This window comes from Streptomyces sp. NPDC020490, from assembly GCF_044335305.1.
GTDB lineage: Bacteria > Actinomycetota > Actinomycetes > Streptomycetales > Streptomycetaceae > Streptomyces.
The window spans coordinates 57672-113586 of sequence record NZ_JBIRUY010000017.1; the positions used below are offsets into that span (position 1 = coordinate 57672).

Sequence of the window (55915 nt, forward strand, 5' to 3'; positions counted from 1 at the left end):
CGCGGGTCGGCTCCACCTCGATCTGGGGCCGCAGCCGGCTGCCGCGCAGCGCCTCGACCGCGGCCCGGAAGGCCGGCGGAGCCGTGGTGCTCGCATGCCGGTCCGCATCCCCGGTGTCCTTCGCGTCGTCCATGTCGCCAGCGCCGTCCGACAGTCGTTCCTGAGCCGCAGCCATGCGGGAAGGTTAAAGGGAACCGGGGCTCCGCGCGGGCCTAGACACCCCGGGCCCGCGACGCCGGACCGGCCGCGCGGTGCCCCGGCCTTGGCGACGGGCGGCGGCCCGCGTCGTGCGAGACTTTCCCCCGTGAGTGCCAACGACACCCCCGCGGCCCGCCCGCAGCCGACAGCCACGTACGACTCCGCCTTCCTCAGGGCCTGCCGGCGCGAGCCCGTGCCGCACACGCCGGTGTGGTTCATGCGGCAGGCCGGGCGCTCCCTGCCGGAGTACCGCAAGGTCCGCCAGGGCATCGGGATGCTCGATTCCTGCATGCGGCCCGACCTGGTCACCGAGATCACGCTGCAGCCGGTGCGCCGGCACGGCGTGGACGCGGCGATCTACTTCAGCGACATCGTCGTGCCGCTGAAGGCCATCGGCCTCGACCTCGACATCAAGCCCGGCGTCGGGCCGGTCGTCGAGCAGCCGGTCCGCACCCGCGCCGACCTCGCGCGGCTGCGCGACCTGACCCCCGAGGACGTCTCCTACGTCACCGAGGCGATCGGCCTGCTGACCCGCGAGCTCGGCCCGACCCCGCTCATCGGATTCGCCGGCGCCCCCTTCACCCTCGCGAGCTACCTTGTCGAGGGCGGCCCGTCGCGCACGTACGAGAACGCCAAGGCGATGATGTACGGCGACCCGGAGCTGTGGGCCGACCTGCTCGACCGCCTCGCGGACATCACGGCCGCCTTCCTGAAGGTGCAGATCGAGGCGGGCGCCTCCGCGGTCCAGCTCTTCGACTCCTGGGCCGGCGCGCTCGCCCCCGCCGACTACCGCCGCTCGGTGATGCCCGCCTCCGCCAAGGTCTTCGACGCCGTCGCCGGGTACGGCGTCCCGCGCATCCACTTCGGCGTCGGCACCGGCGAGCTGCTGAAGCTGATGGGCGAGGCCGGCGCGGACGTCGTCGGCGTCGACTGGCGCGTCCCGCTCGACGAGGCCGCCCGGCGGGTCGGCCCGGGCAAGGCGCTCCAGGGCAACCTCGACCCGACGGTGCTGTTCGCCACCACGGAGGCCGTCGAGGCGAAGACCCGCGAGGTGCTCGACTCCGCGGCCGGCCTGGAGGGCCACGTGTTCAACCTCGGCCACGGCGTCATGCCGTCCACCGACCCGGACGCGCTCACCCGGCTCGTGGAATACGTCCACACGCACACCGCGCGCTGACCTACCAGGTCTGCCGGGGCCGCGCCTGCCTGCCGAACAGCAGGCCGGGCGGTTCCGGCGGCGCGGGAGTGCCCGGCTTCAGCGGCCAGGCGAGCAGCATGCCGACGACGAAGCCGACCACGTGCGCCGCGTACGCCACGGTGCCGGCGGCGGAGACGCCCCCGCCGGAGGAGTACACCGCCTGCAGCGCGAACCAGAAGCCCAGCACCAGCCAGGCCGGCAGCCTGAGCGGCAGGAAGACCAGGAACGGCACGAGCACCCACACCCTGGCTCTCGGATACAGCACGAGGTAGGCGCCCAGCACACCCGCGATGGCCCCGGACGCGCCGATCAGCGGGTCGGTGGAGTCGGCGTTGAACAGGGCGAAGCCGTACGACGCCGCGTAGCCGCACACCAGGTAGAACAGCGTGAACCGGACGTGCCCCATGCGGTCCTCGACGTTGTTGCCGAAGATCATCAGAAACAGCATGTTGCCCAGCAGGTGCAGCCAGCTGCCGTGCAGGAACATCGCGGTGAAGACGGACACCGGCGGGGACTTGTCGTAGTCCGGCGGGGCCACCACGCAGCCCGCGCCGTGCGCGCCCACGGCGACGTCGCCGGTCGGCACCAGCCGCGGCATCTGATGGTGGATCAACTCCCGCGGCACCGCCGCGTAGTGGTCGAGGAACGCCTGCAGGTGGCACAGCTGCGACAGGCTGCTGTCGCCCGCCACGGAACCGGCGAGGCCGGGCGTGTACAGGAAGACCAGGACGTTCGCGGCGACCAGCGTGTACGTCACCCACGGGGTGCGCCGCACCGGGTTCACGTCATGAACGGGGATGACCACAACGGACTACTGCCCGGGATCGGCCCCGCGAACCCGTGAACGGCGGCCCGCGCGCGTGCGTATGTCTCCTCAACCGCCCGCGGCGCGGGGAAGGCGGGTCGCGGGGACGACGTGAGGAAACAGGCGATGAACGACCGAGTTACTCCTGCGGTGCACGCACTGCCCGACGGTGAGGCGGAGCTCGCCCTCGTGGTCCGTCTGCCCTGGGAGGACGTGGCCAGGCTGGGCCAGGAGGCCGGACGGCTGGCCTCGCAGATGCAGCGGCCGGTGACGCTGGACGAGGCGGTGAGCCACCGGCTGCGGTCCGCGCGGCCGGCCGCGGCGCACGCGAAGCCCGCCGGGGAGCAGCCGGCCGCCGCCATGCCCGCGAGCGCGTCCGTGTCGTCGCTGCCCTCGCGGGCGCCGGCCGAGCACGCGCGGCAGGCGATCGAGCGGATCAACGGGTCGGCCTGAGCGCCCCCGCGGGACGCGCCCGTGCGGGCGCGTCCCGCGCGCCCGTCACCCCGTGCCCCGCTCCACCCCGTGCCCTGCTACCCCGTGTCCCGCTCCACCCCGTCCCCTGCTCCACCGTGCCCCGCTCCACCGTCCGTCGTTACACCGTGCCCCGCTTCACCGCCGCCGTCGCCTTGCGGGCCGCCACCAGCACCGGGTCCCACACCGGGCTGAACGGCGGGGCGTAGCCGAGGTCCAGGGCCGTCATCTGCTCCACCGTCATGCCGGCGGTCAGGGCCACGGCCGCGATGTCGACCCGTTTGGCCGCGCCCTCCCGGCCGACGATCTGCACGCCGAGCAGGCGGCCCGTCCGCCGCTCGGCGAGCATCTTCACCGTCATGGGAGAGGCGCCGGGGTAGTAGCCCGCCCGGCTGGTCGACTCGACGGTGACCGTCTCGAACTGCAGGCCGGCGCGGCGGGCGTCCTTCTCGCGCAGTCCGGTGCGCGCGATCTCCAGCTCGCACACCTTGCTCACCGCCGTGCCGACCACGCCCGGGAAGGTGGCGTAGCCGCCGCCGACGTTGGTGCCGATGACCTGGCCGTGCTTGTTGGCGTGGGTGCCCAGCGCGATGTGCCGCTCCTGGCCGGAGACCAGGTCCAGGACCTCGACGCAGTCCCCGCCGGCCCAGACGTTCTGCTGCCCGCGCACCCGCATCGCGAGGTCGGTGAGCAGGCCGCGGTGGGCGCCCAGGGGCAGCCCGGCGGCCTCGGCGAGCGCGGTCTCGGGGCGCACGCCGATGCCGAGGACGACCACGTCCGCCGGGAACTCGGCGTCCTCGGTCGCCACCGCCCGCACCCGCCCGTCCTCGCCCGTGAGCACCTTGGTGACCTCGGCGTCGTCGACCATGGTGATGCCCAGGCCCTCCATGGCCGCGTGCACCAGGCGGCCCATGTCGGGGTCCAGCGTGGACATCGGCTCGCTGCCGCGGTTGACGACCGTCACCCGGTAGCCGCGGTTGATCAACGCCTCGGCCATCTCGACGCCGATGTAGCCCGCCCCGACCACCACGGCGCGCCGCCCACGCGTGCGGGCCAGCGTGTCCAGCAGGGCCTGCCCGTCGTCGAGGGTCTGCACGCCGTGCACGCCGGGGGCGTCGATGCCCGGCAGGTCCGGGCGGACCGGCCGGGCCCCGGTGGCGATCACGAGCTTGTCGTACGACGTCCAGGACTCGGCCCCGGAGTCGACGTCACGCGCGCGTACCCGCCCCCGGGCGACGTCGATCTCCGTGACCTCCGTCCGCATGCGCAGGTCGATGTCCCGCGCGCGGTGCTCCTCGGGCGTGCGCGCGATCAGCCGGTCCCGGTCGGGCACGTCGCCGCCCACCCAGTACGGGATGCCGCACGCCGAGAAGGAGGTGAAGTGGCCCCGCTCGAACGCCACGATCTCCAGTTCGCCGGGGCCCTTCAGCCGGCGGGCCTGCGACGCCGCGGACATCCCCGCGGCGTCGCCGCCGATCACGACCAGTCGCTCCCTCGCACCGCTCATCGTCATGCGAACACGCTACGGCCCCCCGGCACTTCAGTGCCGCTCGCCACCCTCCTCCTGCACCGGCCGGGCCGCCGGCAGGTGGCCCGAGGCGCTCGGCACCGGCGCGCTGTGCATCGGCGCGCTGTGCATCGGGGCGTTCGGCATCGGCGCGCCCGGCACGGGCGCGGCGGCCGTCCGCCGCGGCAGCCGGGGGCGCACCAGCCGCCGCCAGACGAGCACGAGCAGGGCCGCCACCACCGCGAACGGCAGCACCGCCCCGAACGCCACCGCCAGCCAGCGCAGCATCGTCACGAACGCGTCCCAGCCGCCCGCGAGGGCGTCCACGAAGCCCGGGTCGCCGTCGTCCTCCGCGGCCTTCTTCACCGGCGTCTCGGACAGCGACAGGGTGATGGTGGCCAGGCTCGTGCGGTCCTTCAGGGACGCCTGCTGCGCCAGCAGCGCCTCCAGGTCGGCCTCGCGGCCGCTCAGCTCGCCCTCCAGCGCGACGACGTCGCTCAGCTTGGTGGCCTGGTCCATCAGTTCGCGGACCCGGGCGACGCTGGCCCGCTGCGACTTGATGCGGCTCTCCACGTCGACGACCTGGTCGGTGACGTCCTCGGCCTTCGCGGTGCGGTCCAGGAGCTTGCCCGCGCCCTGCAGATCGGTGAGGACGCCGTCGTACTTCTCCACCGGCACCCGCAGCACCACGCGCGTGTGCTCGTGGCCGTCCGCGTCGCGGGTGGTGTTCTCCTCGCCGACGTAGCCGCCCGCGTTCTCGGTGGTGGTGCGGGCCTGGTCGAGTGCCTTCGGCACGTCCTTGACCTGGACGGTCAGCGAGGCGGTGCGGATGATGCTGCTCGCCGTCAGGCGGGGCGTGCCGGACGCTCCGCGGCCGCTCGTGGCGCCACCGGAGGCGCCCGGCTTGGCGTCGCTCTGCGCGCCGCTCTGTGCGCCGCCCTGCGCATCGCTCTGCTGGGCGGCCTTCTCGCCGGCGCCGCCGCCCGCGTCGCTGCTGCTGTCGTTCGCGCTGCACCCCGTCAGCGCGAGGGCCGCGGCCAGCAGGATCCCGGCCACGGCCGGAACGGGTCGTACGGAACGCTGTACGCGCATGTGGGCATCCCCCGTGGGTCTGTGACGAATTACCTCTCTACGACGCGGCAGGCGGCCCGGACGTTTGGCGCGGGTGGTTCCGATGAGGTCACGGTCACGACTCGACAGGGCCACAAGGCCCTGGCGTGAGGGCCGGTGGCGTCTGAGAGGGTGGAGCCCATGAGCGGATCAGGCACGGGCACCGGGCAGGTCGTCGTCATCGGAGCGGGCATCGCGGGACTGGCCGCGGCGCACCGATTGCTGGAGCGCGGGGCGCGCGTGACGGTCCTGGAGGCATCGGAGAGGACCGGCGGCAAGCTGCTCGCCGGTGAGATCGCGGGCGTCCGCGTCGACCTCGGCGCCGAGTCGATGCTGGCCCGCCGCCCCGAGGCGGTCGCCCTCGCCCGCGAGGTGGGCCTCGCCGACCGTCTCCAGCCGCCCGCCACCGCGGCCGCCTCCGTCTGGACCCGCGGCGCCCTGCGCCCCATGCCCAAGGGGCATGTGATGGGCGTCCCCGGCACCGCCGCGGCCCTGTCCGGCCTGCTCTCCGACGAGGGCGTCGCCCGCATCGAGCGCGACGCCGACCTGCCCCGCACCGAGATCGGCGACGACGTGGCGGTGGGGGAGTACGTGGCGGCCCGGGTCGGCCGCGAGGTCGTCGACCGCCTCGTCGAGCCCCTCCTCGGCGGCGTGTACGCCGGCGACGCCTACCGCATCTCGATGCGCTCGGCGGTCCCGCAGCTCTACCGGGCCGCCCTGACGCACACCTCGCTGACCGAGGCGGTCCGCGAGATCCAGGCCAGGGCCGCCGCCGACCCGCAGACCGGCCCGGTGTTCCTGGGCATCGCCGGCGGCGTCGGCACGCTGCCCGAGGCGGTCGCCGAGTCCGTCACCGCGCGCGGCGGCGAGATCCTCACCGGGCAGCCGGCGACCGGGCTGCGCCGGGAGGCCGGCGGCGGCTGGCGGGTGACCGCGGGCGACCGGGTCCTGCACGCCGACGCCGTGGTCCTCGCCGTGCCCGCGCCCGCCGCCGCGGACCTGCTGGCGGCCGAGTCCCCCGCGGCCGCCGCCGAGCTGCGCACCGTCGAGTACGCCTCCATGGCCCTGGTCACCCTCGCCTACCGCCGCGCCGACGTCTCCCTCCCCGACGGCAGTGGCTTCCTCGTGCCGCCCGTCGACGGCCACACCATCAAGGCGTCCACGTTCGCCTCCCAGAAGTGGGGCTGGCTGGCCGAGGCGGCCCCGGACGTGGTGGTGCTGCGCACCTCCGTCGGACGCCACGGCGAGACGGAGATCCTCCAGCACGAGGACGCCCACCTCGTCGACGTCTCCCGGCGCGACCTGAAGGCGGCCACCGGCCTCGACGCCACCCCCCTGCAGGCCCGGGTCACCCGCTGGACCGACGGCCTGCCCCAGTACCCGGTCGGCCACCACGCGCGCGTGGCCCGCATCCGCGAGCACGTCGCCAAGCTGCCCGGCCTCGTCGTCTGCGGCGCGCAGTACGACGGCGTCGGCATCCCGGCCTGCATCGCGAGCGCCCACGCGGCCGTGGACCAGCTCGACGGAGACCTCGGCGGTGTGCGGCGGCTCACCGCCGACCCGGTGCAGAGTCTGCACGGAGGAGCAGGAGAATGAGGGACATGAGTGACGACGCCCCCACCACCGAGTCCGGCAGGATCCCGAACAAGGGCAAGCTGGCCAAGGACCTCAACGAGGTCATCCGCTACACGCTCTGGTCGGTCTTCAAACTGAAGGACGTCCTGCCCGAGGACCGCGCGGGCTACGCCGACGAGGTCCAGGAGCTGTTCGACCAGCTCGCCGCGAAGGACGTGACGATCCGCGGCACGTACGACCTGTCAGGGCTGCGCGCCGACGCCGACGTCATGATCTGGTGGCACGCGGAGACCAGCGACGCGCTGCAGGACGCGTACAACCTCTTCCGGCGCACGAAGCTGGGACGCGCCCTGGAGCCGGTGTGGTCGAACATGGCGCTGCACCGCCCCGCCGAGTTCAACCGCTCGCACATCCCGGCGTTCCTCGCCGACGAGACGCCGCGCGACTACATCAGCGTCTACCCGTTCGTGCGCTCCTACGACTGGTACCTGCTGCCCGACGAGGACCGCCGCCGCATGCTCGCCGACCACGGCAAGATGGCCCGCGGCTACCCGGACGTGCGCGCCAACACGGTCGCCTCCTTCTCGCTCGGCGACTACGAGTGGATCCTCGCCTTCGAGGCCGACGAGCTGTACCGCATCGTCGACCTCATGCGCCACCTGCGCGGCTCGGAGGCCCGGATGCACGTCCGCGAGGAGATCCCGTTCTTCACCGGCCGCCGCAAGTCCGTCGCCGACCTGGTCGCCGGGCTGGCCTGACCGGTCTGGCGGGCCTGACGGGCCTGACCGGTCTGGGTCCGTCGCCGGTGCCGGTGTGCACCGGCCGGGGGCGCGGGCGGCGCGCCGCCGTCAGCGCGCGCCGCCCGCCCCCGGCGCCGGCACCGGCTCCGTTTCCGGTCGCGGATTCCGCTTCGGCTCCGGCTCCGCTCTCGGCTCCGGCTCCCGGTGCGGCGCGCAGGCCGCCCGTCGCACCGGGAGCCGCCCGTCCAGCAGGTACGCCTCCAGGTAGCCGTTGACGCAGCGGTTCGCTCCGCCCGCCACGCCGTGCGTGCCGGCGTCCCGCTCCGTCACCAGCACCGACCCCGACAGGCGCCGACGCAGTTCCAGGGCGCCCTCGTAGGGGGCGGCGGCGTCCCGCTCGGCCGCCAGGATCAGCGTCGGCGGCAGCTCGCCGGGGCCGGTCCGCACGTCGAGCGGCCGCTGGCGCGGCACGGGCCAGTACGCGCACGGCAGGTTCGTCCACGCGTTGTCCCAGGTCTCGAACGGCGCCACCCGCGCGAGCCGCGTGTTGTCCCGGTCCCAGACCCGGAAGTCCGTCGGCCAGGGCGCGTCGTTGCACTCGACGGCCGTGTAGACCGCGCTCGCGTTCTCCGCCTCGGCCGCCGCCTCCCGGGGCGGCGCCGCCTGCTCGATCAGCGGCTTCGGGTCGCCCTTCAGGTACTGCGAGAGCGCCTCGGCGCGCAGCGGCCAGACGTCGTCGTAGTAACCGGCCGTCAGGAACGCGCTCCGCAACTGCCCCGGTCCCACCGTGCCGCCCGCCGGCCGGGCCGCGAGCCGCGTGCTCGCCCGGTCGTAGCTGCGCTGCACCGCGTCGGCCGTCGCCCCCAGCCCGTACACGGCGTCGTGCCGGGCCGTCCACTCCCGGAAGTCGGCCCAGCGGTCCTCGAACGCGGCCGACTGGGCGAGGTTGTTGCGGTACCAGATCTGCTCCGGGTCCGGGTTCACCGCCGCGTCGAACACCATCCGCCGCACGTGCGAGGGGAACATCGTCGCGTACAGCGCCCCGAAGTAGGTGCCGTACGACGCCCCCATGAACGTCAGCCGCCGCTCGCCCAGCGCGGCGCGCAGGACGTCCAGGTCGCGGGCGTTGTCGAGCGAGGTGTAGTGCCGCAGGGCGCTGCCCGCCCGCCGGGCGCAGCCGCGCGCGTACGCCTTGGCCTCGGCGACGCGCTCCCGCTTGTACGACTCCGAGGGGTGCGTGGGCGCCTGCGTGGGCCCCTTGAAGAACGTCCTCGGGTCCTGGCAGGACAGCGGGGCGGAACGGCCCACCCCGCGCGGGGAGTAGCCGACCAGGTCGTAGGCCGCCGCGATGCGCTTCCACTCCGGCATCAGACCCATCAGCGGGAAGTACCGGCCGTCGCCGCCCGGTCCGCCCGGGTTGAAGACCAGGGCGCCCTGGCGGGGTACCCGGCGCTCGCTGTCGCGCGGGTCCTTGCGCGTGGCCCGCACCCGGCTGACGGTCAGCCGGATCTGCCGGCCGTCGGGACGGGCGTAGTCGAGCGGTACGGACACCGTGCCGCACTGCAGACGGCCCGGCACGTCCTGGCCGTCCGCGCAGGTGCCCCAGTGGATGCCGGCGGCCGCGGCACGGGCGGCGGCGACCGCCGTACCGCGCACCGCGCCCGGCGTTCCCGGCGAGCCGCCGGCCGGGGCGGCGGCCAGGGCGGTCAGGAGCAAGGATCCGGCGGCCGTGTAGAGGGCGGGAGCTCTCATCGGTGTCATCGGTGTCCCTTCGGTGCACGGCTGCGACAAAAGGGATGTTTCGTTCGCGTGTCGAGGAAGGCAAGCACCGGCCCGCCGGTGTCGCCGCCAATGCCCCTGTGCGCCCCCGGCGAGGATCAGTCCCGGCCGGGCTGGTCACGGTGCGCGAATGCGGCGCGCAGTTCCGGTTCGCCGACGGCCCGGACGCCGCGCACGGCGACGCAGGTGAGGAACGTACGGTCGTCGGCGCCGGTCGCCCGCCGGGCCAGGGCGCACAGCAGCCGCTGCCCGGCCGGGGCGGCCCAGCGCGAGCACGGATGGACCTCGAACCGGGCTATGACCAGGCAGCTCAGCGTCATCGTCAGCGGCAGCGCGAACCAGAGGGTGACCAGATGGCGGGGCAGGCCCTCCTGAACGGGCGTCAGCAGCGCGGCCATGCACAGGACCGACACGGCCGCCGCCGCGAGGCGCACCCGGTGGACGCCCGCCGCGACGCTGCCCCGTCCGCCGTCGGGCTCGGCGAGGCCGGCGCGGACCAGCCGGTCGGCGATGCGGCCCACCTCGTCCGACGCGGCGACGGCTGCCCGGACCGGCGCTATGCGGCTCTGCCCCTCCGGGCCGACGGCGCCGATCACCGAGCGTTCCACGTCGTCCCGCCCGTGGGGGTCGACGACCGTCACCCAGCCGGTGTGGGCGAGCAGCAGCCGCCGCTGACGCGCCATGGCGACCATGGCCACGTCGGCCACCCGGCTCGGCCCGCCGGAGAGGAACGCGGCCTCGTACAGCGTCAGTTCGTGTTTCCGGGCATCCACTGCGGCGTCGGTGTCCACGGCCGCCGCGCGCGCCGCCGCCAGACACAGCCGCGTGCACGCCGTGCCGGCCACGGCCCAGGCCGACAGGAGAAGAACCCAGAACATGCAGCGTTTCTATGCCAAAGCCCCCAGGCGACGCCATGGCCTGTTCACCATCCGGACGCGGAGTCGTGGATATGTGACGTTCCGCCGGTGGCGACATGACGAGGCGTGGCGACGTGACGAGGCGCGGTGACGTGACGATGCGTGGCTACGGGCTCGGCGGGGGCGGGCTGGAGGCGGCCGGTGGGAGCGGGTAGTCCGGCGAGGCCGACGGCGTGACCGGTACCGCCGGGACGGGTACGGCGGAGGCGGAGACGGGACCGGGCGGGGCCGGGGACGGGGTGAGCGGCGGGGTGCTGTCCGCGGCCAGGTCACGGGCCAGGGCGTCCCAGTCGACGTACCCCGTGGCCTCCAGGACCTTGATGTGGTCCAGCACCACCGTGTTGGCGTCGTCGGCGAGCGCCCGCACCAGCGAGTTGCGGGTGCCGGCGCGCACCTGGGCGACGAGGGAGAAGACCCTGCCGTGCGCGAGCCGCAGGATGTTGGCGAACTGCCGGTCGAAGTCGGTCCCCCGCGCCGCGTCCAGCGTGGCCAGCCAGCCCTGCTGCTGGGCGTTGGGCTCGTCGGGCAGCCGCAGTCCGAGCTGGGCCGCCACCTCCCGGACCCGCCGGTCGAGGAAGGTGTGCCCCTCGACGAGGTGCCGCCCCGCCGTCCGTACGGCCTCGGTGGTGCCCTTCTGCTGGGCCTGCTGTCCGGCGGGCAGCTCCCACAGGCCGGCGAGGCGGACCTTCGTGACGAACTCGCGGTCGGTACCGGACAGCGGGCCGTACGCCGTCGACATGGTCTGGGCGTTCAGCACGTCGACGCCGGTACCGGACCGGTCGGCGTAGGACCAGATCGGGAAGATCAGCGCCACCAGGGTCGCCGCCAGGCCCGTGATGATGATCCCGGTGCCGCTGACGATGCCTCGGACTCCGACTGTGCCTCTGTTCCTGCCTCTGCCTCTGGCCGACGGCCGCGGTCGCATGGTGCCTCCTGCTTGCCCCACCGCAGCTGGTGCGCTCCGGATGCGGACCGGCATCGTACTGCGGAGGCCGTATCACCTTCCGTACCAGGTCAGATGAGCGTCAACGGGGCGAATGGGGGGAGGGGCCGGCTCAGCGGCGCAGCAGCGCCCGGCGCGCCGCCCGGGCGATCCGCACGGCCGGCCGCCGGGACCGTGGCGCGGGTCCCGACCGTTCCAGCCACCAACGCCGCAACTCCCGCCGGGCGGGCCCGGCTTCGACGCCGTCGGTGAGCAGCAGATGCGCGGCGAAGTCCAGCGCGTCACGCCGGTACCCGCCGGTCATCGGATGGCCGTGGGCGTAGGCGAGGAAGGCGGCACGGTAGCCCTCGCCGAGGATCACGGGCAGTTCGGGCGCGACCTTGCCCACGACGTCCGCCCGCTTCCCGGCCAGCGCCCGCGCCTGCACGTCCAGCCGCATCCGGTCGAACCCCTCCGGCGCGGGCGTGCCGGCGACGAGCGCGGACAGCAGAGCGGCCTGCACCAGCCCGACCCGCTGTCGCGCACCCGAGTCGGCCGCCGCCTCCGTCTCCCTGCCGGGCAGTCCGCTTCCGGCCGCCGCCGCCTCCGTCTCCTTGCCGGGCAGTCCGCTTCCGGCCGCCGCCTCCGTCTCCCTGCCGGGCAGTCCGCTTCCGGCCGCCGCCGCCTCCGTCTCCTTGCCCGGCAGCCCGCCTCCGGTGGTCGCCGTCGCCTGCGCCCCGCTGCCCGGTCGTACGGCTCCGGTGGTCGCCGTCGCCTCCGCCCTGCCCTTCTCCACGGCCCCGCGGATCGCCGTCAGCTCCGCCTCCAGCACCGCCGGTTCGGGGAAGTTGTCGTCCCTCTCCAGCAGGACGCCCGGCGGGGAGACGCGTGAGGCGAGGTCGGTCAGGATGTCGAGGACCGGCTCCGGCACCGGGTGGGCGTGGCTGTCGTGCCAGACGCCGTCCCGTTCGAAGCCGCCCGCGACATGGACGTACGCGATGGCCTCCAGGGGGAGTCCGGCGAGCGCCTCGGCCGGGTCCTCGCCCCGGTTGACGTGGTTGGTGTGCAGGTTGGCCACGTCGATCAGCAGCCGGACACCGGTGCGGTCGGCGAGCTCGTACAGGAACTGGCCCTCCGTCAGCTCCTCGCCGGGCCAGGCGATCAGCGCGGCGATGTTCTCGACGGCGAGCGGCACCGGCAGCGCCTGCTGCGCGATCCGGACGTTCTCGCACAGCACGTCCAGGGCGTCCCGGGTGCGCGGCACGGGCAGCAGGTGCCCGGCCTCCAGCAGCGGGGACGCGGTCAGCGCCCCGCCCGCCCGCACGAACGCGATGTGCTCGGTGACCAGCGGCGACCCCAGCGCCTCGGCCCGCTCCGCGAGCGCGGCCAGCCGGCCCTCGTCGGGGCGGTCGGCGCCGCCCAGGCCGAGGGAGACGCCGTGCGGGACCACCGTCACCCCGCGGGCCCGCAGCCGCCGCAGCGACTCGGGGAGGTGGCCGGGGCAGATGTTCTCGGCCACGGTCTCCACCCAGTCGATGCCCGGCATGCGCTCCACGGCGTCGGCGATCTCCGGCCGCCATCCGATGCCCGTCCCCAGTCGCCGCATGGTCCCCCTCCTCGGCTTCCTCCCGATCCGCGGGCCGGCTGCCCGGCGCGCGGCGTGACGGGGGTATGGCCCCGGCGACCCGAAACCAACCCCGCACCCGGCGCCTTCAGAGCAACATTTGAGGTTGGGCCCGGCGCTCGCCGGCCAGGCGGCTCAGCGCAGCGCCGGATGGTCGGCGACCACCGTGCAGGAGCCGGGCGCGATCTCCGTGAACCCGGCGTCGCGCACCAACGGCAGCCCGCTCGCGGTCAGTCCGTCCCACCGGCCGGGACCGGCGGTGCGCACGGCGAGCGGGAACCCCGCGTCACGCCAGGCGGCCCGTTCCTGGTCCGACAGCTCCCACCAGGCCAGTTGGGCGCCGTGCCCCGCCTGCGCCATCGCCTTCCCGGCGGACATGCCGAGGCCGGGGTTCAGCCACAGCACGGGCCCGGACGGGTCCGCCGCCGCGGGCGGCTCCGGGTCGTCGAGGTCGGTGCCGGACACCTGGAGCCGGGCCAGGTCCTTCGGCCACCCGTCGAGCGGCACCGGCGGGAACACCCGCACCTGCGCCGACTCGCCCGTCACGGTGATCCCGGGCAGTGCCTCGGCCCGCCGCCACTCGGCGCCGCGGGCCCGCCGCACCACCTTGCGGATCCGGGCGTCCTGCCAGTCCCGCACCGCCTGCGCCCACTCGCCGTCGCCCGCCGAACGCGCGTCGCTCAGCAGGACGAGCACGGCGCGGGCGGCCGTCTCCAGCGCGTCGGTGCGCGCGGGCGGGGCCGCCTTCTCGATCCGCACGACGAGGGGCAGCACGAACTGCGGAGCCTCGTCCCGCGCGGTGCGCTCGGCACGGAAGGGGCTCTCGCTCGGGGGCATGGAATCAACGCTCACACCGGCCCACCCTAAAGGGGCCGCGCTCACCCCGAGCAGGCGGTGCGCTGCGCCTCCTGCCACTCGCACACCGGGCAGAGCGTGATCCCCTTGTACGACCGCGGGTACTCCGTGGGCTCCCGGCACAGCACGCACTCGGCATAGGGCGGGCCGTCGGCCTTGGGCGGCCTCGCCGCGCTGGTAAGGCAGTAGTCGTCGCTCATGCGTCCAGCGTAGGCCGGTCAGTGGCGGGCGGTGGCGGCCCGGATCAGCTCGGACACCTTCACGAACCGGAAGCCCTTGCGACGCAACTCCGGCACGATCGTGCGCACCGCCCGCTCGGTCGCCGGGGCCGCGCTGCGGGTGCAGTGCATGACCACGACCGACCCCGGCCGCACGCCGTCCAGCACCTGCCGGGCCACCGCGTCGGCGTCCGTGGCGAACGCGTCCCCGCTGATCACGTCCCACTGCACGGCGGTGACGCCGGCCGGGCTCAGCGCCTCCAGCGCGCGCCTGTCGTGACACCCGCCGGGGAAGCGGAAGTACGGCATCGCGTGCTCCACCCCGGCCTCGCGGAACGCGGTGTACGCCCGCTCCACGTCCGCGAGCATGCGGTCCGGGGACACGGTCGGCAGGCCGTAGCAGTCGCCGGTGAAGGCGTAGTGGCTGTAGGAGTGGTTGGCGACCTCGAACAGCGGGTCCCGCCCGATGCCGCGCGCCTGGGCCGGGTACTGCTCGGCCCACCGCCCGGTCATGAACACGGTCGCCGGCACCTTCAGGGCCCGCAGGGTCGCGATGAGCGCCGGGTTGTCGAAGTGCTCCCCGCGGGCCGCCCGTGCCCCCTGGTCGGCGGTCATGTCGGCGTCGAAGGTGAGCGCCACGGTCCGGTCCGGCGTCCTGGGGCCGTGGGTGAAGACGGGCGTGAGACCGGCCGGGCCGGGGGCGAGGGTGGGCGGCTGCGGCTGCGTGGGTACGACTGTGTGCCGCGCGGGGGCCGGGCGGGCGGCCGGGCGGCCGGCCGGGGGCGCCTGGGCCGTGCCGCAGGCGGTGAGGGCGGCGGCGAGCACGCCGAGGACGGCGAGACGCCGTGCGGGAACGATCATCGTATGACGATAGGACCGCAGATGCGGTGGGATCGGGCACAGGGACCCCGGTTCGCCCGGCCTCACCCGCCCGGCGTCACCCGCCCGGCGTCACCCGCCCGGCGTCACCCGCCCGGCGTCACCCGCCCGGCCTCACCCGCCCGGCCTCACCCGGCTCGCGTCACCGGCCCGGTTCACCCTGCTCGCGTGACCGTGTCACCCGCCCGGCGTCACCGGCGGCGTCGCCCGTCCCACGGTCCGCTCACAGTTCCCGCCGCTCCAGCGGCCGGGTCGCCGGGCCCTCGACGACCTTGCCGTCCGTGTCGAAACGGGAGCCGTGGCAGGGGCACTCCCACGCGCGTTCGGCGGAGTTGAAGGACACCAAGCAGCCGAGGTGGGTGCAGCGCGGGGACAGGGCGTGCAGGCGGCCGTCGTCGTCGCGGTAGACCGCGAGACGGTCGCCGTCGACCCGTACGACGGCGCCCTCGCCCGGCGGCAGGACGTCCACCGGCGGTGCGGGCCGCAGCCGGTCGCCGACGAAGTGGAGGGCCACCTCGGCCTGCGTCCTCAGGAACGACGGCGCCTCGCGCACCGCCGTCAGCAGCCGGCGCGGATCGTACAGCCCGCTCCACTCGCACGGCGTGCCGGTGATCAGCGCGGTCAGCAGCCGGCCCGCCATGATGCCGCCGCTCATGCCCCAGCCGCCGAAGCCGGTGGCCACGTAGGTGTGCCGGGCGCCCGCGTGCAGCGGGCCGGCCATGGCCACCGTGTCGGTGGGGTCGATGTCCTGGGTGGCCCAGGAGTGGGTGAGGGAGACGTCGGGGAAGTGCTCGGTCGCCCAGGAGGCGAGCCGGTCGAAGCGGGCGGGGGTGTCGCCGGTGCCCGGCGTGAAGTGCTCCCCGGTGACGACCAGCAGGCGCTCCCCGTCGCCGAGCGGCGCCGTGCGCACCGAGCGGGTGCCCTCGTCCGGGGTGATGTACATGCCGTCGGGGTCCTGGCCGGCGGGGAGCGGCCCGGCGACGACCAGTTCGCGGCGCGGGGAGAGCCGGGCGAACAGCAGTGCCCGGTCGAAGACCGGATAGTGCGTGGCGACCACCACGTCCCCGGCGGTCACCGTGGCGCCCGTCCCGGTGGACAGCCGGCACGGGGAGCCCTCGTCCAGGCCGTGCACGGTGGTGTGCTCGTACACTCGGCCGCCGTGGGCGATCAGGTCGTCGGTGAGGGCCAGCAGGTACTTGCGCGGATGGAACTGCGCCTGGCCGGTCACCCGCACCGCCCCCGCGACCGGGAACGGCAGCCCGGTCTCCGTGGTGAACGACGCCGGCAGCCCGGCCTCCCGGGCGGCCCGCGCCTCCGCCCGCACCTCGTCCACCCGGCCCTCGTCGCGGACGTACGTGTACGCGTCGCGCGTCTCCCACTCGCAGTCGATGCCCAGCTCGTCCACGACCGCGGCGGCGTGCTCGATCGCCTCGCTCTGCGACCGCGCGTACAGCCGGGCGCCCTCGGGGCCGCGGGTGCGCCGCAGCCGGTCGTAGACGAGCGTGTGCAGCGCGGTGAGCTTGGCGGTGGTGTGCCCGGTGACGCCCGCCGCCACCCGGTCCGCCTCCAGCACCGCGACGCTCCTGCCCGCCCGCGCCAGCTCCCGGGCCGTGGACAGCCCGGCCATGCCGGCGCCGATCACGGCCACGTCCACGCCGATGTCCTCCCGCAGGGGCGGGTGGGCGCGGCCGGGAGCGGTCTGAAGCCAGTACGAGCCGCTGACCTGCCGGTAGTCGTTCATGGCCGCCGGGTACCCCGCCGCCGCGGGTTCAGTGACCGGGCCGCCTCCCAGGCTCACCGGCCGGAGGACGCGCGGGACGGAGCGGGACGGCCGCTACCCGCCCCAGGGTCCGGAGGCCGCTACCCGCGCCAGGGTCCGGAGGCCGCTATCCGCGCCAGGGCCCGGAGGCCGCTATCCGCGCCACGGCCCGGTCACCGCGAAGGTCGTGCCGGGCGTGTAGCAGTTGACGTACATCGTCCGGCCGTCCGGGGAGAAGGTGACCCCGGCGAACTCGCCCCACTCGGGGGCCTCGGGCGTGCCGATGTTCTGCCGGCCGCGGGCCACCGGGTACACCTCGCCCTGCCGGGTGACCCCGAAGACGTACTGGGCGCCGTTGCCGTCCTCGCAGACCATCAGGCCGCCGCCGGGGGCCAGGCAGATGTTGTCGGGGGACTCGCCCGGCAGCTGTACGTCGGTGTCCGGGCCGAAGACGATCACCAGGGTCAGCCGGCGCGCCGCGGGGTCGTAGCGCCAGATCTGCCCGTAGTGGTCGGCGGCCGAGCCGTCGGCGCTGCGCGCGAACGACGACACGAAGTACACGCACCGCCCGCCCCAGTAGCAGCCCTCCAGCTTCTGCGCGTGCGTGACCCCCTGCGGGCCGAAGTCCTGCAACCGGACGGGGGTCTGGGCGGCCAGCGGGTCCGGTACGTCGACCCACTCGACGCCGTCGAAGGAGGCGCCCGTCTCCTGGACGGGGGAGAGGTCGGGCACGCCGGGCACGCGCATCGCCTGCAGCCGGCCGCCCGCGCGCAGCGAGCCGGCCCCGCCGAGGGGCCGGTGCGGCAGAAAGCGGTAGAAGAGGCCGAAGGGTTCGAGGAAGGCGTCCTCGGTCTCGTACACGATGCCGTTGCGCGGGTCGATCGCGACCGCCTCGTGCTGGAAGCGGCCCATCGCGGTCAGCGGCACGGCGCCGGTGCGGTGCGGGTCGGCCGGATCGACCTCGAAGACGAAGCCGTGGTCCTTGGTGTAGCCGTTGGTGCCCGCCCTGTCCTCGGTCTCCTCGCAGGTCAGCCAGGTGCCCCAGGGAGTGGGACCGCCGGCGCAGTTGACGGCGGTGCCGGCGACGGCGACGCGCTCGTCGAGCACCCTGCCGTGGGCGTCCAGCGTCAGCGCCGTGCAGCCGCCCTTGCCCGCCGGGTCGTAGGTGAGGCCCTCGACGGCCGGCACGGGGTGGGTCGCGGTGGGGCGGTTCTCGTGGTTGCGGACCAGGTGGACGCGACCGTGTCCGCCCGGCAGGGCGGTCATGCCGTCGTGGTGGGAGGGGACGGCGCCCTCGCCGGACCGGAGCGGCTCGCCCTCGCGGGAGAGCACCCGGTAGCTGAATCCTTTCGGCAGGTCGAGCAGGCCGTTCGGGTCGGGGACGAGGGGGCCGTGGCCGACGTGGCCGAGGCCCTGGGCGGCGGCGGTGCCGGCGAACAGTTCCGAGAGGGCCCCGGAGAAGGCGATGCCCGCACCTAAGGCACCGGTGCGGGCGAGGATCTGACGTCGTGTCGCGGACATGCGGCAGCAACCTTCCTGCTGGCGGACAGGAACTGTGACCCCGCTGTGTCTATCACCCGGCGCGCGGCCCGGGAACCACGCGTGGAGCACGTGTCACGGCTCGAGCGGGCGCTGCTCCCGGGCCTTCTCCAGGAACCGCAGCAGCTCCACCGGGAAGGGGAGGACGAGCGTGGAGTTCTTCTCGGCGGCGACCGCGACCACCGTCTGCAGCAGCCGCAGCTGGAGCGCGGCGGGTTGCTCGGACATCTGCTTGGCGGCCTCGGCCAGCTTCTTGGAGGCCTGCAGTTCCGCGTCCGCGTTGATGATCCGCGCCCGGCGCTCCCGGTCGGCCTCGGCCTGGCGGGCCATGGAGCGCTTCATCGTGTCCGGCAGCGACACGTCCTTGATCTCCACCCGGTCGATCTGCACGCCCCAGCCGACGGCCGGGCTGTCGATCATCAGCTCCAGGCCCTGGTTGAGCTTCTCCCGGTTGGACAGCAGGTCGTCCAGCTCGCTCTTGCCGATGATGGACCTGAGCGAGGTCTGCGCCATCTGGGAGACGGCGAACTTGTAGTCCTCGACGTTGACCAGCGCCGCCGCCGCGTCCACGACCTTGAAGTAGACGACCGCGTCGACGCGCACGGTCACGTTGTCCCGGGTGATGCCCTCCTGGGCCGGGATCGGCAGCGTGACGATCTGCATGTTGACTTTGTTCATCCGGTCGACGAACGGGACGATCAGCGTGAAACCGGGCGGCCGTGCGGCGCCGGCCAGCCGCCCGAGCCGGAACACCACCCCGCGCTCGTACTGCTTGACGACCCGCGCCGCCGCGGTGAGGTAGACGATACCGGCGGAACCCACCACGGCAACCGCCGTCACCAGCTCCGGAAGCATGACGACCTCCTCCGTCAGAGGTCTCGTACGTCTGCTCCTGCCACCATAGGCCCGTGTCCGCGCCGGGGCCACGGACGGCCCCGGTCCTGGGCCGCGGACGGCCTCGGTCCTGGGCCGCGGACGGCCTCGGTCCTGGGCCGCGGACGGCCTCGGACCTGGGCCGCGGACGGCCTCGGACCGGGACCGCGAACAGCCCCGGACCGGGACCGCGAACAGCCCCGGACCGGGACTGCGGACAACCCCGGACCGGGACCGCGGACAACCCCGGACCGGGACCGCGAACAGCCCCGGACCGGGGTCGGTGCCGGTCAGGACGCGCGGACCGGCCGCGCGGTCATCCGCACCGGTTCGGTGTCGGCCGAGCTGTGCCGTTCGGCCCAGCTCTCGAGCGCCGTACGGCAGGCGTGGTCGAGGTGGTGCAGCCCGGACAGGTCCAGTTCGACCGGCCGGTCCTGGGGCAGCGCCTCCAGGCTGTCGAGGATCTTCGGCAGCCGGAGGAAGGTCGCGTTGCCCGACAGGTACGCCTGGACCGGGCCGGCTCCCTTGTCGACGACGTTCAGCTTCACGTGCGACGCCTCCCAGGCCGTCTTCACCACCGACAGGGCCAGACCGATCAGCACGCCCTCGAACATGTTGACCGTCACGATCGCCACCGCCGTGACCACGAGGATCAGCGCCTCGCCCCGGTGCCCGCGCCACAGCGAGACGATCCCCCTAAACGGGATCAGCTTCCAGCCCGCGTGGACCAGCACGCCCGCGAGCGCGGGCAGCGGGATCAGCGCCAGCGCGGACGGCAGCAGCGCGGCGAACAGCAGCAGCCACACGCCGTGCAGCACCCGGGCCGCCTTGGTCCGCGCGCCGGCCTGGACGTTGGCGGAGCTGCGCACGATCACCGCGGTCATCGGCAGCGCGCCGAGCGCGCCGCAGACGGCGTTGCCCACGCCCTGCGCCATCAGCTCCCTGTCGTACTCGGTGCGCGGGCCGTCGTGCAGCCGGTCCACCGCGGCGGCGCTGAACAGGCTCTCGGCGGAGGCGATCAGGGTGAAGGCGAGGACCGTGCCGACGAGCGCCGGGTCCGCCAGCTCACCGAAGGCGGCGGCGCCGGGCGGCTGCACCGCGCCCAGCAGGCCCCGCACCTCGACGGTGGCGACCGGCAGGCCGCACACCAGGGTCACGAGCGTCGCCGACACCACCGCGGCGAGCGCACCCGGCACCGTCCGCACCCGCTTCGGCAGCCGCCGCCACAGCACCGTCACCGCGACGGTGCCCGCGCCGACCGCGAGTGAGGCGAGCGCGGCCGTGCTGTCCAGCGCGCCGATCACGGCCCCGGGCAGGCCCAGGATCTTCTCGGCGCCGGACGCCGGGGCCTTCAGGCCGGCCGCCGCGTACAGCTGGCCCGCGATGATCACGAGCCCGATGCCGGCCAGCATGCCCTCGACGACCGAGACGGATATCGCCCGGAACCAGCGCCCCAGCCGCAGCGCGCCCATGAGGAGCTGGAGCAGTCCGGCGGCGAGCACGATCACGCCGAGCGCGGGCAGCCCGAACTCGGTCACCGCCTCCAGGACCAGCACGGTCAGACCGGCCGCCGGCCCGGAGACCTGCAGGCTGCTGCCGCGCATCACTCCGGTGACGATGCCGCCGACGATGCCGGTGATCAGGCCGAGTTCGGCCGGGACGCCGGAGGCGACGGCCACGCCCACGCACAGCGGGAGGGCGACCAGGAAGACGACCAGGGACGCGGCGAAGTCCTGCCGCAGGTAGCGGAACCTGACGGTCATCGCCGCGCTCACAGGGCCGTGAAGGCGTCGGTGCGCGGGTCGTGCGCCAGGACGGCGCCCGTGTGGACCTCGTAGTACCAGGCGTGCAGACCCAGTCGGCGGTCCAGCAGGCTCTTCTCGACGCAGGAGTAGGAGCGCAGTCGCAGCAACTGGGTCAGGACGTGGCTCTGCACGCCCTCGGCGACGGCCGGGTCCGCGGCCGCTCCGGCCGGGCGCGGGGTGGCGCGCGCGAGCCAGTCCCGCACGGCAGGGACGGCGGTCAGGTCGTCGCCGCGCACCAGCGCGCCGACGGCGCCGCAGTGCGAGTGCCCGCAGACGACGATGTCGCGGACTCCGAGCACCTCCACGGCGTACTCGACGGTGGCCGCCTCGGCGGTGGGGTGCGCGGGGTCGTGGGGCGGGACGATGTTGCCCGCGGTGCGCAGTTCGAACAGCTCGCCGGGACGGGCGCCCGTGATCAGCGCCGGGACGACCCGGGAGTCCGAACAGGTGATGAACAGCACTTGGGGGGACTGGCCTTCGGCGAGCCCGGCGAACTCCTCAGGGCGCTGTCCGAAGGCACGGGCGTTGTCGATGAGGGGCTGCATGGTGTGGTGACTCCTCCTGGCGCGCCGTGATGGCGCGTCGGACGGACAGGACGGGTGTGGGGGACCGCCTGACGGTCAGCAGCGGAAGACCTGGAGCGTCGCGGAGGAATGGGCCGTCGTGGGTCTCGACGTGAGCGGGGCCCGGGGCGCCGCCGGCTCGGCCGGGCCGGCCGGGTCCTGGACCGGCAGCGGGCGCTCGGGGCACTCGGGGGCCGCGGCGGCCGCGCGGTGCCGGTCGCGGGTGCGCAGGGGGACGCCCGGGCCGTCGTGCCGGGCGCAGTGACGGAAGGTGACGTCCTCGTCGCGCAGCGACTTGCCGGACGGTTCCTTTCCGGGCCGGGCCTTGACCTCGGCTTGACGGCCTGTGTGCGCGGATGCGAAGGGGGAGGCGGGAGTGAAGGAGAAGGGGAGCGCCAGCAGGACGGCGGCGAGGAGCGCGATCGCGGCCCGGGCGGCCCGTGCCGTCGTACCTCGTAACATGCGCCCCCTTCCCGGCAGTTCACACCTCACGCGCCGACCGTCGATGATCAGGGAAAGATCAAGGGACGGTCGGCGAAAGGTCAAAGACTGGTCAAGGAGCAGGTTAACCCGGCGAAGTTGTTTGCAGGGTTAACTCCATGTTGCGAACGGAAGAGAGCCTGAATTGCGCGGGTGGACCGGCTGAAACTAGTCGGCCTTCACCAGGGACTTGCCGTCCCGGGCCAGCGCGGTGAGCCGGGAGATCGCCCGGAAGTACTTCTTGCGGTAGCCGCCGTTCAGCATCTCCTCGCTGAACAGCCGGTCGAAGGGCAGCCCCGAGGCCACGACGGGGACCTCGCGGTCGTAGAGCCGGTCGGCCAGCACCACGAGCCGCAGCGCCGTCGACTGGTCGGGCACGGGCCGCACGTCGGTGAGGCAGACCGCCTTCAGGCCGTCGGTCAGGGCGCCGTACCGGCTGGGGTGGACCTTGGCGAGGTGGTCCAGCAGGTGCGGGAAGTCGTCCAGCGAGGCGCCCTCGGTGGCGTACGCCGTCTTCGTCACCTGCTCCTCGGAGTACGGCTCCGGCGCCTCGGGCAGACCGCGGTGGCGGTAGTCCTCGCCGTCGATGCGCAGGGTGCGGAAGTGGGCGGACAGGCCCTGGATCTCGCGCAGGAAGTCGGCCGCCGCGAACCGGCCCTCGCCGAGCTTGCCCGGCAGGGTGTTGGAGGTGGCGGCGAGGGCGACGCCCGCGTCGACGAGCTTGCCGAGCAGCGTCGAGACCAGCACGGTGTCGCCCGGGTCGTCCAGCTCGAACTCGTCGATGCACAGCAGGCGGTGACCGGACAGCGTCCGCACCGTCTGCTGGAAGCCCAGCGCCCCGACCAGGTTCGTCAGCTCCACGAACGTGCCGAACGCCTTCAGGGCGGGCTCGGCCGGGGTGGCGTGCCAGAGGGAGGCGAGCAGGTGGGTCTTGCCCACGCCGTAGCCGCCGTCGAGGTAGACGCCCCGGGGGCCGGCCGGCGCCTTGGGGGCCCTGGCCCGGCCGAGGCCGAAGAACCCGCGCCTGCCGCCGCCGAGCGCGTGCGCCCCGCCGAGCCCGCCCGCGAAGCCGTCGAGGACGCGGACGGCCTCGGTCTGGCTGGGCTGGTCCGGGTCCGGGAGATAGGTGCCGAAGCGGACCCCGTCGAAACGCGGCGGCGGCACCATCTCGGCGACCAGCCGGTCGGCGGGGACGTGCGGCTCGCGGGCGCACAGGGACAGCGGAGCCGTTTCGGCCATGGGGCTCAGACCAGGGGCGGCGGGGAAGGAGGACACGGTTACCCATGCTAAGGGCCGTGCCACACTGCACGGCATGCGACGCCTGTTCCCTGTGACCGACCAGACAGTGGCGCGAGCCCCCGGTGAGAAGGGCGCGGCCGACGGCGCCGGTGTCCCGGGCGACCCGGGCGAGCGCGAGTGGAGCCTCGACCGCGAGGGGACCCTCGACCGCGAGTGGAGCCTTGACGAACTCGCCGACGCCTACGCCCATCCCGAGCCGACGGCCGGCGGACGGCGGGTGCCCTGGCTGCGCGCGAACATGGTGTCCACGCTCGACGGGGCCGCCCAGCACGAGGGGCGCTCGCAGCCCATCTCCTGCGCGGCCGACATGCGGATCTTCGGCACGCTGCGGGCACTGGCGGACGTGGTGGTGGTCGGCGCGGAAACGGTACGCCAGGAGGGCTACCGCCCGGCCCGCGCGCGTGCGGAGTTCGCCCGGCGGCGCGAGGCGGCCGGGCAGCGGCCGGTGCCGGCCATCGCGGTGGTCAGCGCGAGCCTGGACCTCGACTTCTCGCTCCCGCTGTTCACCTCGCCCCTGGTGCCCACCCTGATCCTCACCGGCGCCGCGGCCGACCCCGGCCGCCGGACCGCCGCCGAGCGGGCGGGCGCCCAGGTGGTGATCGCCGGCGACGGCGTCGGCGTGGACCCCGTACGGGCCGTCGCCGCCCTCGGCGAACTCGGCCACACCCGGCTGCTGACCGAGGGCGGGCCGCGGCTGCTGGGCCAGATGGTGGCTTCCGGCGTGCTCGACGAGCTGTGCCTGACGGTGTCCCCGATGCTCACCGCCGGCGACGCGCAGCGCATCGCGGGCGGGCCGTCGGTCGCGGTGCCGCGACGGTTCTCGCTGGTGTCCCTGCTGGAGGAGGAGGGGTTCCTCTTCAGCCGATACGCGCGGACGTGACAATCGTCGCGTGCCGCCCACGGGCCGCGACGGACGGGGGGCTGCCGTTCCGGCCGGCTCCGGGCGGGCACACTGAAGATCGCAGCCCCGTCGGATTCGCGGGGCAGGATGGTTTCCGCAGAAGGGGCGCCCGGTGTTCACAAGCGTACTGATGATCGAGAAAGCACTGACGTCCGCGGACGTGGAGTTCGTGACCTCGCTGCACGGGGACGAGCCCGTCTCCTTCCACGTGCTGCTCCAGCCCCGAGGCGACCAGGCGGACCGCCTGCTGCGGGCCATCGACGACGTCGCCCTCGGCGAGCTCGACGAGGCAGCCCGGGAGGGCGAGACCCCCGAGGGCGAGGAGGCGAAGGGGTTCGGCGAGCGCGCGCTGGAGGTGTCGCTGCAGGCGCTGCACGCGGCCGGGTGCGAGGCGGAGGGCAGACTCGTCGAGGACCACCCGCTGGACGCGCTGAAGTCCCTGGTCGAGGAGATCGACGCCGACGAGGTGATCGTCCTGACCGACCCCCACTACGTGGAGGAGTTCTTCCACCGCGACTGGGCGTCGCGGGCCCGCCACAAGGTGGGGGTGCCGGTGCTGAAGCTCTTCTCGCACAGCAAGGCCTAGCTAGCGCCTGGCCGGCGGCTCGGTGGGGCCGGGCTGATCGGTAGGGCCGGGCCATCGGTTGCACCGGGCTGACCGGGCGCGCGCGTGCCACGGAGCGCCGCCTGTGCGGGCGCGCGCGTGCCTGCGCAGGCGTGGCGCGGCCGCCCGGCCTGGGCGTGAACGGTCCGCTGGACGCGCCCGTACCGGCGTGGGCGGCGCGGGAGTGGGCGGGCACGTCCGGGGTCGGCGGCGGCAGCGCATAGGCTGGGGCCGTTCACGCCTCGCATCCGGATCTTGGGGAGACAACGCATGGCACCCGGCCTTCCTACCGCCATGGACCGACCGCACTTCATCGGCATCGGCGGCGCCGGGATGTCGGGCATCGCCAAGATCCTCGCGCAGCGCGGGGCGAAGGTCGCGGGCAGCGACGCGAAGGAGTCCGCGACCGCCGAGGCGCTGCGCGCGCTGGGCGCGACCGTGCACATCGGGCACGCCGCCGAGCACCTCGCCGACGACGCGAGCTGCGTCGTGGTGTCCTCGGCGATCCGCGAGGACAACCCCGAGCTGGTCCGCGCCGCCGAACTCGGCATCCCGGTGGTGCACCGCTCCGACGCGCTGGCCGCCCTGATGGAGGACCGGCGCGCGATCGCCGTCGCCGGCACCCACGGCAAGACCACCACCACGTCGATGCTGGCGGTGTCCCTGACCGAGCTGGGCCTGAACCCGTCGTACGCCATCGGCGGCGACCTGGACGCGCCCGGCTCCAACGCCCTGCACGGCGACGGCGACATCTTCGTCGCCGAGGCGGACGAATCGGACCGCAGCTTCCACAAGTACGCCCCCGAGGTCGCGATCATCCTCAACGTGGAGCTCGACCACCACGCCAACTACGCCTCCATGGACGAGATCTACGAGTCCTTCGAGACGTTCGCCGACCGTATCGTCCCCGGCGGCACGCTGGTGATCTCCGCCGACCACGAGGGCGCGCGGGAACTGACGCGGCGGCTGGCCGGCTCGGTGCGGACGGTGACGTACGGGGAGGCGGAGGACGCCGACGTGCGCGTGCTGTCCGTCGTCGCCCAGGGTCTCAAGAGCGAGGTCACCGTCCTGCTGGACGGCCGGGAGCTCACCTTCACCGTCTCCGTCCCCGGCCGCCACTACGCCCACAACGCCGTCGCCGCGCTCGCCGCGGGCGCCGCGCTCGGCGTCCCGGACGACGGGCTGGCCCCCGCCCTGGCCGCCTACACCGGCGTCAAGCGCCGCCTGCAGCTCAAGGGCGAGGCGGCCGGCGTGCAGGTCGTCGACTCCTACGCCCATCACCCGACGGAGATGACGGCCGACCTGGAGGCCATGCGCGCCGCCGCCGACGGCGCCCGCATCCTCGTGGTCTTCCAGCCGCACCTGTTCTCCCGGACGCAGGAGCTCGGCACCGAGATGGGCCGCGCCCTGACCCTCGCCGACGCCTCCGTCGTCCTCGACATCTACCCCGCCCGCGAGGACCCGCTGCCCGGGGTGACCAGCGACCTGATCATCGAGGCGGCGCGGGCCGCGGGCGCGGACGTGACCGCGGTCCACGACAAGGACGAGGTGCCGTCGGTGATCGCGGGAATGGTCAAGCCCGGCGATCTCGTTCTGACCATGGGCGCGGGCGACGTCACCGACCTCGGCCCGCGCATCCTGGACCGACTTTCACAGTGAGGGGCTGAGGCTCATGTCGTACGACGTCGAGAAGCCGGACGAGCAGTGGCGAGCGGAGCTGACGCCGGCCGAGTACGCGGTGCTGCGCCAGGCCGGCACCGAGCCCGCCTTCGTCGGGGAGTACACCGACACCAAGGTGAAGGGCGTCTACTCCTGCCGCGCCTGCGGGGCCGAACTCTTCACCTCGGACACCAAGTTCGAGTCCCACTGCGGCTGGCCGTCCTTCTACGACCCGAAGGACAGCGACGCGGTCGAGCTCCTCGAGGACCGCTCGCACGGGATGGTGCGCACCGAGGTGCGGTGCGCCCGGTGCGGCTCCCACCTCGGGCACGTCTTCGAGGGCGAGGGGTACCCGACCCCGACGGACCAGCGCTACTGCATCAACAGCATCTCGCTGCGCCTGACGCCGGCCGAGGGCTGACCACCGAAGCGGGACGGCCACCTGGCGGGATCACCGCCAGGTGATCGACGCGATCGCCTACGAGTTCCAGGCAGTACGGGATGTGTCAGGTGCCAGGGCGGGCACGCCACGCGTTCTGGAGCGCCGGCTGCACGTCTTCCCCGAGCATCCGGTAGGACCGCCCGGCGCTTGCGCAGGTTGAGTGAGCCGGGGCCACGTACGCGGGTGCAGCGTACGGGCGCGTGGGGTGGGCAGTACGCGAAACCGATTCCTCACGTCGGGTGTTGAGCACGGGGCGGCGCATGGTGGCCGCCGCGGTGCGGTACCTGGAGAGGGGCGGTGGATGGACAGCGTCAACGGTGACGAGGCCTGGACCGGACAGACGGCAGAGGCGGACGATGAAGCGGTTCCGGCCGGGGTGTGGGAGCGGGAGCCCCATCCGTCGGACAGCCTGCGCACCTTCGGCGCGGTCGTGCAGGCATTGCGCGAACACGCGGGACTCAGCCGCGCCGAACTCGCGGCGCTGGTCCAGTACTCCAAACACACAGTGGAATCAATGGAGTTGGGTCGCCGGATGCCGGACAAGGCGTTCATTCAGCGCGCGGAGGAAGTGCTCGGCAACACCGGTGCGCTGCGCAAGGCCGCCCGCCATCTGACGCGGGGCGAGGCGGGCCTCGCGGCGTGGTTCCGGCGGTGGGCCCGGCTGGAGCGGGAGGCGGTGAGTCTGTGCACGTATGAATGCCGGTTGCTGCCAGGGTTGTTGCAGTCGGAGGCGTACGCGCGGGCGGTGTTCGACAACAGCATTCCGCTGCTGACCGATGAACAGACGGAGGCGCAGCTCACTGCCCGAATGGAACGGCAGACGATGCTGCGGGAGCGGGCGACCGTGCCGTTCAGCTTCATCGTGGAGGAGTCGGTCTTCCGGCGCGGGCTGGGCGGGCCACAGGTGCAGGCGAGCATGCTGGACCATGCGCTCGAGCTGACCGCGCCGCGCAACGTGACGCTCCAAGTGGTCCCATTGCAGCTTGAGTTCCACGGGTGCCTGGACGGGCCTGTCCAACTCGTGGAGACCTCGGAAGGGCGGCGACTCGGGTACTCCGAGGGCCAGCAGAACGGTCGGCTGATCGCCGACCCCAAAGAGGTGAGTCTGCTCTGCCGACGCTATGACACACTGCGCTCGCAGGCCCTCAACCCGAGAGAATCCCGGGACCTGCTGGAGCGACTGCGAGGAGAGCTATGAGCAGCGGTACGTCTGAACTCGCCTGGTTCAAGTCCAGCTACAGCGGCACCCAGGGCGACAGTTGCGTTGAGGTCGCGATCGCCGAACAGGCCGTACACATACGGGACTCCAAGGACGTGACCCGCCCGGCGTTCGCGGTGAGCCGGGAGCGCTGGGGGCAGTTCGTGCGGTTCGCGTCGGGGTACTGAGACACCCCGGGGCGACCGGCGGGCAGTCCGCCGGTCGCCCGCGGTGGTCAGCTCACGACCGGCGCCGGGGCGGCGCCGAACGGTACCGACGCGTGTGAGGTGACCGGGGCCGGGTGGCGCCACAGGCCCCGGCGGGTGAGTTCGGGCAGCACGCCCTCGCCGAACCAGTAGGCCTCCTCCAGGTGGGGATAGCCCGAGAGCACGAACTCGCTGATCCCGGCCGAGCGGTACTCCTCGATCAGGTCGGCGATCTCGGTGAACGAGCCCACCAGAGCGGTCCCGGCGCCGCCTCGCACCAGCCCGACGCCGGCCCAGAGGTTGGGGTAGATCTCCAGGTCGTCCTTCGAGCCGCCGTTGAGTTCGAGCATGCGGCGCTGTCCCTCGCCGCCCGAGCGGCGCAGTCCCGCCTGGATGCGGTCGATGTCGGCCTGGTCGATCCGGTCGAGCAGCCGGGCCGCCTCGGCCCACGCGGCCCCGGAGGTGTCCCTGGCGATGGTGTGCAGCCGGATGCCGTACCGGAGTGTCCGGCCGTGCTTCGCAGCCGCGGCGCGGACCCGGTTGAGCTTCTCGGCCACGGCGGCCGGCGGCTCACCCCAGGTGAGGTAGACGTCGGCGTGCCTGGCGGCCACCTCGATGCCCTCGGGCGAGGAGCCGCCGAAGTAGATCTCGGGCTGTGCGTCGGGGAGGTTGTTGAGGCGCGAGTTCTCCACCGACAGGTAGCGGCCCCGGAAGTCGACCGTCTCGCCCGCCCACAGCGCCTTGGCGATGGTCAGGAACTCGTCGCAGCGCGCGTAGCGCTCGGCCTTGGTGAGGAAGTCGCCGTACATCCGCTGCTCGTGGTCCTCGCCGCCGGTGACGATGTTGAGCAGCAGGCGGCCGCCCGAGAGGTTGACGAAGGTGCTCGCCATCTGGGCCGCGAGGTAGGGACCGACCGAGTCGGGGCGCAGCGCGACGAGGAACTTCAGCCGTTCCGACAGGGAGTTGACCATCGCGGTGGTCACCCAGGCGTCCTGGCACCACGCGCCCGTGGGCGTCAGCGCGGCTTCAAAGCCGAGCTGCTCGGCCGATCGCGCGATCTGCCCCAGGTAGGGCACGGACGCGGGCCGGCCGGCGGTCTCCGCGGCGAGTCCGTGGCCCCCTCCGATGATGTGGCGGCCGTCGCCGCCGTTGGTGGGGAGGAACCAGTGGAACTTCAGGTCGTTCACGAGTGCGTCTTTCGTTGTCGGGTCGGGTCGACGTACGGGGGCGGGCGCGTCGTCAGAGCTGGCCGTGCCGGGGCGGCAGGTGCCGCTCGACCGCCCAGCGGCCCAGGTGCTGCAGCTTCCACGCCGCCGGGTCGTGCAGGCTGTGGGTGCGGGCGTTGCGCCAGTGCCGGTCGAGCCCCTCGACGCTCAGCGCCGCCCGGGTTCCGGCGACTTCGAGAAGCCGTGAGCCCACCTCGACCGACACCCGCGTCGAGGAGGCGCGCGCGGCGGCGACGGCGAGGCTCGCCGCGGCGGCCGACTCCGCCGAGAGGTCGCCGTCGGCCGTGTCGACGGCACGCCCCGCCTCGGCCAGGAGCGCCTCCGTGCCGCGCACCGCCAGCTCCATCTCGCCGAAGGCGTGGACGACCACCGGGTCCTGCGCGGCGCGCTCGATGCCGTGGATCGCCACCGCGTCGGGGTAGGGACGCGACTTCGTCGTGACGAAGACGGCGGCGTCGTCGAGCGCCGCCCGCGCGATGCCGGTGTCGATGGCGGCGTGGATCAACTGGGCGAAGGAGCCGTACGTCGTGGGGCCGGTGAAGACCTCGGCGTAGTCGGTGATCCACTCCTCGCCCACCAGGACGTCCGTGAAGGTGGCCGTCCCCGAGGCGGTGGTGCGCTGGCCGACGGCGTCCCAGTCGTCGACGACCGAGACCCCGTCGGCACCGCGGCGCACCCATGCGACGTGCATCGGCCCGTCCGGCCCGAGATGGGCCAGCACGGGGATCCAGTCGGCGAACAGCGCGCCGGTGCAGTAGAACTTCGTGCCGTTGAGCCGCCACCCGTCCCCGTGCGGTTCGCGGGTCAGGGTGGTGCGGAAGTCCCGTACGTGCTTCGTGCCCAGCTCGGACTGGGCGTTGCCGAACCACCGGCCCGCCAGGACCTCGCCGAAGAGCCGCTCCTGCTGCGCCCGGCTGCCCTGGAGCCGCAGCTGGTTGACGTAGATGAAGTGGCTGAGCGGGATCTGGCCGAGGTTCGGGTCGGCCCGGCTGATCCGCCGTACCACCTCCGCCACGACCGACGCGGGAAGACCGGGACCGCCGAACGCGCGCGGGACGGTGATGGCCAGCAGGCCGCTGCCCGCCAGCCGGCGGAGCTCTTCGAACGGCAGGACCCGCTCGCGGTCGCGCGACGCGGCCCCCGCGGCGAACTCCTCGGCGAGCCGGGCGGCCGTGGCGAGCGCGCCTGCGGCGTCCAGCACCTCCACCCGGGCGGCCTCTCCGCTCAGCCCGCGCGAATCGGCCGGGTCGCCCGGCGCCCCGCCCGGCGCCTCGCCCTCGGCGGTCGCCGGAAGCCGGTCTTCCTGCAACGTCATGAGATGTGCACCCTTTCCCGGATCAGTGACTGGACGTCAGCGCGGTCTGTTCCGCCTCGGCCCAGCTGCGCGGGCCGCCCGTGAAGGCTCCGCGGTAACGGGCCGCCGGATGACGCTCGGAGAGCCGGTCCTGGCCGAACAGCTTGCGGCGCAGCGTGCCCTCGCCGTACTCGCTCTGGGCGAGGCCCCGCTCGCGCAGCACCGGCAGGACCTTGTCGGCGAACTCCTGGAAGGACCCGGGGATCACCCAGTTGATGACGTTGATGCCGTCGACACCGGCGGCCTGCCACAGCTCGACGGCGTCGGCGATCTGCTCGGGCGTGCCCACGATCACGGTGTCCTCGAGCCGCTGGATGGCCAGGTCGCCGACGGTCGGCTCGCGGTCGGTGATGTGCTTGCGCAGGTGCTCCAGGAAGCCCTTGACCGTGTTGGTGTCGACCTGGCTCAGCGGGGTGTCGGCGGGGTAGACCCGGCCGGCCTTGTCGACGATCGCGGAGTGCGCGGCGTAGCCGTCGGAGCTGACGTACTGCTGGTACCACGCGAACTTCTCGCGGGCCTCCTCCTCGGTGTCGCCGATGACGAAGGAGAGCCCCTGGTGGAAGGTGATGTCGTGCGGGTCACGGCCGTACGACACCGCGAGCGCGCGGGTCTCCTCGATCTGCCGGCGGGCGATCTCCGGCGTCGGGGCGATGAGGAAGACGGCCTCGGCGTTGCGGGCGGCGAAGTCGCGGCCCGGGCCCGACGAGCCGGCCTGGAAGAGCAGCGGTGTGCGCTGCGGCGAGGGGGCCGGGAGGAACGGGCCCTCGACGCGGTAGCGCGGCGAGGAGTGGAAGATCTTGTGGATCTTGCTCGGGTCGGCGTGCCGGCTGCCGGCCTTGTCCTGGACCAGTGCGCCGTCGTCCCACGAGCCCTCCCACAGCTTGTAGGTCACGTCGACGAACTCGTCGGCCCAGCGGTAGCGCTCGGAGTGGTCCTCCAGCGCCTCGTAGCCGAAGTTGCGGTAGCCGTTGTCCTGGGTGCCGGTGACGATGTTCCACGCGATGCGGCCCTTGGAGATGTGGTCCAGGGTGGTCAGCTGGCGGGCGAAGTTGGTCGGGTGCTGCTGGAATACGTTGCTGGTGACGGCCAGGCCGATGTGCTTGGTGTGCGCGGCCAGAGCCCCGACGAGCACGGCCGGGTCGTTGCTGGGGATCTGCAGGCCCTCGTTGACGTAGACCGAGTAGTCGGCCTCGGCGTCGCCGTAGAGGCCCACGACGTCGGCGAAGAACATCGAGTCGAACTTCGCTTCCTCGAGGATCCTGGCGAGGTCGATCCACGTCTCGACGTCGTTGAAGTTGTGCTGCTGGGCGTCCGGCCGGCGCCACTGGCCGTGGTGGATGTGGCTCGTCGTGTTCATCACGAAGGCGTTGAAGAACAGGCGCTTGCGCTGGGCGGGGGTGGTGTCGATGGTCATGAGGCACTCCTGTGCGGTGCGGTACCTGCGGTGTCGGGGGTGTGGTCGGTGGGGGTGTGGTCGGCGAGGGCGTGGTCGGTGAGGGTGTCGCCGCTCATGCCTGCGAGATCCGGGGGAGGGCGGTGAGGAGCCGCCGGGTGTAGTCGTGCCGAGGGCGTTCGAAGACGTCGTCCGCGGTGCCCGACTCGACGGCCTTGCCGTCCTTCATCACGAGGATCCGGTCGCTCATGTGGTGGATCACGCCGAGGTCGTGCGAGATGAAGAGGTAGGAGACGCCGAGCTCGTCCTGGAGGTCCGTGAGCAGGTCGAGTACCTGCGCCTGGATCGACACGTCGAGGGCCGACACCGGCTCGTCGCAGACGATGACGCCGGGCTCGGGGGCCAGCGCCCGTGCGATGGCGACGCGCTGGCGCTGGCCGCCCGACAGGCGCAGCGGGGCCGAGTCGAAGTGCTCCTCGCGGAGCCCGACCTGCTCCAGGAGCCTGACGGCCCGGCCGTGCGCCTCCGCACGCGAGGAGGGCGGGGTGGGCCCGGTGGCCAACGCGTCCGTGAGGATGCGCCCGACCGGCCACCGGGGGTCGAAGGAGCTCAGCGGGTCCTGGTAGACCACGCCGATCCGGTGGCGCAGCGGGCGGCGCTGCGCCTGGGTGAGGCTGGACCATGCCTGGCCGTGCAGCAGCACCTCGCCGGCGGTCGGGCTGATCAGGGACAGCGCGATCCGGGCGGTGGTGGTCTTGCCGGAGCCGGACTCGCCGACGATGCCGAGCGTCTCACCCGGGAAGAGCTCGAAGGAGACGTCGTCGACGACGGTGCGGTCGATCTTGTCCGGGCCGGTGTAGACCTTGGTGAGGTGGCGGGCGTCGATGACCGGGCGGTCCCGCTCGACCGCCCTGCGGGTGCGGACGGAGGGCGAGCCGGCGGCGTCGCCGTCGTCGGCGGCCGGCTTCACCAGCCGCCGGCCGCGGGTGTGCTCCGACGGCACCGCGTCGAGCAGCGCCTGGGTGTAGGGGTGCCGCGCGTTGCGCAGGATCTCGTGCGCGGGGCCCTGCTCGACGATCTCGCCGTCCTTCATCACCGCGATGTCGTCGGCGAGGCGGGCCACGACGGACAGGTCGTGGCTGATCAGGATGATCGCCCGGCCGCGTTCCTTGGCCTCGACGAGCAGGTCGAGGATCTGGGCCTGGACGGTGACGTCGAGCGCCGTCGTCGGCTCGTCGGCGATGAGCAGCGGCGGGTCCAGGGCGATCGCGCCGGCGATGAGCGTGCGCTGTCGCAGGCCGCCGGACAGCTCGTAGGGCCGCTGGCGCGCCTTCACCTCGGGCTCGGGCACGCCGACCGAGGCGAGGAGTTCGATCGCCCTGGCCTTGCGTGACGCCCTGGTGCCGACGCCGTGGAGCCTGAGCGGCTCCGCCACCTCGTCACCGACCTTGCGGAGCTGGTCGAGGGAGACGAGCGCGTCCTGGAGGACAAAGCCGATCTCCTTGCCCCGGATCCGGCGCCAGGCGCGTTCGCTCCGGCGGGTGAGGTCGAGGCCGTGGAGCGTCATCCGGTCCGCGGTCACCCGTGAGTCGCCGCCGGTGAGGCCGACCAGCGTGCGGGCGGTGACGGACTTGCCGGAGCCGGACTCGCCCACGATCGCCAGGCAGCGGCCCGGGCGGGCGGAGAAGGAGATGCCGTGGACGACCTCGCGGCCGCCGAACCGGACGCGCAGCCCCTCGACGCTGAGCAGCGGCGCGTCGAGCGGCGCATCGAGGGCCGGCCCGTCGGGGCGGGCGGACTGTCGGGCCACGGCCTTGTCGGTGCGGGTGTCGCCGGCTGCGGGTTCGGTGGTGGGCGCTGCGGGTCCGGTGGTGGGCGCTGCGGTTTCGGTGGTGGGCGGCGAGACGGTCATCGGGCCGCTCCTTCCAGTCGCTGTCGGATCGCCCGGCCGAGGGTGGTGACCGAGATGGCGAAGAGGACGATCACGAGGCCCGGGAGGACCTCGAGCCACCACTGGGTGGTGATGTAGTTGCGCCCGGAGTCGAGGAGCGCGCCCCACTCGGGGCTCGGCGGCGGGACGCCCAGGCCGAGGAAGGCCAGGGACGAGGCCCACACGATGGACTGTCCGACGCCGAGGGTGACGACCGCGACCAGCGGGCGCATGGCGTTGGGGAAGAGGTGGTGGCGCAGGACCGTCCACCTGCTGTGCCCCAGGGCGTGGGCCGACTCGATGTAGCCGGCCTGGCGCACGTTGAGCACCTGGCCGCGCACCATGCGGGCGTAACCCGGCATGGAGCTGATCCCGACCGCGATGATCGACGTCTTGACCGACGGCCCGAAGACGGAGATCACGAGCAGTGCCGCGAGCAGGGACGGGAAGGCGAAGAGGACTTCGAGGACGCGGGTGACGACCGTGTCCACCAGGCCGCCGGCGAGCGCCGAGACGAAGCCGAGCACGATGGCCAGGCCCATGGCGATCGCGGTGGCGCCGAGGCCGATCCCGAGGGAGAGCCGGGTGCCGTGGACGACCCGGCTGAAGACGTCGCGGCCGGCCTCGTCGGTGCCGAAGAGGTGGTGCCACGACGGCGCGGCGAGGGCGTCGGTCAGTTCGACGTGGGTCGGCGTCGTGGTGGCGAGCACGCCGGGCGCCACGGCGGCCAGCACGACGAGCGCTGTGAACACGGCCGAGAGGGCCGCGCCGGGACCGAGGCCGAGGCTCCGGCGGACGGCCCGCCGGGGCTCGGCCGCCTCCGCGCCGACCGGGTCGGGGCTGACCGGGTCGGGGCTGACCGGGTCGGGGCTGAGCGAGACGGTGGTCATGAGGCACGCAACCTTGGGTCGATGGCGGTGTAGGCGAGGTCGACGAGCAGGTTGGCGACGACGTAGATCACGGCGACGACCACGACGACTCCGGCGACGGTCGGGACGTCGCGCGTGCCGACCGCGGTGTTGAGGACCATGCCGATGCCGGGCCGCCCGTAGATGTTCTCCACGATGACCGCGCCCGAGACGAGCGCGCCGAGCGCCCAGCCGGACAGGGTGACCGCCGGCAGCACCGCGTGCCGCAGGGCGTGCCGGAGACGTACGGCGGTGTCGCTCATGCCACGGGTACGGGCGGTGGTGACGAACGGCTGGTCGAGGACCTTGTCGAGCTCGTCACGGATGACCTGCCCGAGGAAGCCGCTGAGCGGGATCGCCAGGGTGAGCACCGGGAGGACGAGGCCCGAGGCGCCCGAGCCGCTGATGACGGGGAAGACCGGGATCTTCACCGCGAACACCACCAGCAGGATGACGCCCACCCAGTAGTGCGGCAGGCTCGCGGTGAACGCCTCGAAGACCGAGCCGAGTCCCTCCAGGGCCCGTCCGCGCTTCACGGTGAGCAGCGAGACCGCGAGCGCGATCACCCAGGCCACGACGAGCGCCGAGACGGTCAGCACGAGACTCGGCACGATCTGGGCGCCGATCACCCGCGTGACCGGCTGGTACTGCGTGTAGGAGGTGCCGAGGTCGCCCTTGAAGAAGCCGCCGAGGTAGTGCAGCCACTGGGAGACCAGCGGGTGGTCGAAGCCGAACTCGTGCCGCACCGGCGCCAGTTCGGCCGCGGAGTAGTTCTGCTGCTTGCCGTTGCGCATGTTCAGGATCGCCGTCGCGCGGTCGCCCGGGATGAGGATCTGGGCGAACCAGGCCAGGGAGGCCGCCGCGAGGAGCACGCCGACCGCCGAGACGGTCTTGACGGCGGCCCTGCGGGCGGCCCGCGCGGTCGCCCACGCGGGTCGCCTCGGCGTCGTGACCGACGCCGGGTCAGGGGTGATGGCAGTCATGACAGACCTCGAATCACTGCTTGCCGGTGAAGTACGCGTCGGAGAACACCGGTTCGCCCTGGCTCTTCTCGACCCAGAAGCCGTGCAGCTTGTCCGAGACGGCGATCAGCGTGTTCTGGGTGTAGAGCCCGACGCCTGCCGCGTCGTCATTGATGATCTTCTGGGCCTGCTTGTACTGGCCGAAGCCGGCGGCGGTGTCGGTGTTCGTGTTGGCCCTGTCGATCAGCCGCGTGAGCGTGGAGTTGTTGTAGAACGACTGGTTGTTGCCGTTCGGGTTGTCCTTGGTGGACTCACGCCAGACGATCCAGAGGATCGCCGGGCTGGGGCTGGTCCAGTACGACGCCTGGGCGTCGTAGCCGTCCGGGCCGCTGTACTTGCCGCCCCACGACTCGGCCTGCGTGGCGGGGACGAGGGTGACGCCGAAACCGTTCTGCTTCCACTGCTCCTGGAGCGCCTGCAGGACGGTCGCGCCCTCGCTGGTGAAGATGTAGCCCGGGCCGTAGACGAGCCGGATCCGCAGCTTCTGGCCGCCCTTGGCGTAGATCCCGTCGGCGCCCTTCTTCCAGCCGGCCCGCTTCAGCAACTGGGCGGCCCTGCCGGGGTTGTAGGGGTACGGGTCGGTGCCGAGGTAGCCGGGGGTCGACTGCGAGACCGCGGGGTTGGGCTCGTAGGGGATCACGCCGTGGAAGCCCGCCTTGACCGCGGCCTCGCGGTCGGCGGCGTAGGCGAAGGCCTGCCGGACGAGCTTGTCCCTGAACGGCCCCTTGGCGGTGTTGAGGTAGAACGAGACCGGGTGACCGGGGGTGATGTAGCGGATCGTGTTCTTGAACTTGGCCTGGGCGTCCTTCCAGTTGACGGTCGGGACCTCGTACACCACGTCGGACTGGCCGGTGGTGAGCGAGGCGTAGCGGGAGGTGCCGTCGGCGACGAACTTCCAGTCGATCCTGTCGACGTACGCCGGGCCGTGGTGCTTCGCGGTCGCGGGCCACGAGGTGTAGTGGGGGTTCCGCTTGAAGACGACGTTCTGGCCCTTGTTCCACTTCTCGACCGTGAAGGCGCCGGAGCCGATCGGCCGCTCGCAGTTCTGCTCCTTCGTCCGGGTCTTGAGCGCGTGCTCGGACTGGATGCCGAAGTAGCCCTGCGTGATCAGGCGGAGGAACTCGGGGTAGGGCTTGGTGAGGTGAATGGCGACGTGGGTCGCGTCGATGGCCTCGGCGCTCTTGAAGTACGGGTCGATCGACACCTTGGCGGTGCCGTTGAGGTCGCTCTTCTCGAACTGGTTGAAGTTGTAGGCGACGGCCTCGGCGTCGACCGGGGTGCCGTCGGTGAACTTCACGCCGTCCTTGAGGGTGAAGGTGTAGGTCAGGCCGTCGGCCGAGGTCTTCCACGAGGTGGCCAGCCACGGCTTGACGCTGCCGTCCTCGGCCTCGGTCACCAGGCCGTCGAGGACCTGGCGGGAGATGTAGGCCTGCTGGATCCAGCCGCCGAAGATGCAGGGCGGCTCCTGGACGTGCGTGTAGGTGATCGTGCCGCCCTGGACGGGCTTGCCGCCGGTGCCGGCGGCGGAGCCGCTGCCGCCGCCGCAGGCTGCCAGCGTGAGACTCGTGAGTACGGCGCCGACGGAGACGGCGGCGAGACGGGGTCGGGTGAAGTGGGTCATCAGCCGGCTTTCTCTGCAAGGGGGTTGGGTGTGGGGAGCGGGTCCGAGATGCCCCCGGGGCGGGGGAGGTTCCTGCGGCCGCGGTAGCGGGTGGCGGGGTGGCTGGGGAATCAGGCAGCGGCGAGGACGCGGTGCCGGGCGGTGAGCGCGGACGAGAAGGCGTCGGCGACCCGGTAGACCTCGCGGGCGGTGTCCTCCTGGACGGTGACCGCGCCGTCCGGGGCGACCGCGATGTGCTTGTCGACCACGAACCAGCCGGGCAGTACATGGTCGGCGCCCATGGAGGTGAGCACCGGCCTCAACGCGTAGTCCACGGCCAGCACATGGGCCGGGCTGCCGCCGGTGGCCAGGGGGAGCACCGCCTTGTCCGCGAGGGCGTACTGGGGCAGCAGGTCCAGGAGGGTCTTGAGCAGACCGGAGTAGGCGGCCTTGTAGACGGGTGTCCCTATCACCACACCGTCGGCCTGCTCGAACAGCCGGGCCGCGCCCTGGATCGCGGGGTGGCCGAAATCGGCCCCCAGCAGCGCCTCGGGGGGCAGCGTGCGCACGTCGAGCGGGATCACATGGTGTCCCTGCCCGGCCAGGCGAGCGTCGAGGTGGCGCAGCAGGCGACCGGTGCGGGAGGTCGGGGACGGGCTTCCCGAGACGGAGAGCACGGTGGGCATGAGAGGGCTCCTTCACAGAGGGCAGGGCGGTGGCGCGCACGGGAACGCCGGCCGTGGGCTGCCCTCCCGCACCGGCCGAGGCGGCGGAAACGGGCAGGTCACGGTCGCGTGAGGGGATGGAGGGAAGGCACGCCGGACCGGCGGAGGGTCAGGAAGCGCGCCGCCCGGCCGCGGGCAGGCGAAACCTGGGGGTCACGGCGGGAAAGCGCGAGAAGAGGACTCGCTCAGCGGGCGGCGCGAGGCGAACAGAGGCCGCTGGACACACGCACGAGGTCGACATGGCGTCGACGCGTGAGGTCCTTGCGCTGGTTCATGTGAAGGATTTAAGCAGACGATGCACCGATCGGTCGAGGTAAACCGTGTTAAGGATCCGTGATGCCTTGATAGGGTTCCCCTTTCATGCGGATCGAACAGCTCGAGTACCTCCAGACCGTCGCCCGGCTCGGCTCCCTGCGCCGCGCCGCCGAGGCGCTGCACCTGTCGCAGCCCGCGCTCAGCGAGACCGTGCGCAATCTCGAACGCGAACTCGGCGTCGACCTGCTGGACCGCCACCGTTCGGGAGCCCGCACCAGCGATGCCGGCCGCGAACTGCTGCCGCACATCGCCGCGGTCCTGGAGGCCGTGGACCGGCTGCGCCAGGCCGCCGACCACCAGCACCAGGTCAGCCGGATGGTCAGGCTCGGCACGGTGCATGCCGCGACCGTCCCGCTGCTCGTCCCCGCCGTCCAGGACTTCCGCGCCGCACACCCGCAGACCCAGGTCGAAGTCGTCACCGCCCAGCAGGCCGACATCCACCGGATGCTCGCCGAGGGCGGCCTCGACCTGGGCCTCGTCAACTACCTCACCGGCGACGACCTGCCGCCCGACCTGGACTCCACCCAACTGCTGCGCGGTCGCCCCGTCGTCTGCCTGCACCCCGGCAGCCCCCTGGCCGCGCACTCCGCCGTCAGCACCGACGCCCTGCTGCGCGAGCCCCTGATCGTCATGCGGGCCGGCTATGTGATGCACCGTTACATCCACCGGCTGCTGCGCGGCCGCACCCCGGTCTTCTCCTATTCGACCGACGGCGCCGAGATGGGCAAGCTCATGGTCGCCGAGGGCCTGGGCGCCACCGTACTGCCCGACTTCAGCGTCATCGGCGACCCGCTGGAACGCAACGGCGTGATCACGTGGCGCCCGCTCGCCGACGCGGAGAAGGACACGGAGGTGGTGATGGTCGCGGAGCGCCGCCGCTCCGGTTCGTACGCGCGGGCCGTCCGCGATCTGCACGACACCCTGCTGGAGCGGGCCCGGCTGTACCGGCGCTGACGCCCCCGCCCCCGCCCGGCCCTCCTGGACTTCCCCGCTGCGGCCCTCGTGCGGCCCCGGACGGTGGTGCGGGCGGCGGGTCGCGGGCGGCGGTGGGGGCGGCGGTGCGGGCGCCGGGCCGCGGGCGGCCGTGGGGGCGCCGGGTCGCGGGTGGTGGTCGGGGCGGCGGTGGGGGCGGCGGGCCGCGGTGATCCCGCGTTGTGGCGTGGGTCACCTCGGTTTACGGTGAAGATGCTTGGAGGAGACTTCGCCGGTACGGGCCGAGAGGCGGCACGTGACCGGGCCGGCTCCGGGTGAGGGAAGTGATCCGGTTGTCCGTCGCCTGGGACGACATAGGCGGACTCGTCGATGCCCATGAACGTTTTCTGAGCGGGGCGCCCGTCGAGGCGGACGTCCGCGGCCCGGTGCTGGAGTCCTGGAAACGCTGCCGGTCGGCCGGGCTCCAGCCGCATCGGCTGCACATCCCCCGTGCGCCGGACCCGGCGCTGGACGACCGGTTCCTGCGCGCGGCGGACCCGGTACTGCGGGAGCTGGCGGCATCGCTGACGGACGTCGGCATGGCGATCGCGCTGTGCGACGCGTACGGCCGGATGGTCCGGCGGCTCGGCGGGGACCTGCGGCTGCGCGACCGCCTCGACCAGGTCCGGTTCGCGCCAGGGTTCGACGCCTCCGAGGCGGTGGCCGGCACCAACGGCATCGGCACCGCGCTCGCCGAGCGCAGCCCCGTCTACGTCGTCGGCCGCGAGCACTTCGCCGACTGCCTGCAGCCGTTCGCCTGCGCCGGCGCCCCGGTCCGCGATCCGCTCAGCGGACGCATCGAGGCCGCCGTCGACCTCACCTGCCTGCGCGACCAGGGCGACCCGGTCATGCAGCGGCTGGTCCACGCCGCCGCCCAGCACATCGAGTCACGGCTGCTGGAGCAGGCCACGCAACGGGAGCGCGCGCTGCTGGCCGCGTACCGGCGGGCCGGCGCGCAGGCGGGCGAGTGGCCGGGACAGCCGGAGGTGCCGGGCGGCGAGGGCCGGCTGAGCCGCCTCGACCTGGCGGTGCTACGGGAACGCGCCGAGGAGCTGATCGCGTCGCCGCACCGCACCCTCGACGAGGTCACCCTGCCCGACGGACGCGTCGCCGCCCTGCTGCGCCGGCCGGTCCAGGGCCTCTCGGGGGAGACGGGCGTCGCCGTCGAGGCCCGCGTCCTCGGGAGCCCCAGCCCGATCACCCTCGACGTCACGCCGCCGCCTCCGGTCGTCGGGCCGACGCCGGAGCCGGCCCGGACCCCCGTCGTCGTACGGGCCGTCGTCCCGCCGCTCCCGGCCGGGCCTCCGCAGCCGTCGGGGCCGTCGGGGCCTTCGGAGCCGCCCGGGAACCTCGCGGACGGGGTGGGCGCGGGCGACGACGGGCGGCGGCTGGTGCTGGTCGGGGAGCCCGGCGTCGGGCGGCTGGCCGTCCTGGCGCGCCGGCGGCTGGAGCTGCTGCACGAGGCCGGGGGACGGATCGGCACCACCCTCGACGTCACGCGCACCGCCGAGGAGCTGACCGAGGTGGCCGTGCCGCGGTTCGCCGACCTCGCAACCGTCGACCTGCCGGACGCGGTGCTGCGCGGCGAGGAACCGGGACCGCTCGGCGCGGGCACGCGGCTGCGCCGGGTCGCCGTGACCGCCGGGGGCGAGACGCCGCACCCGTACGGCGTCGGCGAGCAGGTCGTGTACGAGGCCGCCGCCCCGCAGGCGCGCAGCCTGGAGAGCACGCAGGCGGTGCTGGAGCCCGAGCCGGGCGACCGCACCGGCCGGCAACCGCTGCCGCCCGTGTCCGTGCCCGGCCTGCACTCTTTGATCACCGTGCCGCTGTCGGCGCGCGGCGCGATCCTCGGCGTGGTCAGCTTCTACCGCTGCGCGCAGCCCGCGCCCTTCGAGGACGACGACCTGTCACTCGCCCAGGAGCTCGCCGGCCGCGCCGCGATCTGCGTCGACAACGCCCGCCGCTACACCCGCGAACACCACACCGCCCTCGCCCTGCAGCGCAGCCTGCTGCCGAAGGGGCGGCCCGAGCAGAGCGCGGTCGAGGCCGCCTACCGCTACCTGCCCGCGCGGGCAGGCGTCGGCGGCGACTGGTTCGACGTCATCCCGCTGTCCGGGGCCCGCGTCGCGCTGGTCGTCGGCGACGTCGTCGGTCACGGACTGCACGCCGCCGCCACCATGGGCCGGCTGCGCACCGCCGTGCACAACTTCTGCTCCCTCGACCTGCCGCCCGAGGAACTCCTCACCCACCTCGACGACCTGGTCGCGCGGCTCGACCGGTGCGAGGGCTGGGCGGTGGGCGGCGCCCAGGCGGACTCCGGGATCGTCGGGGCGACCTGCCTGTACGCCGTCTACGACCCGGTGTCCCGGCGCTGCTGCCTCACCCGCGCCGGACACCTGCCGCCCGCGGTCGTGGGCCCCGACGGGGCCGTCGAGTTCCTCGACCTGCCCTCCGGGCCGCCGCTCGGACTCGGCGGCATGCCCTTCGAGATGGTCGAGCTGGAGCTGGCCGAGGGCAGCCAGCTGGTGCTCTACACCGACGGGCTGGTCGAGGACCGGGTGCACGACATCGACGTCGTCCTGCAGCGGCTGCACGAGGTGCTGGCGGTGCCCGGCCGGGCACCCGAGGACACCTGCGAGGCAGTGCTGGACGCGCTGCTGCCGGTCAGACCGAGCGACGACGTGGCCCTGCTCGTCGCCCGCACCCGCGCCCTGGGGCCGGAGCAGGTCGCCCAGTGGGAGCTGCCCTGCGACCCGGCGGTCGTCTCCCGTTCCCGCGCCGCGGTCATCGGGCAACTCACCGTCTGGGGCCTGGACGACCTCGCCTTCACCACCGAACTGGTCGTCAGCGAACTGGTCACCAACGCCATCCGTCACGCCACCGGCCCCGTCCAGCTACGCCTCCTCCGTGACCGCGCGCTGATCTGCGAGGTCGCCGACGGCAGCAGCACCGCACCCCGCCTGCGCCGCGCCCGCACCGAGGACGAGGGCGGCCGCGGCCTGTTCCTGGTCGCCCGGCTGACCGAGCGGTGGGGGACGCGGTACACCGCCGACGGCAAGGTGATCTGGACGGAACAGCGGCTGCCCTGACGCCTGATCAGGAACCTGCCTGTCTTCACCTGTCTGTCTTCACCTGTCTGTCTTCACCTGTCTGTCGTCACCTGTCTGTCGTCACCAGACTGTCGTCACCAGCCGGTCAGCAGCAGGTGGTTGACCAGCAGGGCGAGTGAGGCCTGGGCCGCGAGCCAGCCGCGCCGTCCGGGCAGGAACGCGCAGGCCGGCAACAGCCACCAGGCGAACGGCAGCCAGATGCGTTCCGTCTCCGCCTTGCTCATCCCGGACAGGTCGGCGACCAGGAGTGCGAGCAGCGCTGCGGCGACCAGCAGCCCCAGCCGGACGGCGCCGGCTCCCGTCCTGCCGGGCTCGGTCACCGCCCCGGCGGGCTCAGGAGTGGTCCCGGCGGGCTCAGGAGTGGGCTCAGGAGTGGTCCCGCCGCGGCGCGCATCGGCGGCCTTCGCCCGGCCGGACGTGAAAGCCGCCCCCGTGTGCCGCAGCCTCGCCGCCGTCCGCCGCAGTCCCGCCGCCGTCGCCGGGCCCACGACGAACACCGTGCAGGCCAGGTTCGCCCACACCCAGTAGCCGTACGGCCTTACCCCGCCTGCTCCTTGGTGGTACCGGATGACCAACAGGCGGTACGCCGCCCACCAGTCGAAACCGAGCGCGGTGAACACGGCCGGGACGACGGCGAGTCCGGCCGGCAGGAGGGCGAGCAGGGAGATCGGCGGGCGGGTGCGGCGGGAGCCGAGCAGCAGCACGGCCGCGGCGATCACGGCGAACAGGGTGAGGCCGTAGGAGAGGTAGGCGGTCAGCCCGAACAGCAGGCCCGAGGCGAACCCGGTCGCGCCCGGCCGGTGCCCCGTGACCGCCAGGGCCAGCAGTGCCACCGCCCAGGCGGCGACCGCCGCGAAGTAACCGTCGGCCGAGGTGCCCACCCACACCGCGCCCGGGGCCAGGGCGAGGAAGGGCGCGGCGCGGCGGGCCGGCCGCTCCGCGACCAGCGCCCGTACGGCGACCAGGACCGCGGCCGGCGCGGTCGTGCCGACGGTGATGACGAAGACGCCCGCCCAGCCGCCACCCCCCAGGCCGATCCGGTCGAGCAGCACGAAGGTGACCGTGGCCGCGGGCGGGTGCCCGGCGACGTGCGCGGGCCAGTTGCCGGGCGCGTCGATGAGGATGTGGTGGGTGAAGTCCCGCAGGGCGGCGGGGATGTCGTGGAAGCGGCCGACGGCCCGGAGGTACTCGTTGCGCGTCGTGAGCTGCTCGGCGACCCCCCGGTACCAGCCGTCGACGAGGGCGAGGGACCACGTCCAGGCCGCCGCCGCCCCCCACACCGCGAACAGCAGCCGCCGCCACGGCAGTCGGGCGGCGAGCGGTACGCCGTACGCGATCACCGCGACCGCCACGGCGACCGCGGCCGGCGTACCCGGGCCGACGTGCGGTTCCCAGGTCGCGAGGAGCGGTGGCCGGCCGACGCGGAGCGAGCCGGTCCGGTCCTCCAGGGCGTCGCCGACCAGCACGGCGGCCACGACCAGCAGCGCGGCGGCCCCGACGGCGTACAGGTCCCGGCGGAGGGCCGGTCCGTGGCCACCGCGGGCGTCGTCACCGGGGAGAACGTCGTTGGGTGGAACGTCGTTGGTCAGAACGTCGTCGGGGGCATCGTCGGGGAGGGCGCGGTTCACGTCGTGAACGCTAGGGCCGGGGGCCGGGTCCGGCTCGCTGACATGGGCGGACGTCAGAGTTTCGTCATGGTTCGGCCCCCCTGCGCGGGGGGCCCGCGGACCTACGGTCGGGGTATGAGACGGACTCCCTTCTCGCCCGACTTCTGGCGCAGCCCGGTGCGTGGTCCCTGGTTCACCTCGGTGCTCGGCCTCGTGCTGCTCGGCGGTGTCACGGTGCTGTTCGTGACGGGCCTGCTGTCGTACGCCGCGTACAACCCGGACCTGTCCCCGGTCAACGACAAGACCCCGGACAAGGGCATCCTCGGCTTCTACCTCTTCTCCTGGCCGACCCACCCGCACTGGCTGTACCGGCTCACCCAGGGCGTCCACGTCACCCTCGGCATCGCGCTGATCCCCGTACTGCTGGCCAAGCTGTGGTCGGTCGTGCCCCGGCTGTTCGCGCTGCCGCCCGCCCGGTCCCTCGCGCACGCGCTGGAACGGATCTCGCTGCTGCTCCTGGTCGGCGGCGGCCTGTTCGAGTTCACCACCGGCGTGCTCAACGTCCAGCTGGACTACGTCTTCCCCGGCTCCTTCTACCCCCTGCACTTCTACGGCGCCTGGGTGTTCTTCGCCGCGTTCCTCGCGCACGCCGTGCTGAAGACCCCGGCCGCGGTGCGGGGGCTGCGGCAACTGCGCTCCGAAGGGGGTGAGTTGACGTCACCGCGACCCGCCGAGCCGACGGTGTCCCGGCGGGGTGCGCTCGGGCTGGTCGGGGGCGGCTCGCTGCTGCTGTTCGCGACGACCGCCGGGCAGACCTCCGACGGGCTGCGGTGGACCGCCCTCCTCGCGCCGCACGGCGGCGGTGAACCGGCCGCGGGCCCGGGCGGTTTCCAGATCAACAAGACGGCCGCGCGTGCGGGCATCCGGGCGGCCGAGACCGGCGAGGACGCCTGGCGGCTGGTGCTGACCGGACGCGCCGGGACGGTCCGGCTCGCCCGGTCGGAACTGCTGCGGCTCCCGCTGCACAGTGCGGCGCTGCCGATCGCCTGCGTGGAGGGCTGGTCCACCTCCGACCAGTGGTGGCGCGGGGTGCGGCTGCGCGACCTCGCCGCCCTGGTCGGACACGACGACCCCGCCGACGTTCTCGTGGAGTCGCTGCAGCGGCACGGCGCCTTCCGCCGGGCCGCCCTGCGCGCGAACCAGGTCGCCGACCCCCGCTCCCTGCTCGCCCTGTTCGTCAACGGCGAGGAACTGACCCCCGACCACGGCCACCCGGCGCGGATCATCGTGCCCGCGGCACCCGGTGTGCTCAACACCAAGTGGGTGGCCCGGATGACCTTCGGAGACCTGTGATGCGGAGACCTGCGATGCGGAGACCTGTGATGCGGAGACCTGTGATGCGGAGACCTGTGAGGCGCCGCCTCGGGAACGTCATCGGCAGTCCGCTGCGACTCCTGCTGCTCGGCGGCTCGTTCGCCCTCGCCGGCTACGCGGGCCTGCGGCTGGTCGGGTCCGCGGGGGACTGGCCCGGTGTCGTGCTGTGGGTGGTGGGGGCGGCGTTGCTGCACGACCTGGTGCTGCTGCCGCTGTACGCGGCGGCGGACCGGGCCCTGGTGCGGGCGGTGGGCCGCAGGCGGACGTGGGCCGGGTACGTCCGGGTGCCGGCGGCCCTCTCCCTGATGCTGCTGCTGGTGTGGTTCCCGCTGATCAGCGGGCAGGTCGCGGAGCGCTACGCCTCCGCCACCGGCCTGTCCCCGGACGGCTTCCCCGCCCGCTGGCTGCTGGTGACGGCCGCGCTGTTCGGCGGCTCGGCGCTGCTGTTCGCGCTGCGCCTGCGCAGGGCGACGAAGCAACGGCCGCCCGCCGTCCACTGAGCGTCGGCACGCCAGCCCGCCCGGCCCGCGAGCCGCAGCAGGGCGGGTGTGCCGAGCCGCGCCCACGGGAAGGGGCGGCCGGCTCTGCCGCGGGCGTCGGTGACGCGCACCCTCACCCGCTCGTCGACGTCCGGACCGGGCACCGTCTCGGCGATCAACAGGCCGCCGGGTGACAGGAGTAGGGCCACGCGGTCGAGGAGGGCGCGCGGGTCGCCGCCGATGCCGACGTTGCCGTCGATCAGCAGGGCGGTGCCCCAGCGGCCCTCGCCGGGCAGCGGATCGAAGACGGAGCGGCGCAGCGCCTGACCGCCGAGGGCCACCGTGCGGGCGACGGCGGCCTCGCTCACGTCGATGCCCAGCACCGGTCGGCCCCGCGCGGCCAGCGCCGCGACCAGGCGGCCCGGCCCGCAGCCGACGTCCAGTACCGCGCCCTCGCAGCGCCGCAGCACCTCCAGGTCGGCCGCGTCCGCGTCCGCGCACCAGCGCTCCACCTCCAGGGGGAGCAGCCAGCCGTCGGCCCGGCGCAGGAAGAGGGGACCCCGGCCGCTGCGCAGGGCGTCGGAGTACGGGTCGGCGGACCAGGGCCCCTGCTCGCCCGCCCACCCGCCCGGCTCCGGGCCGGGTCCCCCGGCCGTTCCAGGCACGGTGGCGGCGGTGACGACTCCCGACGCGGCAGCCGGCATCGTCCCGGCTGCCGCGGCCAGGACCGCACCCGCCGCGGTGGCCGGGACCGCCGCTCCCGTTGCGGTGGCCGGGAGCGTTCCTGCCTGCCGCCCGATGAGTGCCATCGGCCGGCCGGTGCCGCCGCTCGTGGTGGGGGACGCCGTGTCACCGGCGTCACCAGCGTCTCTCCCCCTGGCACCGCTCACCCGGACACCGCCCCGAGACGCGCTCGTACCGCGGCGAAGCGGCTGCCGGGTGCCGCCTCGGCCACGGCGTCCGCGTCCCGCACGGTGTCCACGTCACGCAGCCGTGGCAGCTCCCGCACCCGCAGTCCCGCGAGCCGGGCGCGCTGCGCGGCGCCGGTGTGCGGCGTCGACATGGGCACGCCGCGCAGCAGCGCCGGATCGGGGTCCGCCAGACCCAGCGCCCAGAAGCCGCCGTCCTCGGCGGGGCCGAAGCAGGCGTCGCATTCGGTGAAGTCGACGGAGACGGTGAGGAGTTCCGGGGTCACCTGGGGCGTGTCCATGCCGATCAGCAGCGCCGGGCCGTCGCAGCCCGCGAAGGCCGCGGCGAGCCGTTCGTCGAGGCCGCCCGCGCACTGCGGCACCACCTCGAAGCCGGCCGGCAGCCAGGTGCCGGGCTCTCCGTCCAGCACCAGCACCCGGCGCCGGGCGGGCGTCCGCGCGACCGCGTCCAGGGTGTCCGCGAGCGCCGCCTCCGCGAGCTTCGCGGCCTGATGCGGGGTGAACGGCGGCGTCAGCCGGGTCTTCACCCGCCCCGGCCGGGGTTCCTTGGCGATGACCAGGAGCGTGGTCACGCGGCGCCTCCTTCACCGGCCGGCCCGCCGAACGGGTCGGCGGCCCGGTCGGTGAGCACCCGGCTCATGTCGTGCACCGCCTGCCAGGTGCCGCGCCAGGTCCCGGTCACCTTGGAGGAGCCGGTACGCGGGCGGTACGGGATGTCGTACTCGGCGATCCGCCAGCCCGCGTCGGCGGCGCGGACCACCATCTGCAGGGGGTAGCCGCTGCGCCGGTCGGACAGGCCGAGGGCGAGCAGCGGCTCGCGGCGGGCGGCGCGCAGGGGGCCGATGTCGTGCAGGCGCAGACCGGTGCGGCGGCGCAGCAGGCGGGCGATGGCGAGGTTGCCGGCCCGGGCGTGCGGAGGCCAGGCGCCGCGCGTCTGCGGGCGCCGCCTGCCCAGCACCAGGTCGGCCTCGCCGGCCAGGATCCGCCGGACGAACGGCACCAGGCCGGCCGGGTCGAGGGAGGCGTCGCAGTCGCAGAAGCACACGATGTCGGCCGTCGAGGCGGTCAGGCCCGCGTGGCACGCGGCGCCGAAGCCGCGCCGCTCCTCGTGCACGACGTGCGCGCCGAGGTCGCGGGCGACGCGGGCGGAACCGTCGGTGGAACCGTTGTCCACGACGAGCGCGCGCCAGCCGGGCGGGATGCGGCGCAGCACCCAGGGCAGGGCCGCGGCCTCGTCGAGACAGGGCAGGACGACGTCCACGGACGCCGTGACCGGTACTGAGGCGGAAGAGGTTGTCACCCCTCTCACCCTACGAACGCGAAACGGGCGAATCGGGCGCGGGCTCCTTACGGAAAAAGGACGTCGCGGCCCCGCGTCGGCATCGCCCCGCGCGCGGTGCGAGGCTGGCGTCATGGAGCAGCAGCCGAACGCACCCGGCGGGGCCCGGATCCTCGTCGTGGACGACGACCCCACCGTCGCCGAGGTCGTCACCGGATACCTCGACCGGGCCGGATACGTCGTCGACCGGGCCGGCGACGGCCCCGGCGCCCTCGCGCGGGCCGCAGCGCACTGGCCCGACCTCGTCGTCCTCGACCTGATGCTGCCCGGCATGGACGGCCTGGAAGTGTGCCGGCGGATGCGGGGCCGCGGTCCGGTGCCGGTCATCATGCTCACCGCGCGCGGCGACGAGGACGACCGCGTCCTCGGTCTGGAGGTGGGCGCCGACGACTACGTCACCAAGCCCTTCAGCCCCCGCGAACTCGTGCTGCGCGTCGAGTCCGTGCTGCGCCGCACGCGGCCCGTGCGGCCCTCCGGCGTCCTGCGCGCGGCCGGCCTGAGCGTCGACCCGGCGGCCCGCCGCGCCGTCAAGGACGGTGCCGAACTCGCGCTGACTGTACGGGAGTTCGACCTGCTCGCGTTCTTCCTGCGGCACCCCGGCCGGGTCTTCGGCCGCCAGGACCTGATGCGCGAGGTGTGGGGCTGGGACTTCGGCGACCTGTCGACCGTCACCGTCCACGTCCGCCGGCTCCGCGGCAAGGTCGAGGACGACCCGGCACGCCCCCGCCTGATCCAGACGGTATGGGGCGTCGGCTACCGCTTCGACGGCCCCCCGCCGCCGGCCGCCTCCGGCGCGCCCGACGCCTCCGGCGCGTCGGGGGTGTCCGGAGCTTCCGGAGCGTCCGACGGATCCCGGGCATCCGCGGCCCCCGGAGCGTCCGGAGCGTCCGGGGCACCCGAGGTGTCGGAGGTGTCCGATGCCTCCGGCGCGTCTGGGGTGTCCGGCGTTCCCGGAGCACCCATCGGATCCGGGGCGTCCGGCGTATCCGGGGCGTTCGACGCATCCGGGGCTTCCAAGGCGTCCTGGGTCTCCGACGCGTCCTGGGTCTCCGACGCCTCCGACGCCTCCGATGCCTCCGGCGTGTCTGGGGTGTCCGGAGCTTTCGGGGCGTCCGACGGATCCGGGGCCTCCGGGGAGTCGAAGGCGTCCGCGGCCTCTGACGGATCCAAGGCATCCGAGACCTCCGGGATATCCGAGGCTTCCGGAGCGTCCGACGGATCCCCCCGGGCGTCCGGAGTGTCCGGAGTGTCCGGAGCGTCCGGAGCGTCCGGGGCACCCGAAGTGCCCGAGAGGTCCGACGCCTTCGGAGCGTCCACGGTGTCCGACGGATCCGGGGCGTTCGACGCGCCCGACGCGCCCGAAGGGGCCGAGGTGTCCGGAGCGGTGGGAGCGGTGGGAGCGTCCGGGGCTTCCGAAGCGTCCGCGGCGTCCGACGCGTTCGACGGATCGGACGCGTCCGGGGCGTCCGGCGTATCCCGAACCCCCCACGCACCCCGAGCGGAGGCGTGACCGTGCGGGACACTCTGCTCATCGCCCTGTTCGCCTTTCTCGGTGCCGGCGCGGCCGGGCTCCTCGGGGCCTGGGTGCTGCTGATGATCCGGCGGCGCTCGCTCGTCGCGCACCTCGCCGTGGTCGCCGGTGTCGCCGTCACCGCGATGCTCGCGGGCACGCTCGCGGTCGCGCAGGCGATGTTCCTGTCCGGGCACGACCTGCGCGTCGTCACGACCGTCGTCGCGATGGCCGCCGTGGTCTCCCTCGCCACCGCCCTGTTGCTCGGCCGCTGGGTCGCCGCCCGCAGCCGGGCCCTCGCGCTCGCCGCCCGCTCCTTCGGCGACGGCGGCGACTTCACCTCGCCCGACGGCCCCGCCGCCGCCGAACTCGCCGCAGTGAGCAGGGAGTTGGAGGCCACCAGCGCCAGGCTCGCCGAGTCCCGCGAACGTGAGCGCGCCCTGGAGTCCTCCCGCCGCGAGCTCGTCGCCTGGATCTCCCACGACCTGCGCACCCCGCTCGCCGGACTGCGCGCGATGTCCGAGGCCCTGGAGGACGGCGTCGCCGTCGACCCGGCCCGCTACCTGAGGCAGATGCGCACCGAGGTCGAACGCCTCAACGACATGGTGGGCGACCTCTTCGAACTCTCCCGCATCCACGCCGGCGCCCTGACCCTGTCCGTCTCCCGGATGTCCCTGTACGACCTCGTCGGCGACGCCCTCTCCGGAGCGGACGCCCTCGCCCGCGAGCACGGCGTACGGCTCGTCGGCGACCGCATCGAGCCGGTGCCGGTCGAGGTGGACGGCAAGGAGATGAGCCGCGTCCTCGGCAACCTGCTGGTCAACGCGATCCGCCGCACCCCGGCCGACGGCACGGTCGCCGTCGCCGCGCAGCGCTCGGCCGACGGTGTGGTGGTGTCCGTGACCGACGGCTGCGGCGGCATCCCCGAGGAGGATCTGCCCCGTGTGTTCGACACCGGCTGGCGCGGCACCCACGCCCGGACGCCGCCCGCCGGGGCGGGACTCGGCCTCGCCATCGTCCGCGGCATCGTCGAGGCCCACCAGGGCCGGGCCGGCGTGCGCAACATCCCCGGCGGCTGCCGTTTCGAGGTGACCCTGCCCGCGGCCCCGACCTGAGCGCGCACCCCGGACGTGAGCGCGTACCCCGGACGTGAGCGCGCACCCCGGACGTGAGCGCGTACTCCGGACCTGAGCGCGCACCCCGGACGTGAGCGCGCACCCCGGACGTGAGCGCGCACCCCGACACTCACCCGGCCGCCGCGAACTCCCGCATCCCCTCCGCGAACCCCACCCGCGCCGTCCACCCCAACTCCCCGCGCAGCCGCGCCGAGTCGGCCGTGACGTGCCGCACGTCGCCGAGCCGGTACGCGCCGGTGACGACCGGTTCGGGGCCGCCGTACGCCGCCGCGAGCGCCCGCGCCATCTCGCCGACCGTGCGCACCTCGCCGCTGCCGGTGTTGTACGCCGTCAGCGCGCCATCCGGCGAACCGGCCTCCAGCGCCGCCACGTTGGCGGCGGCCACGTCCCGTACGTGGACGAAGTCCCGCCGCTGGCAGCCGTCCTCGTAGACCTGCGGCGCGACGCCGCGCGCCAGCGCCGAGCGGAAGAAGGAGGCCACGCCGGCGTACGGGGTGTCGCGAGGCATGCCCGGCCCGTACACGTTGTGGTAGCGCAGCGACACCGCCGAGCCGCCCGTGGCCCGCGCCCACGCCGCCGCCAGGTGCTCCTGGGCGAGCTTGGTGGTGGCGTACACGTTCCGCGGATCGGCGGGGGCGTCCTCCCCGACCAGCCCGGGGGCGAGGTCCGCCCCGCACACCGGGCACGGCGGTTCGAAGCGGCCCGCGTCCAGGTCGGCCACGGTCCGCGGCCCCGGCCGCACCGTCCCGTGCCGGCCGCAGGTGTACCGGCCCTCGCCGTACACCACCATCGACCCGGCGAGCACGAGCCGCCGTATGCCCGCCTCCGCCATCGCGGTCAGCAGCACGGCGGTGCCGAGGTCGTTGCGGGAGACGTACTCCACCGCGTCCGCGAAACCGGCGCCGAGCCCCACCATCGCCGCCTGGTGGCACACGGCGTCCACACCGGTGAGGGCGCGGCGGACCGCTTCCACGTCCCGTACGTCGGACGGGGGATCGGCCCGGACGTCGAGGACGACGGTTTCGTGGCCCCGCGCCCGCAGCGCCCGCACGACATGGGACCCGATGAATCCGGCACCGCCGGTGACCAGTACACGCATGGCCCAACGCTATGGCGCCGAACCGCCGTCCGGGCCGGACCCGACCCGGCACGTCACCGGTCCGTAAGACCTGCGCACCGTCAGATCCGCGCCCTCGTCGGGCGTCCGGTGTGACCGGACCGCGCCGTGATCTCGACGAGAGGACGCGACACGAGAGGTCTAGACTCTCCACCCAGTGGCCCGCGTGACCGTGGCCGGGAGCGAGCAGCACGAGCGGGCAGCACCTGCTGTCAGACCCGAAGGGTATTCGGCGCTTTGATACGGATAGATTCAGTCACCAAGCGGTACCCGGACGGGACGGTCGCGGTCGACGATCTCTCGCTGGAGATACCCGACCGCTCCATCACCGTGCTCGTCGGTCCGTCGGGCTGCGGCAAGACCACGACCCTGCGCATGATCAACCGGATGATCGAGCCGAGCACGGGCACCATCCGCCTCGACGGCAAGGACATCCAGCAGCAGCCGGTCAACACCCTGCGCCGGTCCATGGGTTACGTCATCCAGAACGCCGGCCTCTTCCAGCACCGCACGATCCTCGACAACATCGCCACCGTCCCCCGCCTGCTCGGCTGGAGCAAGCAGGACGCGCGGGCGCGGGCCCGGGAACTGATGCAGCGAGTGGGGCTCGACGAATCACTCGCCCGGCGGTACCCCTACCAGCTCTCCGGCGGCCAGCAGCAGCGCGTCGGGGTGGCGCGTGCCCTCGCCGCGGACCCGCCGGTGCTGCTGATGGACGAGCCGTTCTCGGCCGTCGACCCGGTGGTGCGCAAGGGGCTGCAGGACGAACTGCTGCGCATCCAGGATGAGTTGGGCAAGACCATCGTCTTCGTCACGCACGACATCGACGAGGCCGTCAAGATCGGCACGATGGTCGCCGTGATGCGCACCGGCGGCCGGCTCGCCCAGTTCGCGCCGCCCGCCGAACTGCTGTCCAGCCCCGCGGACGACTTCGTCGAGGACTTCCTCGGCGCGGACCGGGGCATCCGGCGGCTGTCCTTCTTCTCCTCCGCGGGCCTCGACCTGCTCACCGCCCCGATCGTCGCCCTGGACTCCACCGCCGAGCAGATCGCGGCCCGCGACACCGGGGAGGCGCCCTGCCTCCTCGTGACCGACCTGGACGGCCGGCCGCTCGGCTGGAGCGAGCCGCGCGACCTGGTCGCCGGGCAGATCGACCCCGGCCGGCTCATCGCCCACGGGCGGCCCTTCGTGGCCGGCGCCGACTCGCTGCGCGCCGCGCTCGACTGCGCCGTGCTCTCGCCCACCGGCTGGGCGGTCGCGGTGGACGCCGAAGGCCGGGCGGTCGGCGTCGTCTCGCAGCAGGCGATCGCCGAGGCCATCCGCGGGGCGCACGAGGAGAGCGCGAAGGTCGCCGGATGAACGGCTTCTTCGACATCCCGAGCGACCTGCAGAACACCTACTGGGGCCTGGTCGGCCTGCACCTGCGCGAGGCGCTGATCCCGGTGCTGGCCGGACTGCTGGTGGCACTGCCGATCGCCCAGTCGTGCGTGCGGCTGCGCTGGCTGTACCCGCCCGTGCTCGGGGCGGCGACCGTGCTGTACGCGATCCCGTCGCTCGCCTTCTTCGTCGTCCTCATCGACTACACCGGCCAGAGCGAGACCACGGTGATGATCCCCCTGGGCGTCTACAGCCTGGTGGTGTTCATCCCGGCGATCGTGGAAGGGGTCCGCTCGGTGCCCCAGGAGACCCTGGACGCCGCGACCGCCATGGGCTTCGGCCCCGTGCGCCGCTACCTCCAGGTGCAGCTGCCGATCGCGGCGCCCGCGATCATCGCCGGACTGCGGGTGGCGACCGTGTCGAGCATCTCCCTGGTCAGCATCGGCATGCTGATCGGCAACCAGGGCGGACTCGGCAACCTCCTCAACGACGGCATGATCTACCACCAGCCGCGCCTGGTGTGGCTGTCGGTGATCGGCACCGCCGTCCTCGCCATCGTCGCGGACGCCCTGCTGGTCCTGGTGCGGGTGCTGGTGACGCCGTGGATGCCGCGCGGCGGCACCGGCAGGACCCGCCCCGTCGACGAGCCCGACGCCCGGCCCGAACCGGCCGCGGCCGCACGGGAGAAGGCCGCCCGGTGAACATCCTCCACTTCGTCAACGCCTTCTTCAGCGACGGCGCCCACTGGCACGGCTACGACGGCATCCCCACCCGGCTGCGCGAGCACGTCCAGTATTCGCTGATCGCGCTCGGCGTCGCCGCCGCCATCGGGCTGCCGGTCGGCCTGGTCACCGGGCACACCGGCCGCGGCGGCAACGCCCTCGCGTTCGTCGCCACGGCCGCCCGCGCGCTGCCCAGCTTCGGCCTGCTGGTGCTGATGTTCGTGCTGCTCGGCCTCGGCCTGCTGCCCGTGATGATCCCGCTCATCGTCCTCGCCGTCCCGCCGATCCTGGTCACCACCTACGAGGCGGTGCGCTCGGTCGATCCCTCACCGGTGGACGCGGCGCGGGGCATGGGCATGACCGAGTCGCGGGTCCTGTTCCAGGTCGAGCTGCCGGTCGCGCTCCCGCTGATCCTCAGCGGCCTGCTCTCGGCGGCCGTCCAGATCGTCTCCACGGCCACCATCGCCGCCTACGTCAGCCTCGGCGGCCTCGGCCGCTACATCGTCGACGGCCTCTACCAGCGCGACTACGAGAAGGTCGTGGGCGGCGCCACCCTGGTCGCCCTGCTGGCCCTGGTGACGCTCGGCGCCTTCTGGGCGGTGACCCGGCTCGTCGTGTCGCCCGGGGTGCGTCGCGGCGGCTGACGGCTGGGGTGCGTCGCGGCGGCTGACGGCTGGGGTGCGTCGCGGCGGGCGACGGCCGGAAGGACCGCGGGGCCGGGGCGGAACCTCCATCCGCCCCGGCCCCGCTTGCAGGCGCACTCGGCCCGTGCCCGGCCCCTCCACGTGCCCCCGGCCCGTCCTCAGCCCTCCGCGCGGGCCAGCGCCAGCTCCAGGACGACGAGCAGCGCGTCGCGCACCGAGCCCCGCTCACGGGCGTCGAACACCACGACCGGGACGCGGTCGGCGACGTCCAGCGCCCAGCGGACCTCCTCCAGCGTGTACGGGACCTTCCCGTCGAAGGCGTTCACCGCCACCGCGAAGGGGATCCGCCGGTGCTCGAAGTAGTCGACGGCCGCGTAGCAGTCGTCGAGGCGGCGCGGGTCGACGACGACGAGACCGCCGATGGCGCCCTCGACGATGTCGTCCCACATGAAGCCGAACCGCTCCTGGCCGGGCGTGCCGAACAGGTACAGCTTCAGCGACGGGTCGATGGTGATGCAGCCGAAGTCCATCGCGACCGTGGTCGTGGTCTTGCGCGGGGTGCCGGTCAGGTCGTCCACGCCCGCCGCGACCTTGGTGATGGCGGCCTCGGTGGTCAGCGGCTCGATCTCGGAGATGGCGCCGACGGCGGTGGTCTTGCCCACGCCGAAGCCGCCCGCGATCACCATCTTGACCGGCAGCGGCGGTCGTACGACGGCCGCACGGGCGGCTGAAGGGCGCGTGGCCGGTTCAGTCGGTGTCACGGACTACCCCTCGGGAGTCGGGGATGGCACGCAGGGCGTCGATCACCCTGCGCAGGACGGTGACGTCGTGGACGTCGCCGGAGACGGGGATGTGCACCGCCAGGTGTCCGGCGCTTCGCAAGTCCTCGGCCAGGATGCGCACGACGTTGAGGTGGAGCCGCAGCCGGGCCGCGACCTCCGCGATGGACTGCGGCTGCCGGCAGGCGGCGACGATGTCGTGCTGCTCGAAGGAGAGCCCG

At 73.7% G+C, this 55915-nt stretch carries 51 protein-coding genes and 1 pseudogene (2 of these 52 only partly in view); 18 read left to right on the plus strand and 34 right to left on the minus strand.

Features of this window, described 5'->3' with window-relative positions:
• Window positions 1-175, minus strand: partial view of a DUF3000 domain-containing protein gene (locus ACH4ZX_RS19335; RefSeq protein ID WP_398273795.1) — the 5' end (the start) only. Its footprint begins 506 nt before the window's first position; 175 of the gene's 681 nt are visible here — the first part of the coding sequence; the start codon lies at window positions 173-175; its stop codon lies off the left edge, out of view.
• Window positions 176-304: 129 nt separating this feature from the next.
• Here ACH4ZX_RS19335 and hemE point away from each other — a divergent pair, with 129 nt between their 5' ends.
• A complete protein-coding gene (gene hemE / locus ACH4ZX_RS19340; RefSeq protein WP_398273798.1) occupies window positions 305-1375 on the plus strand; it encodes a uroporphyrinogen decarboxylase in 1071 nt (356 codons plus the stop codon).
• 1 nt (window position 1376) lies between these two features.
• Here hemE and ACH4ZX_RS19345 read toward each other — a convergent pair whose 3' ends face one another.
• A complete protein-coding gene (locus tag ACH4ZX_RS19345; RefSeq protein ID WP_398273801.1) occupies window positions 1377-2201 on the minus strand; it encodes a rhomboid family intramembrane serine protease in 825 nt (274 codons plus the stop codon).
• A gap of 126 nt (window positions 2202-2327) precedes the next feature.
• Here ACH4ZX_RS19345 and ACH4ZX_RS19350 point away from each other — a divergent pair, with 126 nt between their 5' ends.
• Entirely contained in the window at window positions 2328-2654 is a 327-nt protein-coding gene (locus tag ACH4ZX_RS19350) for a hypothetical protein (protein ID WP_360759151.1), read from the plus strand.
• A 139-nt stretch (window positions 2655-2793) separates the two neighbouring features.
• Here ACH4ZX_RS19350 and ACH4ZX_RS19355 read toward each other — a convergent pair whose 3' ends face one another.
• Together ACH4ZX_RS19355 and ACH4ZX_RS19360 are read right to left on the minus strand one after the other, a co-directional pair.
• The gene (locus tag ACH4ZX_RS19355) at window positions 2794-4185 is read right to left on the minus strand and encodes an FAD-dependent oxidoreductase (RefSeq protein WP_398273805.1); all 1392 of its coding nucleotides are present in this window, start codon (window positions 4183-4185) and stop codon (window positions 2794-2796) included.
• Between the two features lie 27 nt (window positions 4186-4212).
• Window positions 4213-5271: a DUF4349 domain-containing protein gene (locus ACH4ZX_RS19360; protein ID WP_398273808.1), complete on the minus strand. Its 1059-nt coding sequence runs from the start codon at window positions 5269-5271 to the stop codon at window positions 4213-4215.
• Between the two features lie 159 nt (window positions 5272-5430).
• Here ACH4ZX_RS19360 and hemG point away from each other — a divergent pair, with 159 nt between their 5' ends.
• Window positions 5431-6885 carry a protoporphyrinogen oxidase gene (gene hemG, locus ACH4ZX_RS19365; RefSeq protein ID WP_398273811.1) on the plus strand — a complete coding sequence of 485 codons (1455 nt, stop codon included), beginning with the start codon at window positions 5431-5433 and terminating at the stop codon, window positions 6883-6885.
• A 5-nt stretch (window positions 6886-6890) separates the two neighbouring features.
• On the plus strand, window positions 6891-7622 hold the full coding sequence (hemQ, locus tag ACH4ZX_RS19370) for a hydrogen peroxide-dependent heme synthase (RefSeq protein ID WP_398273814.1): 732 nt from the start codon (window positions 6891-6893) through the stop codon (window positions 7620-7622).
• Window positions 7623-7712: 90 nt separating this feature from the next.
• Here hemQ and ACH4ZX_RS19375 read toward each other — a convergent pair whose 3' ends face one another.
• The 14 genes from ACH4ZX_RS19375 to zapE form a co-directional block, all read right to left on the minus strand.
• Entirely contained in the window at window positions 7713-9356 is a 1644-nt protein-coding gene (locus tag ACH4ZX_RS19375; protein ID WP_398274018.1) for an alpha/beta hydrolase, read from the minus strand.
• Between the two features lie 125 nt (window positions 9357-9481).
• Complete coding sequence (locus ACH4ZX_RS19380; protein ID WP_398273817.1) at window positions 9482-10261, minus strand: TIGR04222 domain-containing membrane protein; 780 nt, start codon at window positions 10259-10261, stop codon at window positions 9482-9484.
• Between the two features lie 145 nt (window positions 10262-10406).
• Window positions 10407-11225 carry a DUF4142 domain-containing protein gene (locus ACH4ZX_RS19385; RefSeq protein WP_398273820.1) on the minus strand — a complete coding sequence of 273 codons (819 nt, stop codon included), beginning with the start codon at window positions 11223-11225 and terminating at the stop codon, window positions 10407-10409.
• Between the two features lie 130 nt (window positions 11226-11355).
• On the minus strand, window positions 11356-12828 hold the full coding sequence (locus tag ACH4ZX_RS19390; RefSeq protein ID WP_398273823.1) for a DUF692 domain-containing protein: 1473 nt from the start codon (window positions 12826-12828) through the stop codon (window positions 11356-11358).
• A 153-nt stretch (window positions 12829-12981) separates the two neighbouring features.
• Window positions 12982-13683, minus strand: coding sequence for an aminoacyl-tRNA hydrolase (locus ACH4ZX_RS19395; protein WP_398273825.1), 702 nt, complete (start codon window positions 13681-13683; stop codon window positions 12982-12984).
• A 41-nt stretch (window positions 13684-13724) separates the two neighbouring features.
• Window positions 13725-13901, minus strand: coding sequence for a hypothetical protein (locus ACH4ZX_RS19400; protein ID WP_360759685.1), 177 nt, complete (start codon window positions 13899-13901; stop codon window positions 13725-13727).
• A gap of 18 nt (window positions 13902-13919) precedes the next feature.
• Window positions 13920-14780 carry a polysaccharide deacetylase family protein gene (locus ACH4ZX_RS19405; protein ID WP_398273828.1) on the minus strand — a complete coding sequence of 287 codons (861 nt, stop codon included), beginning with the start codon at window positions 14778-14780 and terminating at the stop codon, window positions 13920-13922.
• Window positions 14781-15021: 241 nt separating this feature from the next.
• A complete protein-coding gene (locus tag ACH4ZX_RS19410; RefSeq protein WP_398273831.1) occupies window positions 15022-16539 on the minus strand; it encodes an FAD-dependent oxidoreductase in 1518 nt (505 codons plus the stop codon).
• A 171-nt stretch (window positions 16540-16710) separates the two neighbouring features.
• Window positions 16711-18078, minus strand: a complete 1368-nt coding sequence (locus ACH4ZX_RS19415) for an alkaline phosphatase PhoX (RefSeq protein WP_398273834.1) — start codon at window positions 18076-18078, stop codon at window positions 16711-16713.
• A gap of 93 nt (window positions 18079-18171) precedes the next feature.
• Entirely contained in the window at window positions 18172-18951 is a 780-nt protein-coding gene (locus tag ACH4ZX_RS19420; RefSeq protein WP_398273837.1) for a slipin family protein, read from the minus strand.
• A gap of 308 nt (window positions 18952-19259) precedes the next feature.
• Window positions 19260-20732, minus strand: a complete 1473-nt coding sequence (locus ACH4ZX_RS19425; RefSeq protein ID WP_398273840.1) for a SulP family inorganic anion transporter — start codon at window positions 20730-20732, stop codon at window positions 19260-19262.
• Between the two features lie 8 nt (window positions 20733-20740).
• Complete coding sequence (locus ACH4ZX_RS19430) at window positions 20741-21319, minus strand: carbonic anhydrase (protein ID WP_398273843.1); 579 nt, start codon at window positions 21317-21319, stop codon at window positions 20741-20743.
• Between the two features lie 75 nt (window positions 21320-21394).
• Window positions 21395-21799: a hypothetical protein gene (locus tag ACH4ZX_RS19435; protein ID WP_398273846.1), complete on the minus strand. Its 405-nt coding sequence runs from the start codon at window positions 21797-21799 to the stop codon at window positions 21395-21397.
• Window positions 21800-21985: 186 nt separating this feature from the next.
• Window positions 21986-23092 (minus strand): cell division protein ZapE, encoded by a 1107-nt coding sequence (gene zapE / locus ACH4ZX_RS19440; RefSeq protein ID WP_398273849.1) that lies wholly within the window; start codon window positions 23090-23092, stop codon window positions 21986-21988.
• A gap of 37 nt (window positions 23093-23129) precedes the next feature.
• On the opposite strand from zapE, the gene ACH4ZX_RS19445 reads away from it, so the two are divergent.
• From ACH4ZX_RS19445 to ACH4ZX_RS19470, 6 genes are all read left to right on the plus strand, one after another.
• The gene (locus ACH4ZX_RS19445; protein ID WP_398273852.1) at window positions 23130-23996 is read left to right on the plus strand and encodes a pyrimidine reductase family protein; all 867 of its coding nucleotides are present in this window, start codon (window positions 23130-23132) and stop codon (window positions 23994-23996) included.
• A gap of 151 nt (window positions 23997-24147) precedes the next feature.
• Window positions 24148-24603 carry an indole-3-glycerol phosphate synthase gene (locus ACH4ZX_RS19450; RefSeq protein ID WP_398274020.1) on the plus strand — a complete coding sequence of 152 codons (456 nt, stop codon included), beginning with the start codon at window positions 24148-24150 and terminating at the stop codon, window positions 24601-24603.
• Window positions 24604-24891: 288 nt separating this feature from the next.
• On the plus strand, window positions 24892-26280 hold the full coding sequence (gene murC / locus ACH4ZX_RS19455) for a UDP-N-acetylmuramate--L-alanine ligase (RefSeq protein ID WP_398273855.1): 1389 nt from the start codon (window positions 24892-24894) through the stop codon (window positions 26278-26280).
• 13 nt (window positions 26281-26293) lie between these two features.
• Window positions 26294-26701 (plus strand): peptide-methionine (R)-S-oxide reductase MsrB, encoded by a 408-nt coding sequence (gene msrB / locus ACH4ZX_RS19460; RefSeq protein WP_398273858.1) that lies wholly within the window; start codon window positions 26294-26296, stop codon window positions 26699-26701.
• A gap of 322 nt (window positions 26702-27023) precedes the next feature.
• Window positions 27024-27920, plus strand: coding sequence for a Scr1 family TA system antitoxin-like transcriptional regulator (locus ACH4ZX_RS19465; RefSeq protein ID WP_398273861.1), 897 nt, complete (start codon window positions 27024-27026; stop codon window positions 27918-27920).
• On the plus strand, window positions 27917-28108 hold the full coding sequence (locus tag ACH4ZX_RS19470) for a DUF397 domain-containing protein (protein ID WP_398273864.1): 192 nt from the start codon (window positions 27917-27919) through the stop codon (window positions 28106-28108). Before ACH4ZX_RS19465 ends, ACH4ZX_RS19470 begins: the two co-directional genes overlap by 4 nt.
• Window positions 28109-28155: 47 nt before the next feature.
• Here the strand turns inward: ACH4ZX_RS19470 and ACH4ZX_RS19475 are convergent, their stop codons facing one another.
• The 9 genes from ACH4ZX_RS19475 to ACH4ZX_RS19515 form a co-directional block, all read right to left on the minus strand.
• A complete protein-coding gene (locus ACH4ZX_RS19475; protein ID WP_398273867.1) occupies window positions 28156-29313 on the minus strand; it encodes an LLM class flavin-dependent oxidoreductase in 1158 nt (385 codons plus the stop codon).
• Between the two features lie 52 nt (window positions 29314-29365).
• Entirely contained in the window at window positions 29366-30667 is a 1302-nt protein-coding gene (locus ACH4ZX_RS19480; protein ID WP_398273870.1) for an SfnB family sulfur acquisition oxidoreductase, read from the minus strand.
• Window positions 30668-30689: 22 nt separating this feature from the next.
• Window positions 30690-32120, minus strand: a complete 1431-nt coding sequence (locus tag ACH4ZX_RS19485) for an NtaA/DmoA family FMN-dependent monooxygenase (protein ID WP_398273873.1) — start codon at window positions 32118-32120, stop codon at window positions 30690-30692.
• 94 nt (window positions 32121-32214) lie between these two features.
• Window positions 32215-34011 (minus strand): dipeptide ABC transporter ATP-binding protein, encoded by a 1797-nt coding sequence (locus tag ACH4ZX_RS19490; protein ID WP_398273875.1) that lies wholly within the window; start codon window positions 34009-34011, stop codon window positions 32215-32217.
• Window positions 34008-34919 (minus strand): ABC transporter permease subunit, encoded by a 912-nt coding sequence (locus ACH4ZX_RS19495; RefSeq protein ID WP_398273878.1) that lies wholly within the window; start codon window positions 34917-34919, stop codon window positions 34008-34010. The genes ACH4ZX_RS19490 and ACH4ZX_RS19495 overlap by 4 nt, the downstream gene beginning before the upstream one ends.
• The gene (locus tag ACH4ZX_RS19500; protein WP_398273881.1) at window positions 34916-35920 is read right to left on the minus strand and encodes an ABC transporter permease; all 1005 of its coding nucleotides are present in this window, start codon (window positions 35918-35920) and stop codon (window positions 34916-34918) included. Before ACH4ZX_RS19500 ends, ACH4ZX_RS19495 begins: the two co-directional genes overlap by 4 nt.
• A gap of 13 nt (window positions 35921-35933) precedes the next feature.
• A complete protein-coding gene (locus ACH4ZX_RS19505; RefSeq protein ID WP_398273884.1) occupies window positions 35934-37580 on the minus strand; it encodes an ABC transporter substrate-binding protein in 1647 nt (548 codons plus the stop codon).
• 110 nt (window positions 37581-37690) lie between these two features.
• Window positions 37691-38245: an NADPH-dependent FMN reductase gene (gene ssuE, locus ACH4ZX_RS19510; RefSeq protein ID WP_398273886.1), complete on the minus strand. Its 555-nt coding sequence runs from the start codon at window positions 38243-38245 to the stop codon at window positions 37691-37693.
• Window positions 38246-38469: 224 nt separating this feature from the next.
• Complete coding sequence (locus ACH4ZX_RS19515; protein ID WP_351891410.1) at window positions 38470-38559, minus strand: putative leader peptide; 90 nt, start codon at window positions 38557-38559, stop codon at window positions 38470-38472.
• An 85-nt stretch (window positions 38560-38644) separates the two neighbouring features.
• Between ACH4ZX_RS19515 and ACH4ZX_RS19520 the strand changes: the two genes are divergently transcribed.
• Both ACH4ZX_RS19520 and ACH4ZX_RS19525 read left to right on the plus strand, forming a co-directional pair.
• A complete protein-coding gene (locus ACH4ZX_RS19520) occupies window positions 38645-39553 on the plus strand; it encodes a LysR family transcriptional regulator (protein ID WP_398273889.1) in 909 nt (302 codons plus the stop codon).
• Window positions 39554-39855: 302 nt separating this feature from the next.
• The gene (locus ACH4ZX_RS19525; RefSeq protein ID WP_398273892.1) at window positions 39856-42660 is read left to right on the plus strand and encodes a SpoIIE family protein phosphatase; all 2805 of its coding nucleotides are present in this window, start codon (window positions 39856-39858) and stop codon (window positions 42658-42660) included.
• A 95-nt stretch (window positions 42661-42755) separates the two neighbouring features.
• On the opposite strand, the gene ACH4ZX_RS19530 is transcribed toward ACH4ZX_RS19525, so the two are convergent.
• Window positions 42756-44270 carry a hypothetical protein gene (locus tag ACH4ZX_RS19530; RefSeq protein WP_398274023.1) on the minus strand — a complete coding sequence of 505 codons (1515 nt, stop codon included), beginning with the start codon at window positions 44268-44270 and terminating at the stop codon, window positions 42756-42758.
• Window positions 44271-44423: 153 nt separating this feature from the next.
• Between ACH4ZX_RS19530 and ACH4ZX_RS19535 the strand changes: the two genes are divergently transcribed.
• Window positions 44424-45641, plus strand: coding sequence for a molybdopterin-dependent oxidoreductase (locus tag ACH4ZX_RS19535; protein WP_398273895.1), 1218 nt, complete (start codon window positions 44424-44426; stop codon window positions 45639-45641).
• A gap of 376 nt (window positions 45642-46017) precedes the next feature.
• Here the strand turns inward: ACH4ZX_RS19535 and ACH4ZX_RS19540 are convergent, their stop codons facing one another.
• From ACH4ZX_RS19540 to ACH4ZX_RS19550, 3 genes are all read right to left on the minus strand, one after another.
• Window positions 46018-46845 (minus strand): class I SAM-dependent methyltransferase, encoded by an 828-nt coding sequence (locus ACH4ZX_RS19540; protein WP_398274025.1) that lies wholly within the window; start codon window positions 46843-46845, stop codon window positions 46018-46020.
• A 182-nt stretch (window positions 46846-47027) separates the two neighbouring features.
• The gene (locus ACH4ZX_RS19545; protein ID WP_398273898.1) at window positions 47028-47642 is read right to left on the minus strand and encodes a DUF2064 domain-containing protein; all 615 of its coding nucleotides are present in this window, start codon (window positions 47640-47642) and stop codon (window positions 47028-47030) included.
• Window positions 47639-48379 carry a glycosyltransferase family 2 protein gene (locus ACH4ZX_RS19550; RefSeq protein ID WP_398273900.1) on the minus strand — a complete coding sequence of 247 codons (741 nt, stop codon included), beginning with the start codon at window positions 48377-48379 and terminating at the stop codon, window positions 47639-47641. Before ACH4ZX_RS19550 ends, ACH4ZX_RS19545 begins: the two co-directional genes overlap by 4 nt.
• Before the next feature lie 103 nt (window positions 48380-48482).
• On the opposite strand from ACH4ZX_RS19550, the pseudogene ACH4ZX_RS19555 reads away from it, so the two are divergent.
• Window positions 48483-49178, plus strand: a pseudogene (locus tag ACH4ZX_RS19555) (response regulator transcription factor); the annotation flags it as partial.
• 743 nt (window positions 49179-49921) lie between these two features.
• Window positions 49922-51034 carry a sensor histidine kinase gene (locus tag ACH4ZX_RS19560; RefSeq protein ID WP_398273903.1) on the plus strand — a complete coding sequence of 371 codons (1113 nt, stop codon included), beginning with the start codon at window positions 49922-49924 and terminating at the stop codon, window positions 51032-51034.
• Between the two features lie 130 nt (window positions 51035-51164).
• On the opposite strand, the gene ACH4ZX_RS19565 is transcribed toward ACH4ZX_RS19560, so the two are convergent.
• Window positions 51165-52154: an NAD-dependent epimerase/dehydratase family protein gene (locus ACH4ZX_RS19565; protein WP_398273906.1), complete on the minus strand. Its 990-nt coding sequence runs from the start codon at window positions 52152-52154 to the stop codon at window positions 51165-51167.
• Between the two features lie 255 nt (window positions 52155-52409).
• On the opposite strand from ACH4ZX_RS19565, the gene ACH4ZX_RS19570 reads away from it, so the two are divergent.
• Genes ACH4ZX_RS19570 through ACH4ZX_RS19580 form a run of 3 tightly spaced genes read left to right on the plus strand, consistent with a single transcriptional unit; the run spans window position 52410 to window position 54915 of the window.
• Window positions 52410-53531 (plus strand): ABC transporter ATP-binding protein, encoded by a 1122-nt coding sequence (locus ACH4ZX_RS19570; RefSeq protein ID WP_398273909.1) that lies wholly within the window; start codon window positions 52410-52412, stop codon window positions 53529-53531.
• Window positions 53528-54250 (plus strand): ABC transporter permease, encoded by a 723-nt coding sequence (locus ACH4ZX_RS19575; protein ID WP_398273912.1) that lies wholly within the window; start codon window positions 53528-53530, stop codon window positions 54248-54250. The genes ACH4ZX_RS19570 and ACH4ZX_RS19575 overlap by 4 nt, the downstream gene beginning before the upstream one ends.
• Window positions 54247-54915 carry an ABC transporter permease gene (locus tag ACH4ZX_RS19580; protein ID WP_398273915.1) on the plus strand — a complete coding sequence of 223 codons (669 nt, stop codon included), beginning with the start codon at window positions 54247-54249 and terminating at the stop codon, window positions 54913-54915. Before ACH4ZX_RS19575 ends, ACH4ZX_RS19580 begins: the two co-directional genes overlap by 4 nt.
• 158 nt (window positions 54916-55073) lie before the next feature.
• Here the strand turns inward: ACH4ZX_RS19580 and ACH4ZX_RS19585 are convergent, their stop codons facing one another.
• Window positions 55074-55676, minus strand: a complete 603-nt coding sequence (locus ACH4ZX_RS19585; RefSeq protein WP_398273918.1) for a GTP-binding protein — start codon at window positions 55674-55676, stop codon at window positions 55074-55076.
• Window positions 55663-55915: the 3' portion of a DUF742 domain-containing protein gene (locus ACH4ZX_RS19590; protein WP_398273920.1), read on the minus strand. Its footprint extends 164 nt past the window's final position; 253 of the gene's 417 nt are visible here — the last part of the coding sequence; its start codon lies beyond the right edge, outside the window — the gene reads right to left on this strand; the stop codon is at window positions 55663-55665. The genes ACH4ZX_RS19585 and ACH4ZX_RS19590 overlap by 14 nt, the downstream gene beginning before the upstream one ends.

Bases quoted from the DNA above. Each gene is read 5' to 3' on its own strand.
- ACH4ZX_RS19350 (WP_360759151.1), top strand. From the start codon at position 2,328: ATGAACGACCGAGTTACTCCTGCGGTGCACGCACTGCCCGACGGTGAG.
- ACH4ZX_RS19355 (WP_398273805.1), bottom strand. From the start codon at position 4,185: ATGACGATGAGCGGTGCGAGGGAGCGACTGGTCGTGATCGGCGGCGAC.
- ACH4ZX_RS19360 (WP_398273808.1), bottom strand. From the start codon at position 5,271: ATGCGCGTACAGCGTTCCGTACGACCCGTTCCGGCCGTGGCCGGGATC.
- hemG (WP_398273811.1), top strand. From the start codon at position 5,431: ATGAGCGGATCAGGCACGGGCACCGGGCAGGTCGTCGTCATCGGAGCG.
- hemQ (WP_398273814.1), top strand. From the start codon at position 6,891: ATGAGTGACGACGCCCCCACCACCGAGTCCGGCAGGATCCCGAACAAG.
- ACH4ZX_RS19375 (WP_398274018.1), bottom strand. From the start codon at position 9,356: ATGAGAGCTCCCGCCCTCTACACGGCCGCCGGATCCTTGCTCCTGACC.
- ACH4ZX_RS19380 (WP_398273817.1), bottom strand. From the start codon at position 10,261: ATGTTCTGGGTTCTTCTCCTGTCGGCCTGGGCCGTGGCCGGCACGGCG.
- ACH4ZX_RS19385 (WP_398273820.1), bottom strand. From the start codon at position 11,225: ATGCGACCGCGGCCGTCGGCCAGAGGCAGAGGCAGGAACAGAGGCACA.
- ACH4ZX_RS19390 (WP_398273823.1), bottom strand. From the start codon at position 12,828: ATGCGGCGACTGGGGACGGGCATCGGATGGCGGCCGGAGATCGCCGAC.
- ACH4ZX_RS19395 (WP_398273825.1), bottom strand. From the start codon at position 13,683: ATGCCCCCGAGCGAGAGCCCCTTCCGTGCCGAGCGCACCGCGCGGGAC.
- ACH4ZX_RS19400 (WP_360759685.1), bottom strand. From the start codon at position 13,901: ATGAGCGACGACTACTGCCTTACCAGCGCGGCGAGGCCGCCCAAGGCC.
- ACH4ZX_RS19405 (WP_398273828.1), bottom strand. From the start codon at position 14,780: ATGATCGTTCCCGCACGGCGTCTCGCCGTCCTCGGCGTGCTCGCCGCC.
- ACH4ZX_RS19410 (WP_398273831.1), bottom strand. From the start codon at position 16,539: ATGAACGACTACCGGCAGGTCAGCGGCTCGTACTGGCTTCAGACCGCT.
- ACH4ZX_RS19415 (WP_398273834.1), bottom strand. From the start codon at position 18,078: ATGTCCGCGACACGACGTCAGATCCTCGCCCGCACCGGTGCCTTAGGT.
- ACH4ZX_RS19420 (WP_398273837.1), bottom strand. From the start codon at position 18,951: ATGCTTCCGGAGCTGGTGACGGCGGTTGCCGTGGTGGGTTCCGCCGGT.
- ACH4ZX_RS19425 (WP_398273840.1), bottom strand. From the start codon at position 20,732: ATGACCGTCAGGTTCCGCTACCTGCGGCAGGACTTCGCCGCGTCCCTG.
- ACH4ZX_RS19430 (WP_398273843.1), bottom strand. From the start codon at position 21,319: ATGCAGCCCCTCATCGACAACGCCCGTGCCTTCGGACAGCGCCCTGAG.
- ACH4ZX_RS19435 (WP_398273846.1), bottom strand. From the start codon at position 21,799: ATGTTACGAGGTACGACGGCACGGGCCGCCCGGGCCGCGATCGCGCTC.
- ACH4ZX_RS19445 (WP_398273852.1), top strand. From the start codon at position 23,130: ATGCGACGCCTGTTCCCTGTGACCGACCAGACAGTGGCGCGAGCCCCC.
- ACH4ZX_RS19450 (WP_398274020.1), top strand. From the start codon at position 24,148: ATGATCGAGAAAGCACTGACGTCCGCGGACGTGGAGTTCGTGACCTCG.
- murC (WP_398273855.1), top strand. From the start codon at position 24,892: ATGGCACCCGGCCTTCCTACCGCCATGGACCGACCGCACTTCATCGGC.
- msrB (WP_398273858.1), top strand. From the start codon at position 26,294: ATGTCGTACGACGTCGAGAAGCCGGACGAGCAGTGGCGAGCGGAGCTG.
- ACH4ZX_RS19465 (WP_398273861.1), top strand. From the start codon at position 27,024: ATGGACAGCGTCAACGGTGACGAGGCCTGGACCGGACAGACGGCAGAG.
- ACH4ZX_RS19470 (WP_398273864.1), top strand. From the start codon at position 27,917: ATGAGCAGCGGTACGTCTGAACTCGCCTGGTTCAAGTCCAGCTACAGC.
- ACH4ZX_RS19480 (WP_398273870.1), bottom strand. From the start codon at position 30,667: ATGACGTTGCAGGAAGACCGGCTTCCGGCGACCGCCGAGGGCGAGGCG.
- ACH4ZX_RS19485 (WP_398273873.1), bottom strand. From the start codon at position 32,120: ATGACCATCGACACCACCCCCGCCCAGCGCAAGCGCCTGTTCTTCAAC.
- ACH4ZX_RS19490 (WP_398273875.1), bottom strand. From the start codon at position 34,011: ATGACCGTCTCGCCGCCCACCACCGAAACCGCAGCGCCCACCACCGGA.
- ACH4ZX_RS19495 (WP_398273878.1), bottom strand. From the start codon at position 34,919: ATGACCACCGTCTCGCTCAGCCCCGACCCGGTCAGCCCCGACCCGGTC.
- ACH4ZX_RS19500 (WP_398273881.1), bottom strand. From the start codon at position 35,920: ATGACTGCCATCACCCCTGACCCGGCGTCGGTCACGACGCCGAGGCGA.
- ACH4ZX_RS19505 (WP_398273884.1), bottom strand. From the start codon at position 37,580: ATGACCCACTTCACCCGACCCCGTCTCGCCGCCGTCTCCGTCGGCGCC.
- ssuE (WP_398273886.1), bottom strand. From the start codon at position 38,245: ATGCCCACCGTGCTCTCCGTCTCGGGAAGCCCGTCCCCGACCTCCCGC.
- ACH4ZX_RS19515 (WP_351891410.1), bottom strand. From the start codon at position 38,559: ATGAACCAGCGCAAGGACCTCACGCGTCGACGCCATGTCGACCTCGTG.
- ACH4ZX_RS19520 (WP_398273889.1), top strand. From the start codon at position 38,645: ATGCGGATCGAACAGCTCGAGTACCTCCAGACCGTCGCCCGGCTCGGC.
- ACH4ZX_RS19535 (WP_398273895.1), top strand. From the start codon at position 44,424: ATGAGACGGACTCCCTTCTCGCCCGACTTCTGGCGCAGCCCGGTGCGT.
- ACH4ZX_RS19540 (WP_398274025.1), bottom strand. From the start codon at position 46,845: ATGCCGGCTGCCGCGTCGGGAGTCGTCACCGCCGCCACCGTGCCTGGA.
- ACH4ZX_RS19565 (WP_398273906.1), bottom strand. From the start codon at position 52,154: ATGCGTGTACTGGTCACCGGCGGTGCCGGATTCATCGGGTCCCATGTC.
- ACH4ZX_RS19575 (WP_398273912.1), top strand. From the start codon at position 53,528: ATGAACGGCTTCTTCGACATCCCGAGCGACCTGCAGAACACCTACTGG.